The organism is uncultured Aquabacterium sp. (assembly GCF_913773725.1).
In the GTDB taxonomy this organism is placed as follows: domain Bacteria; phylum Pseudomonadota; class Gammaproteobacteria; order Burkholderiales; family Burkholderiaceae_C; genus Aquabacterium.
In genome coordinates this window covers 1-54565 of record NZ_CAJYGK010000061.1, presented here as the reverse complement: position 1 = coordinate 54565, position 54565 = coordinate 1, and the positions used below count along the sequence as shown (strand labels likewise).

Below are 54565 nucleotides of genomic sequence, written 5' to 3'. Positions count from 1 at the left end.
GCTGCGGCGCATCGTTCGGGGGGTAGCCCTGCATGCAGGCATAGATGCACGCGCCGATGGCATAGATGTCGGTCCACGGCCCCAGCGAGCCGTCGCGGCGGTACATCTCTGGCGCGGCAAAGCCGGGGGTGTACATCGGGCGGATGAAGTTGCCTTCCTTGGACAGCACCTCGCGCGCGGCACCGAAGTCCAGGAGCACGGCCTTGTTGTCGTTCGTGACGAAGACGTTGGCGGGCTTGATGTCGAGGTGCAGCATCTTGTGCTGGTGCACGATGCGCAAGCCGCGGAGGATTTCGTCGAACAGGCTGCGGATGGTCGATTCGCGGAAGACCTTGTCGCGCTTGAGGTCTCGTGCTGTGACGATGAAGTCCTGAAGGGTGTCGCCCTGCAGGTAGTTCATCACCATGTAGACGGTTTCGTTCTCGCGGAAGAAGTTGAGCACCGAGACCACACTGGGGTGTGCGATCTGAGCCAGCGAACGACCTTCTTCGAAGAAGCTCTTGAGCCCCAGCCGATACAGGGGCTGTTTGTCCGGCTTGACGCGCGGGATCAGCTCGCCGGGAGAGCGCTCGGCGAGCGAGGCGGGCAGGTATTCCTTGAGGGCGACCAGGCGTTTTTCGGGGTCTTCGGCCAGGTAAACCACGCCGAAGCCGCCGGCCGCAAGCTTCTTGACCACCTGGTAGCCCCCCACGACGGTGCCCGAGGGCAACGGGGCGGGTTTGGGCTTTGACATAATCGAGTTTTGTCCGGTGTCAAGTAACCATGTCAGTCTACAGTATGACCGGCTTCGCCAGTGCGGTGGCATCCCTGCCCGACCAATCGGGTGAGCACGGCGAGGATTCCGACACGCCAGGGGCGTCGCGCAAGGGCGTCAGCGGCTCTGTCGGGGCCGAACTGCGTTCGGTCAACAGCCGCTTTCTCGACCTGAGCTTCAAGCTGGCGGACGAGTTCCGGGCCCTCGAGCCGGCGCTGCGCGACCTGGTGACCGCCTCGTTCAAGCGCGGCAAGATGGAGTTGCGTCTGCAGCCTCAGCGTGCCGCGGATGCCGGATGGCCCCAGCCCCAGCCCGACCAACTGCACACACTGGCCCGACTTGAGGGCACGGTGCAGAACTGGTTGCCCAAGGCGGCCCCTCTGAGCGTCAATGAGGTGCTGAACTGGTGCCGTGCAGCGGCACCCGCAGCCCGCCTGGAAGAGGTCGCCATGGAGGCGGCCCGTCAGTGCATCGAGGCCATGAAAGAAGCCCGTGAGCGCGAAGGCGCCCGCCTGGTGGCCGTGCTGCAGGACAAGCTCAAGGGGCTGAAGGCGCTGGCCTCGCAGGCCGAGCCGCTGGTGCCGCAGGCGGTGCAGCGCCAGCAGGAGCGCTTTGTGCAGAAGTACCAGGACGCGCTGCAGGCCGTGGGAGGCGCCGTGACGCCCGAAGCCGCACAGGAGCGCGCCCTGAGCGAGGCCGCAGCCTACGCCCTGCGCATCGACGTGGACGAAGAACTGCAGCGCCTGAAGGCCCACCTCGACGAGATCGGGCGGCTGCTGAAGAAGGGCGGCGAGGTCGGCAAGCGCCTGGACTTCCTGATCCAGGAGCTGCACCGCGAGGCCAACACGCTGGGATCGAAGGCCGCTGCCCTGGAGCTGACACAGATTTCCGTTGAAATGAAGGTCCTGATCGAGCAGATGCGCGAACAGGTTCAGAACCTCGAATGAGTGGCCGATAACGTGACGCAACCCCTTTCTTACGCGCCCGTCAGCGACATGGACTATCCCGGCAACCTCTTCGTGGTCTCGGCCCCCAGTGGCACGGGCAAGTCGAGCCTGGTGAAGGCCTTGCTCGAACTCGATTCGCGCCTGCAGGTCAGCGTGTCGCACACCACCCGCAAGCCGCGCGGCCAGGAACAGCACGGGCGCGAGTACTGGTTTGTCTCGAAGGACGAGTTCGACGCCATGGTGGCCCGCGGCGACTTCTTCGAGCACGCCGAGGTGCACGGCAACTGCTACGGCACGTCGCGCAAGGCGATCGAGGAGCGCATCCAGCACGGCGAGGACGTGGTGCTGGAGATCGACTGGCAGGGGGCACTGCAGATCAAGCAGATTTTCCCGACCGCGATCCTGATCTTCATCCTGCCGCCCAGTTACGAAGAGCTGCTGCAGCGCCTGAACCGCCGCGGCGAGGACCCGCAGGACGTGATCGACCTGCGCATGGCCAACGCGCGCATCGAGGTGGCCCAGGCGCAGCACTTCGATTTCGTGGTGGTCAATGCCCTGTTCGAGTCGGCTTTGTTCGATCTGAAAGCCATTGTTCACGCGCAGCGGTTAAAATACGCGGCTCAGCGCCGAAACAAGTCCGCTGTGTTTCGCGCCCTCGATCTGGTCTGAGCCCGGCCTCGTCCTGGACACACCTTGAACACGAACTGGGCAACCAGTTCATCCTTCGGAGAGCCTCATGGCCCGCATCACCGTCGAAGACTGCCTGCAAAAGATCCCCAACCGCTTCCAGCTGGTGCTGGCCGCGACCTACCGCGCCCGCATGCTGAGCCAGGGTCACACCCCGAAGATCGAGACCCGCAACAAGCCCAGCGTGACCGCCCTGCGCGAGATCGCCGCCGGCCAGGTCGGCGTGGAGATGCTGCGCAAGGTGCCGACCTGATCCGGGTCGGTCTGCCGATCTCGAGCGCTCACGCCGCCCGCTGATCCACCGAGGCCCGCCTAGGCGGGCCTTTGTCGTTGGCGTTGCGCACGTTTGCCGTTGCTTTCCGAGAGTCCGATGTCCCCAGGGGACTTGCTCTCGCGCTACATTCAGGACATGACCCTGGCCACTGATGCTGCGGCGGCTTCGTTCGCCGCGCTGACCCACAAGCTCGACTACCTGGACGAGGCCGACATCCGCCGCGTCCGCGAGGCCTACCGCTTTGCCGACGAGGCCCACCTCGGGCAGTTCCGTGCCAGCGGCGAGCCCTACATCACGCACCCGATCGCCGTGGCCGGGTTGTGCGCCGAGTGGAAGCTGGATGCGCAGGCCATCATGGCCGCGCTGATGCACGACGCGATGGAGGATTGCGGCGTCACCAAGGTGGAGTTGATCGAGCGCTTCGGCGTCCCGACGGCCGAACTGGTCGATGGCCTGACGAAGCTGGACAAACTCCAGTTCTCGACGAAGGAAGAGTCGCAGGCCGAGTCCTTCCGGAAGATGCTGCTGGCCATGGCGCGCGACGTGCGCGTCATCCTCATCAAGCTGGCCGACCGGCTGCACAACATGCGGACGATGGCCGCGATGGCGGCGCACAAGCGCGCCCGCATCGCCCGGGAAACGCTCGAAATCTACGTGCCCATCGCGCACCGGCTGGGCCTGAACCAGACCTACCGCGAGCTGCAGGAGCTGTCCTTTCAGTACATCAACCCATGGCGTTACGGGGTGCTGGCCAAGGCGGTCAAGAAGACGCGCGGGAACCGGCGTGACCTGGTCGAGCGCATCCGCAAGGAGGTGCAGGACGCCTTCCACGCGGCCGACATGGACGTGGAGGTCTATGGCCGCGAGAAGACGGTCTATTCGATCTATCACAAGATGGTCGAAAAGAACCTGACCTTCGCGCAGGTCAGCGACATCTTCGGCTTCCGCATCGTCACGCACGAACTGCTGGACTGCTACACCGCGCTGGGCGTGCTGCACCAGCTCTACAAGCCGCTGCCGGGGCGGTTCAAGGACTACATCGCCATCTCGAAGGCCAACGGCTACCAGTCGCTGCACACCACGCTGGTGAATCCGGTGGGCACGGCCGTGGAGTTCCAGATCCGTTCGCAGGCCATGCACGCGGTGGCTGAGAAGGGCATCGCGGCGCACTGGATGTACAAGGAGAACGAGCAGCCGGGCGAGGTCTCGCCGCAGCAGGGGGCGGTCTGGCTGCAGTCGCTGATCGACATCCAGCATGAGACGCGCGATTCGGCCGAGTTCCTCGAGCACCTGAAGATCGACCTGTTCCCGGAGTCGGTGTACGTGCTGACGCCGAAGTCGCGCATCGTGGCGCTGCCCAAGGGCGCGACGCCGGTCGACTTCGCCTACGCCATTCACTCGGGCGTGGGCGACCGCTGCGTGTCGGCCAAGGTCAACGGCGAGCCGGTGCCGCTGCGTTCGCAACTGCACAGCGGCGATGTGGTGGAGATCATCACCGCGCCGAGTGCCCGACCCAACCCGGGTTGGCTGAACTTCGTGCGCACGGGCCGGGCGCGCTCCAAGATCCGCAGCTACCTGAAGGCGATGGAGGCCGAGGAGTCGCTGGAGCTGGGCGAAAAGCTGCTCGCCCAGGCCTTGCGCGCCGAGGGCCTGACCTTGCCGCCAGGCGACGACGAAAGCCCGGGCGCCGAAGGTGCGCTGTGGCAGAGCCTGGTGCGCTGGGGGGGCAACCGCACCCAGCGAGAGCTGCTGATCGACATCGGCCTGGGCCGCAAGATCGCGCCGATGGTGGCCAAGCGCCTGGCGCAGCTGATGGCCGAGTCGGGCGAGCGCCCGGATGCCCTGACGCTGACCCTGGGCCGTTTCGCGGCTGCCGAGGCCCCCACGCAGGGCTCGGTGGTGATCGACGGCACCGAGGGGGCCACGGTGCGGCTGGCGCCCTGTTGCACGCCCATCCCGGGTGACCCGATCGCAGGCTACCTCGGTCGTGGCGAGGGTCTGGTGGTGCACACCCAGCGCTGCGGCGTGGGCCGCCGCCTGTTCGAGCGCGACAGCGAGCGCTGGATCGACGTGAGCTGGGCCGAGGAGCCCACCCGCCCGTTCGAAACGGTGCTGGCGGTGACGGTGACCAATGGCAAGGGCGTGCTGGCGCAGGTGGCCTCGGCGATCAGCAGTGCCGAGACCGACATCACCCACATCGAGATGGGTGACGAGCGCCTGGGGCAGACCGCCGAACTCAAGCTGACGGTGGCCGTCCGCGACCGCGAGCACCTGGCCGACGTGCTGCGTGCGCTGCGGCGGTGCGCGGTCGTGATCCGGGCCGAGCGCGTCTGCCCTTGAGCCCGATGCCAGGCACGCCCGTGCCTGGCGCGCCTCACGCCGCGTCCTGCGGCTCGCCCGGGGCCGGGTAGCGCACCTCCAGGACTTCGAGCCGTTCCAGGCCGCCGGGCGTCATCAACTGCACTTCGTCGCCCTCGCGCGCCTTGAGCAGCGCCCGGGCAATCGGCGAGATCCAGCTCACCTCGCCCTGCAGGTTGTCGACTTCGTCGATGCCCTTGATCGTGATGGTGCGCTCCACGCCGGCCTGGTTGGCGTATGTCACGGTGGCGCCGAAGAAGATCTGGTCGTTGCCGTGGTGGGCGCTCGGATCGGCGACTTCGGCCCGGTCCAGCCGCTTCGTGAGGAAGCGGATGCGGCGGTCGATTTCACGCAGCCGCTTCTTGCCGTACAGGTAATCGCCGTTTTCAGAGCGGTCGCCGTTGGAGGCGGCCCAGTGCACCACCTCGACCACCTTGGGCCGCTCCACGTCGATCAGGCTGACCAGTTCGGCACGCAGGCGCTGGTAGCCCTGGGGGGTCATGTAGTTCTTGGTGCCGGCCGGCAATGGCGGCAGCGCGAGGTCGTCGTCCTCGTCGCCCTCGGGTTCCTTGGTGAAGGCTTTGCTCATGGGCGGCATTGTGCCGAATCGCGACACAGGGCGGCAAACGCGACTTCTTCACGCTGAGCGGGTGTTTCAGCACGGCGCGGGGGCTGTCCTTCACACCGGCATCTCGAAAAAATGAAATACCTGCCGACATCCCATCTGAGAGCCGGTGAACCGTGCGACGGAGTCTTCCCCCATGTCTCAAGTCATTCCTCTGGGCCCGGGTGCCCGCATGCTGACGACCCGCGAGGCGGCGCTGCGTCTGGGTGTGTCCTTGCGCACCGTGCAGTTGTGGGTGGAGGCCGACATCCTGCCGGCGGCCCGCACGCCGGGCGGACACCGGCGCATTCCCCACAACGCCGTCGAGGCGCTGGCCCTGAGCACCGGCCTGGGTGGCGAGCCCGTGCCGCGCGCGCTGGCTCAGCGCCAGGCCGCGCTGGCCGCGGTGCCTGAGACGCAATCGGCGGCCCCCGCCTCGCGCGATGCCGTGAAGGGCACGCGCCCGCTGGATGTGCTGCTGGTGGCCGACGACACCGCGTGGCAGCAGCGTTGCGAGCACGCGCTGCTGCCGTTCGGCCCTTCGGTGCACATGCGCACGGCGGAGACAGGTTACCTGGCGCTGCTGCAGATCGGCCAGCGCGTGCCGGATCTGCTGGTGACCCATCTCGACTTGCCCGGCATGGACGGGATGGGCATGCTCCGGACGCTGGAGCGGTGCGAACAGATGGCCGGCATGCGCGTGCTGGTGCTGAGCGCAGCCAGCGACCACGAGATTGCGCGGCGAGGTGGCCTGCCGACCTGTGCCGAACTGATGAGGCTGCCGGTCACGCCCGAGGCGGTCGCGGTCAGGGTGGGACGGCACCTCCTGGGGCAGCACGCCGGCTGAAACACGAAGGCGAGGCACGACATGAACGACGCATTCCGCATGCTGTTCGACCAGGTCAAGAGTGGCGTGGTCTGGGTGCAGCGCAACGGCGTGGTCCGTTATGCCAACAAGGCGGCGGTGCAGATGACCCCGGTGATGCTCGGGCAGCCCATGATGGACCCTGTGGCCGAGCGCACGGTGAAGGCCGCCGGCCAGAACATGCTCACGCTGCCTTTCCAGTTCGAGCTGACGACGCAGGAGGCGCACCCCGACTCGATCCGGGCCGTCGTGATCAACGCGCCGGTGGGCAACGACCTGATGGTGGTGCTCAACAACGTGTCGGAAGAACGCTGGTACTCGCAGGCGCTGGAAAACCTGATCGGTTACATCGATGCCGAGATGGCGCAGCCGATCCAGACCCTGGCTGGCAAGCTGCCGGCCATCGGCCAGATGCTGTCCCGTCCCGGGGCGGGGCCCGAGCTGCATGCGCTGGCCGATGAGGCAGCGGGACTGTCGGTGAAGCTGGGCAAGTTGCATGACCTCGTCAATGTCTTCGGCGCGAGTGCCATCCGGCGCGACGAGCGCATCCTGCTGCCCGATCTGCTGCGCAAGGCGCTCGACGAGGTCATCCACCTGGCGGACGCGCGCAATGTGACGATCGCCACCCATGGCCTCGACACAGAGTTGCCGCCGGTCTATGGCAGTGTGCACTGGCTGGGCAAGGCCGTGTCGGAGTACCTCGAGCAGTCGATCCGCAGCGCCCAGCCGGGTGGGCTGATCAACCTGGCCGTCCAGGCCGTCGGCACTCGGGTGATGGTGCGGGCGCGCAACCAGGGCCTGTTCGTGTCCAACCATGAACGGCGCAGCGCCTATGTGCCCTTCGGCGTGGGGGATTCACCCAAGCCGGGGACGCGTCAAGGCATTGGGCTGGCGCTGAGCCAGCGCATCCTGGAACAGCACGGCGGCTCGGTGCGCATCGAGGACGATTTCGATGGCGTGGACTTCGTGCTCGAGATTCCGGCGGGAGCGCCCGCAACGCAAGACGCACAGTTGTCGGTCGAGCAGGCGCAGCGCTATGCCAAGGACATGTCCGAGTTGCTGGCTCGCAGCATGAGCAAGAAGGTGAATCTGGCCGGTGGCAAAGGGGAATGACCTCCCGGCCCGGCCGTCGAAAACGCACAGGAGACCATCATGGGCCATCGCATCCTCATCGTGGAAGACCAGGCGGACATCCGCAAGCTCATTCGCATGACGCTGGAGTTCGGCGACTTCGAAATCCATGAAGCACACGATGGCGAGTCGGGCCTCGCCATGGCCCGCGCCATCCGGCCGGCCGTGATGCTGCTCGACGTGATGATGCCGGGCCTGCTGGACGGCTACCAGGTGTGCACGCGCATCAAGCAGGATGCCGACCTCAAGGCCATCCAGGTGGTGATGCTCACGGCGCGGGGACAGGCCACCGACCTGGCCGCCGGCGAAAGCGCGGGTGCCGATGCCTATCTGGTCAAGCCCTTCAGCCCGCTGGAGCTGATCGAGCGCGTGGAGGCGATGGTCGCCACCGTAGCCTGAGCGTGTCGTCCCATCGGGGCGCGATCGCTGCCCCGCTGCCGCCCGCTCGTCGGGCACAGGAGTCAGGCCATGAACGACCGACGCGATCCTGTCGAGCTGCCGGCGCCGATCGAGCGGCTCATCATGGGGCTGGAGCGGCTGACGGGTCGGATTCCATTGGGCCATGCCATGGGCCTGATCGGGGTCATCGGCGCGGGCCTGACGGCAGCCGCGGTGTGGACGGTCTGGCAGATCGAGGCCGAGCGCACGGCGCATGAATTCGAGGCCGATGCCGCCCGCCTGCAGATGCTGGTTCAGGACCGACTCACCCAGCGTGTTGCCCTGACGGAACAGGCAGCAGCGTGGTTCGCGTCGGGCAGCGCCCACAATGCCCATGAGAGCTGGTCGGCCGCTCAGCTGCACCGGGTGCCCGCCGAAGCCGCGTCGCCCGCCAGCCTGGTCCGGCTGACCGGCTACCCGCAGGCGGAGGCTGAGGCCCTGGCAGCCTGTCTGCTTCAGGCTCACCGCTCATCGGGCGTCTTGTGTCCGCCGGCCACCGGCGGTGCATCGTCCTCGCGCTTTCTTGTGGCGGCCTTGCCGGCTGGGCGTGGCTGGGTGGTGTCCCGCCTGACCGATGGTGTGCTCCTGCCGGTGAGGCTGCCCGAGGGGGCATGGCGATTCCGGGCGAAGTTGTTCGGTCAGGAGAGCGTGTCCTTGAACGACGTGCCTGGCGGTGTCCGGGGTGCGGCCTATCCGGCCGCGCCAGGCAGCGAGATGCGATGGCAGCGCGCGATGCGGCTCACCCTGGCCGGTGAGCCGGTCACGCTCACCCTGGAGGGGCGTGAGCCCGATCGAAGCGGATGGGCGCGCGTGTGGCGGCATGCCAGCGTGTGGAGCGCCGCCCTGTTCGGGCTGGTCTGCACGCTGACAGCGCTGCATGTCTACCTGATGCTGATCTCGACCCGCCGTCGCGCCGCCCGCATGGCCAGCGAGATGGCCGCAGAGCTGGAGCGCACGCAATCGCGCAATCAGGCGGTGATGGACGCGGCGGCCGACGCCATCGTGCTGGTCGATGTGCAGGGCGTGGTGCGCTGGTGCAACCAGGCCAGCACGAGCATTTTCGGACGCCCGCCAGAGGTGCTGATCGGGCAGCCCATCGGCAGCGTGCTGCCCACCCTGTCCGCCGAGGGTCTGGACGACTGGTTTGCCTGTCACGGGTTTTCGAACCGGGTGCTGGGTCATGAGACCACGGGGCTGCGCAACGAGGGCACGGCCTTTCCGGTGGCGGTGTCGGCCAGCCGGGTCATGCTCGATGGGGAGCTGATCCAGACCTTCATCGTGCGGGACACGACCGATGCCAAGTGGGCCGAACAGGAGCTGTTGCTGCGGGATCGTGCACTGGCGTCCTCGGCCGATGGGGTGGTGATCGCCTCGATGACCCTGCCGAACCAGCCGGTCATCTACGTCAATGCGGCGTTCGAGAAGATCACAGGCTACGAGGCGCACGAGATCCTGGGGCTCAACTGCAACCTCTTGCAGCGTCAGGACACGGATCAGCCCGGCATCCATGCCATGCGTGCGGCCATCCGGGAAGGCCGTCCGTGCCAGGTGGTGGTGCGCAACTACCGCAAGGATGGGAGCCTGTTCTACAACGAACTTGCGGTCTCGCCGGTGCTCAATGCGGAAGGCGTGCTCACGCATTACGTCGGCGTGCAGAGCGACATCACCGACCGGATTGCCGCCGAGCAGGTGCTGCACCTGCGCACAGAACGGCTCAATGCCGTGTTCGACCTCAGTCCCGATGGCTTCGTGGTGCTCGACAAGCGAGGCGAGGTCAGCATCGTGAACCCGGCCTTCGAGCGCATGACCGGCTTGCTGGCGGCCGACCTGGTCGGGCAATCCATGGACGCGCTCGAAGAGCAGCTCATGCTGCGATGCGAGTGGGTCGAGACCGATCCGGGCACGGTCAATGATCTGCCGGGCAGCGATGGCGACGGCCGGTTGTCGGGCGCGCGCGAGCTGCTGCACCTGCACACCCCCTGCAAGCGCACCCTGAGCCGGCGCGTGCGACACGGCGGGCACGACAACGAGACGGCCCTGTATTTCCGCGATGTCACCCACGAACGCGAGGTGGATCGCATGAAGAGCGAATTCCTGTCGATCGCGGCCCATGAACTGCGCACGCCGATGGCCAGCATCTTCGGCTTCACGGAATTGCTGCTCAAGCGCCAGTTCAACGACGAGCGCCGCAACGACATGCTGTCGACCATCCACAGGCAGGCGCAGATTCTGATCAACCTGGTCAACGAACTGCTGGATCTGGCCCGGATCGAGTCGCGCCGTGGCAAGGATTTCAAACGGGAAAAGCAGGTCCTGCAGCCCATCATCGAGGGCACGCTGGCCGGTCTGTTGGTGCACAACGACCCGCGCAAGGTCGACTTCAGTCTGCCCGCGCAGCCCATCCTCGTCGATGTCGACGGCGAAAAGCTGTCGCTGGCGCTGACCAACGTGCTGTCCAACGCCTACAAGTACTCGCCGGGCGGCGGTGCCATCGAACTGTCCCTGTTGTGGCGGGATCAGGCGGGCTCGCGCGAGTGCGGCATTCACGTCACCGACCACGGCATCGGCATGACGCCCGACCAGCTGGAGCGGGTGTTCGAGCGCTTCTTCCGTGCCGACACGTCGGGCAACATCCCGGGCACAGGGCTGGGCATGACCATCGTCAAAGAGATCATCGAGTTGCACGGCGGGCAGGTGATGCTGACCAGCCAGTTCGGCGTGGGGACGACCGTGGTGCTGTGGCTGCCCGTGGTCGGCATGGGTGGGGTGCCCGCACTGTCTGCCGCACTGGCGGACGCCACCTGAGGGCCGCGGGCCTGACGCGCATCATCCTCTGCACCCCGATATACGGGGTTCGGTCTGTTTTCGGGGGCATCTCCGCATGGTGAGCCGGGGCGCCACGGCCGAGCATCGTTGCCAGCGCAGGCGGGGGCGGCACAGACAGGCCCTGGCCATGCGCCCGGAGACCTTCTTGACCCCCTTCTTTTCTACGCCGTCCGGCTGGTTGCATGTTGTCCGCGGGCTGGTGCTGGCCGTCTATGCCGGTGTCGCGTGCGTCTTGCTGTGGCTGTGGCAACAGCCCTGGGCGCAGGCCTTGCTGAGCCTGGATGCGCTCTCGACCGCGGGCCGTGCTCTGCTGCAGATGCCGCTCGGCCCGCTCGCGGTGCTGGGTGGCTATGTGATCGCCGTTTTCCTGGCGGTTCCGGTCGCGGTGCTGGTGACTGTCGGCGTGCTGGTGTTCGGTCCGCTGTGGGGGGTGTCGTACGCGATGGCCGGCATGCTGAGCGGGGCGACGCTGGCCTGGGGAGTGGGCCGCTTGAGCGGGCCCGTGTTCGTGCGGCCCGCGGCGGGAGGGCGCCTGGCCCTGCTGCAGGACCGATTGCAGCGTCGGGGGCTGTGGGCCATCGTCGCTGTGCGCGTGTTGCCTGTGGCCCCGTTTCTGCTGGTCAACGTGACCGCCGGTGCACTCGGGGTGCGGCTGCGCGACTATGTGCTGGGCAGCTTCCTGGGGCTCTTGCCCGGCACGGTGGGGCTCGGCCTGTTCATGGACCGCCTGGTGGCCTTGTGGCGAGACCCCGGGCCTGTCGCTTGGGCGAGCCTGGCCGGCATGGGCGCCGCGGTGGGGGCGGCGCTGTGGTGGACGCATCGGCGCCTGGGCCGCGCGGCGGCCTAGTGGCTCAGTACACGCCTGCAGCGCTGCCCGACTGCAGGGCCGCCACCGCAGCCGGGTAGCCCTGCGCGGCCGCGCGCTTCAGCCACGCCAGGCTGGCTGCCAGGTCCTTGTCCTGGCCGACACCGGTGCGGTGCATCACGGCAAGCGCATACTGCGCTTCGGCTTCCCCGGCTTCGGCCGCCAGACGGAAGCGGCGCGCTGCTTCCGACAGGTTGCGCGGCACCCCGCGCCCGGCTTCGTACATCCAGGCCAGGCGGGTCTGGGCTGCCTGATCGCCCGCCTCGGCGAGCCGGCCATACAGCACGGCGGCTTCGGCGTGGCGCCCTCGGGCCGACAGGGACTCGGCTTCCTGGAAGGGCGACAGGGCCCGGCCTGGCTCATCGAGTGAGGCCAGGCGCGCGCGCGCGTCGGCATCGCCCGCCTGGGCTGCCATCCCGAGATACAGGCGGGCCTTCTCGGGATCATGGGGCAGGGTGTCGCCGGTGCTGTAGAGCAGACCCAGTCGGTACTGCGCCTTGAAGTTGCCCGCCCGGGCGGCCGCGGTATAGAGGGTTTCGGCCTTGCGAAGATCGCGTGACTCGCCCAGGCCATCTTCGGCCAGCACGCCCAGATTGAACAGCGCATCCCCATTGCCCACCTCGGTCAGCGTTTCCCAGACGTGGCGCGCTTCCGCGTAATGCCCCATCTTGAATTCGGCATAGGCCTTGTAGTTGCCCATGGCCGGATTGCGCAGCCAATCCGCCCGGTTGCTGTCCTGTGCGGACGCGGTGCCCAGGAGGGCGACCGTGGTCAGCATGCCGCAGGCCAGGGCGCGGAGGCGGGCGGCCCCGAGAAGAGGGGCAGGAAGGCGAGAGGGCATGGCGTGTCTCCATCGGCGCGTGGGGCGCGGTGAGGCTGGTCGATGGCCAGCCTTCGGTTGAATGCACGACAGCATACGCGCCGCGTGTACCGCCGATGGACCGAAGGGGCATCGGACGCCGCCCGGGCGTGCAGGAAAGCCGAGACAAAAACACAAAAGGCCAGATGCCTGATGACATCTGACCTTCTGGTGCCAATTCAATGAATGATCAATGACGTTTGGCGCGGCTGGCAGGATTCGAACCCACGACCCCTTGGTTCGTAGCCAAGTACTCTATCCAACTGAGCTACAGCCGCAAAAATGGTCTCGGCTGCCAGAATGAAACTGGCGCGGCTGGCAGGATTCGAACCCACGACCCCTTGGTTCGTAGCCAAGTACTCTATCCAACTGAGCTACAGCCGCCGAGAAGTGAAACTATAGCATGTTTTTGATGCCGCAGTCAAAAAGCGCCGGCATCCCGCACCGGCGTGGGTCGGATGTGACACCGGCAGGGCTCTCTCAATCGCGCTCCCCGGGCAACGCGGCGCGACGGTAGAAGCGTGCGGCCTCGTCGTCACGGTGCTCGCGTTCGGCGAGTTGGCCCAGTGCCGCCCATGCAGTGCGGCGACGTCCCAGATCGAGGCTCTGATCGTTCGCGGCCGACAGCAGCATGCCCCGGGCCTTGCCCCACAGTTGCCGTTCTGCCAGGGCGAGGCCCAGCACCAGCGCCAGACCGGGGTGGCGCAGGGCTTGTTGCGTGCAGGCGTCCAGGCGAGGCAGCCACTCGGCTTCCAGCCCCAGCAGGCTGTGGGTCAGGGCCTGAGCCAGCGCATCCACAGCCTCCGGCGGGTGCTCGGCCATGCGGTCCCACAGCGGTGCCAGCCACTGACGGGCCTCAGCCACGGCTCCCAGGGTGGCCATGCGTTCGGCTGCATGGGCCACGATCAGGGGGTCGCGCCGATCGGCCGCATCCAGATTGGCCCAGATGCCGCGCAGCTGATCGGCATCCCGCGCCGAGTCCAGCGTTTCGGTGGCGAGGCTGCGCAACAGGCCTTCGGCCGCGGCGACCGTGAATCCCTGGTGTTTGGCCAGAAGGCGCGCCGTACGCAGGGCTTCGACGGGCTGCCTTGCCAGTCGCGCTGCTTGCAGCTTGAGGCGCAGGGCCTGGGTGCGACGCGCCACGCCAGGCGGCAATTCGGCCAGATCGCGGAGGGCGCGGTTGGCGTCGCGGTCTTCCAGTGCGCATTCAGCGGCAAGCAGACGGGCGCCCTCTTCGGTGGGGCGGGGCTTGCGCGTGAGTTGCGACAGCTCGATGGCGCGCCGCAGTTGCTCGTCACGACGAGCGCGGTCTTGCAGGCGATGCAGGCTGCCGGCCGACAGCAGGTGGGCCAGTGCCGTGAACTCGGCATCCAGCGCCAGTTCGGGGGTGTCGGCCTGGATCGTGATGGCCTTCTGGCAGGCGCGATGGGCACGGGTGTAGCGGCCTGCCATGTACAAGGCCAGGCCCTCTCGCAGCGCAGCCTGTGCCAGCCGATCGCGCTGGTTCAACCGCCACTGGCGGGCGCGCCGGGGCAGGCCCAGCAGGCTGTCGAGACCCCGTACCAGCGAATACACCGCCAGGTAGATCAGCACGAGGCTGATCAGGAAGAGGTTGAGGGACAGATCGGCCCGCCAGCCCATCCAGTAGAGCGTGACGAGTCCGTCGTTGGCGCCGAGGGCCGAGGCCCCGACCACGGCAACGACAGCCAGCAGCAGCAGCCAGACAATGGAACGCATGCCTTGTGTCCTTCCCGGGGGTCAGCGGCCGCCATTGACCGCGATCAGAGCGGCCAGCGTGTCGTCCGGGCGAGGCACGACGGTGTGTTGCCCCTGACCGCTTACTTCGGCCAGAAGAGACTGCAGCAACTGTGTCTTGCGCGAGGTGGCGTCGAAGTATCGGGTCACGGCCTGCTGTGTGGCCTGCAGGTCGGCCACGGCGGTGTGCGTCTGCCGGCTGAGCAAGGCCACGCGGGCATTCAGCAGGCGCAGCTTCAGGTTCTCGCGCAGGAAGAAGCCCTGCTCCGGCGAGATCAGCATCGCTTCAGGGCGGTCGACGCGCGTCAGGCGCACCAGGCCACGGGTTTCATCCCACACCACGCGCGCCGAATGCCCGACCCACGTCCAGACGTGATCGGCCCAATTGAGATCGGTCGGTTCGGATGCGGCGTCCTGAGCCGGGCGGGCTGCTGTCGGCTTGCCGGCGCGCGCGGCGGCCTTGGCCGATGTAGGCGGGGCCGGTGGGCGCGCCATCGTGGCTTCGGGCTGGTTCAGCAAGGGGACGTCGTCGATCAGGCGGATGGCTTCGTCCAGACGGATGCCGAGCGTGATGAGGTCGGCCACGCGGGTGCCCTTGATGCGATCCAGGTCGCGCGCGACGGCGCGACGGATGTTGTCCAGGCGCGGTTGGCGCACGCGAGCCAGACGCTCGTCGGCCGACTGCAGGGCCGAGACCAGCGGATCAGCGCTGCCGGTCAGCGAAGCCTGCTGTGCGGCCACGCGCAGGCTCGACTCGATGTCGGCCAGCAGGTTCTCGTCACGCGACTGGCTCAGGTTCTTGAGCAGGTCTTCGACCTGGTTGCGCTGTAACGCAACCTCGGTCAGGCGGGTTTCCAGCAGGGTGGCACGGGCTGCAGCCTCGCGTGACAGGTCTTGTGCCTGGCGGGCCAGCACCCGTGCCTCGGTGGCCTGGGCCTGGCTCTCCTGCTGGCGGCGTACGAGTTCCTGTTCGAGGCCATGCACCCGTTGCTGGCTCTGCCAGGCCAGCCAGCCAACGCCGGCTGTGGCCGCGCTCAGCACGAGCACGGCCATGCGCATCCAGCCGGAGGGGGCGGATGTCGCGTCGAAGTCATCGGCCGCGCGCGGCGACACGGGCGGCGTGGGCTCGGTGGCTTGAGGAGGGGTGGTATCGGTCACAGCTTGATTGTATAGACCGTGCCCGGCCGCGCCGTGACCAAAAAAACGGGCGCGGGGTTCAGCCGCCTGGCCGTCGTGCCTGAACGACGGCCTCGAGCGTCGGGCGGACTTCCTCGACGTGCCCGAAACCCATGCGGCGCGCCTGTTCAGCGATCCGCGGGTGCGTGGTCAGGGCATGGTGGGCCTGCCAGGCGGGTACGGCAAAGGACCATCGTGGCAGGTGGTGATCGATCAGGTATGCGATGGCCTGGGAGCTGCTGAACAGCCACATGTGTTGCGCCGGCTCGGCCATGGCATCGCGCGCCAGGGCAACGTCATCGGCCTGCCATGTGCCCGGACCGCGCTCGTACGCGAGCAGCGTGGTCACGATGGCACCGCGCTCCTGCAGGCGGGCCATCAACCAGCTGCGTCCTTTGACGGACTGGCCTTCGCCGCCCCCTACGATGGTGACGCGCTGCCCCTTCCAGTCCAGCGGGGCGAGCACGGGCCAGAGGTGCTCGGAGTCGAATTGGCCGGCATCGGGCGGTGGAACGCAAAGCTGGGCTTCGCGGAGCCCGACTGCGTGGCCCGCCTCCAGCAAAGCCCGTGCGGTTCCCGGCCCCGGGGTGGCCGCCAGACAATGAGGTGGCCATGCAGCGTCAGCCGGCCTGAGCTTGAAGAACCACTCGACTGCGGCAGGACTGACGAACATCAGCAAGCGGTGGGACTGCAGGGCGTGCCATGTGTCGTGGACGGCCGAGGCATCGGCCGGAGGGCCGATGGCGATGAGGGGCAGGGCCCGGGCATCGATGCCGGAAGTGCGCAGCCGGGCGACCCACTCGTCGGCCTGCGGTTGCGGACGTGTCACCAGCAGGCGCATCGCCGGCGTCACCGGGCTCAGGCCGCGGGATGCAGTGCGGCCAGCCAGGCTGGACCAGCGAGCTGCTTCAACTCCTGGGCCACGGTCATGCCCAGGGCTTCGGCCTCTGCGGCGGTGGTGGCGGCGCCGCTGAGCGAAGCGGCCACGAGTTCCCCGCTTTCGGGGTGACCCAGGCGAGCGTCCAGAACCAGCTGGCCCTCGCGCCATTGGGCGAAGGCGGCCAGTGGCATCGAGCAGCTGCCGCCCAGCGCACGCGAGACGGCCCGCTCGGCCAGCGTGGCCAGCCAGGTCGGCATGTGGGCAAGGGTGGCGACGGCTGTCGTCAGTTCGGGGTCGTTGGACCGGATCTCGATGCCCAATGCGCCCTGGCCAGCAGCGGGCAACATCACCGTGGGGGCGATCAGGGCGCGGATGCGGCTTTCCAGGCCCAACCGCTTGAGGCCCGCCGCAGCGAGGATGATTGCGTCGTACTGGCCCTCGTCGAGCTTGCGCAGGCGGGTGTCGAGGTTGCCCCGCAGGGGCTCGATCTTCAGATCCGGCCGCAGCGCACGCAACTGGGCAAGCCGACGCAGGCTGGAGGTGCCCACCACCGCGCCGGCAGGCAGTGCTTCCAGCGAGGCGTGGTGGGGCGAAACGAGGGCGTCGCGCGGGTCTTCTCGCTCCATGACGGCCGCGAGGACAAAGCCATCGGGCAGCTCCATCGGAACGTCTTTCAGCGAATGCACCGCCAGGTGGGCGCGCCCCTCTTGCAGCGCCACTTCGAGTTCCTTGACGAACAGCCCCTTGCCGCCCACCTTGGACAGGGCGCGGTCCAGGATCTGATCGCCCTGGGTGGTCATGCCCAGCAACGTGACCGGCCGGGCGAACCGGCGCGACAGGATATCGCGAACATGCTCGGCCTGCCACAGTGCAAGGCGACTTTCGCGGGTGGCAATGATCCAGGGAGAGGAGGCGGGGGCGTTGGTGCTCATCCCCGCATTATCCGCTGTGCCTCAGGCCTGTCCCTTGGCGCTGCCCAGGGTGGCGAGCCGGCGCTTCTGGGTCTGGTTGACGTAGAGGGCCAGCGTTCGGTCTCGTGGATCCAGCCCGAGCAACTGGCAACCAAGGCGCTTGCCTCGGCCTCCCGTTCCGATCACGGTGATGTGCTGAATGGCGATGTCGCAAGTCAGGCGCGTTTCGTCGTCCAACTCGAGGTCGACACCTTCAAGTCGCATACCGGGCTCGAAGGCCGGCGCGCCTTCCGGCAGAAGCAGCGCGACGCCCTGCAGGCTGACGTCGAGCACGCGCAACGCGAGCGGCGATTGGGTCGCGGCGTGATGCTCGATCCGAGCCACCGGGCTGGTCGAAGCCAACGGCTGAACACGGAAGGCTCCGCGCCGCTGGAAGCGATAGACGACATCAGGCAGGCGTGCGTTCAACGCGCCGACCGCGTGGTCGCCGTGAACGCGAACGAGTCCATCGACATCGAACTGCACCTTGATGCTGTCCAGGTAGGCCACGGCGGTGACCTCGCTGTTGTCCAGAAGGGGGCGGAGGCGATGCGCTTCGCCTGCGCCGAATTGCAGGGTGCGTCGTTGGGCGTCCACGGCCTCGAGGACCGTGGTGTAGCTGTCGCCGGCAGGCGTGCTCAGCGTCACCAGTGCGCGCGCTTCGTACATCTGACGCAGCAGGGCAAGCACCTCGACACTGGATCCGATGCGGAAGTCGTCCAGATCGGCATCACGCCCGCGCGAGGCGGGCGTGGAAGGGGGGCGAGCGTCCATGGGCAGCCGTCTCGTCAGTGCATTTTGGTGGGATCGGCAGCATTGCCCATCATGCGGCTGAGGTCGTTGATCCAGGGCTCCGCGAGGTTGCGGATCTCGGCATCGTTGACCAGGATGCGCTGCATGATGCGCGTCTTGAGGGCCAGTTCATTGGGACCCATCGGATGCTCTTCGGATGCGTGCTTGAGCTGAGCGATCAGTACCGCACACGCGCCTTCGAGTTTCACGACGGTGTCCCAGTCACCCTTGCGGGCAGCGCTGAGCATGTCGTGGCTCGCGGTTTCGATGGCTTCGTAGTAGCCCAGCAGGCTACCGGTGAAGAGCTCGTCGTCGGGCTGGCCGAGGATCTCGGGGGCGTTCATGCGCGGAGCTCCATTTGTGAGGGGGCTGCAGCTGATTGAGAGGGCGTGATCGCAACCCACGCTGTGCGCAGGGAGGTCAGCAGTTTGGATACTTCATCCAGCGCGTCCACGTCGTTGCGCAGATTGGCGTGCAGCAGCCTCATGCTCATGTAGGCATACAGGTCGCTGAGGTTGGCTGCCAGTTCGCCACCGTTCTGAAGGTCGAGGCAAGAACGCAGGCCCTGGTCGACGATGTCAATCGACTTGCCGATGTTCTGTAACTTGGTCTCCAGTTGACCATCCCGGATTGCGCCCTGTGCGCGAGCGATGCACTCCAGCGCGCCATCGAAGAGCATGGTGATGAGTTGATGTGGCGATGCACCGATGACGCCTGTTTCCAGGCCGATCTGACGGTATGCGCTGCTCAGGTGCTTGGGGGTCTGAACGTACACGGCGGAGGAGGTGCGAGTGGCAAACATCGTGATGACTCTCATTGAGCGCTGATCAACAGCTCTGAATGTGTATCGGCATCACGGGAGTCAAGCTTGAATGCATTGCGACTCGAGCAACCTGCGAACAAAGGGGCGTTCGCCTGCCTATTGAAATCAATCCCCGTATTGAGCCGATTCGCTGGTCTGATACGCGTCCAGCAGCCGCAACCTTGCCGCTTGGCTAAGAGCCGGATCCGGCTGGCTTTCGGCGGGTGTTGGAGACGGCGGCGTATCCCGGATCCGCGGAAGCGACTGGCTTGCCTGGCTCAAGTCCGCAGCCAGTCTTGCGGCAAGGCCGCCAGGTCCAGCAAGCAGCCGGTTGACGGCATCAGGGGACTGCTCCATGCGATCCCGCAGCCGCTGAGCATCCAGCTCCAGGATACCGTCCGTGCGTTGCGTGACGCCGATCTCATTGAGGGATTCGGCAATGGGTCTGATCAGGCCCTGGCGTGGCGGCGCGACGCTTTCTCGTGGAGACTCAGCATCCAGGGGCGATTCATGATCGGACGAGATGCGTGTCAGATGATTGACCGCACCCAGCAATGAGGCTGTTGCTTTCACCGCGGCTTCTCGATCGGGTTCCACCCGAATCGAGATCACATCCGCGTCGGGCTTGTGCACTCTGAATGTGATGTCCGAAAGATCATCATGGACCACGTTGCTGTTGGTTGTGACGGACCTGCCGTTGATCTGCAGCATGGCGTCGCTGCCGGCCTGTAGCAGCTTCATGCCTTGGCCTGATTGCGGATCCGAGTAAGCCAGCTCACTCAACTCGATGCGAGCCGAATTCGGGATGTCCGGTGACTGAGGGTCTGGCGTTGCCGTGACCTTGAAGCCGTTTGCACCGCCCGTCGCGGACGCTCTCAGGATGAGCCTGGAGCCGCTTGCGTCGCTGACGACCATGGCGCTCACGCCAACCCCGGCTGCATTGATCCTGTCTCTCACACGTTCCAGGGACGTGTCCTTCGGTCCCGTCCAGACCGCGGCCTTGGGCCAGTTGGGGTTCGTCACGAACGCGGAATCGGAGCCGCCCCATGTTCCGATGTCGAGGTTAAGCGTGCCCAGGCCGACAGTGGTGCCCAGGCCGGAGAAGACCGGGCTTTCGAGCATCTGTGCTGTCGCTGTCTTGTCGACCTTGACCAAATAGATCCCGGGCGTACTTCTCGCTCCTGCCACAGCCTCGACGATGTCGGGTCTCTCACTGGTGGCCTTGGTGGCGGACCACACGGCCTCACCCATGAGCCTCATTGCCGACTCAAGGGCTGCAGCCACCGCCTCGTGCTCACGGCCAGAGGCCGAGACCGCGACGGTCGGGCTCCGGGTCGAAGCCGACGTGACTGTGTCTCCCTCGATGGGGGAGCGGGATATCGTGCCTGACTGGTGCAGCGCAATGCCGCCGGCCAGGCCCGCTGACTGCACCGATGACATGGCGTTCTCCAGGCGGGACGAAACGGCTAGATGGACGCCTTCCGAAGCAAGGCATCCTCAACGGTTGTTTCGGTCTTCCCGCACCGGGCTTTAGCCCCTGCGTGTGACAGATTGCAAGAATCGCGGCTTAAAACGCGCGTTTTCCAGTAAGTGCAATCACTTCGATGAATTCAGTGAATTAATCATCTGCGTCACATAGTTGCTCGTACCACTGATCTTCGCCATTTTTTCATCCAGCGCCGTGTACTGCGCTCTGAGGCGCTTCTCGTACAGGTCTGCACGCTGATCGTATCGGTCCTGCTGATTCTGGTTGTTCTTGAGCGTTGTGTTGAGGCCTGCAGTCTTGATCGCGAGTGCGCCGTTCGAGTCCAGGAACGAGCCGACCAGCGACCGGAGCCTGACCGCGATGCCATTTTCGGCGTCGGTTGCACCAGAGGCGTAGGCGAACGCCTTCTTCATCTCGTCCGTGTTGTTGAGCGCGCTCGACAGCTTGGTCTGATTGACGGTCAGCGTTCCAGCCGACGACATCTCGAGGCCCAGGCTCGACAGGTTCTTGAACGACGATGCGCTGCCCGTCCCACCCGACAGGATGGCCCGCAATTGAGACTGGATGCTGAGTGCGGTGCCTTCACCTTGCAGCACGCCGCCTGTCTTTGTTCCGGCGTCGTACTTCGTGTCGTTCTTGATGAGCGTGGCCAGTGCCGTGAACGATGTTGCGAACGTGTTGACGGCCTTGGAGATGGCGTCCTTGTCCTGTGCAACGGATATGTTGATGGCGTTCTGCCCTGTTGTCTTGTTCAGCGTCAACGTGACGCCTGTCAGGACATTGGTCAGCACATTGGACGCCGAGGTGACCGAGATCCCGTTGATCGTGGCCGAAGCGTCCGAAGCCGTCTGTGTCAGCGTCGTGCCAGACGATCCCGATTCCGGATCGTACGCAAACATCGACAGGCCGGGCGAGCCCGGTGTGGTGGGTTGCGAATCGGTCGTCTGAATCCGGAATCCGTTTGCGGCGCCGGTACCTCGGGACTGGATGACCAGCCTCGAGCCGCTCCCGTCCTGAACAATGGACGCCGATACACCTGCACCGCTGCTGTTGATCTTGCTTCGGATATCGTCGAGGGTATCGGAAGACGCGATATCGATCCGGACTGCCGCCTTGCCGGTCTGTGCACTGAATGCAGGGGGAGTACTGGAGCTCCAGGAGCCCAACTCGATGGAAAGCGACCCGGCGCCCACCGTTGAGGTGGATCGTATCGACGTGTTGCTGACCACCGATTGAACGCTGGCCAGCTTGCTGACAGACAGACTGTACGTGCCGGCCAGCGCGCCGTCGCCCGTGCTGACGCTCGCGACGCTGGAGTCCGACGATGCCGCTGTCGTCGTGTTCCACAGGGTGGGCGTTGCCAGCGCGGCCGCCGCATCCTTGAACGATGACAGGGCGGACTGTATCTTCCCGTACTCCGATATCTTCGTCTGGATCTTGCTGGCCTGGGTCTTCAGGTTCGCGATCGGCTGACGCTCGAGCGCCACCAGTTTCGTGACGATGCTCTCCGCATCAAGACCGCTGCCGACGCCCAGTGAGGAAATGGAAGATGTCGTAGCCATGGGGATGCCCTTCGATCCAGATCAGCACAGGAGCACACGCATCCTCGACCTCGAGGACGGTGCGCTCTTTGAAACGTCATTGAGTATCGGCATGAGTCGCCCCATCCTTGAGCCCCACATCACGCTGGAGGCCGGTACGCTTATCCCAGAAGCTTCATCACCTGCTGAGGCAACTGGTTCGCCTGAGCGATCATGGCGTTGCCTGCCTGCTGCAGGATCTGCGCGCGCGAGAGGTTGGCCGTTTCTGCAGCGAAGTCGGCGTCCATGATGCGGCTGCGTGCTGCGGTCTGGTTTTCTGCCGAGACCTGGAGGTTCGAGATGATGGCGTCAAAGCGGGACTGCGTGGCGCCGTAAACCGCACGCTCCTGGTTCACCTTGTCGATGGCACCGTCGATCTGGTCGATCACCGTCTTGAGTGACGCCGTTGTGGCCGTGGAGCCGATCGAGCTGGAAGCCGTCGTGGTCACGGCGGTGATCGATGCGTTCGTCTGCATGTTCACCGTCGTGATCGAGATCAGGTCGTCGGACGTCGTGTTCGCGCCGACCTGGAAGTCGAGCTGGCCCGCTCCGCCCGCGAGAATCGCCTTGCCGTTGAAGGTGGTGGCGCCCAGAACCCGGTTGATTTCCTTGGACAGCTCCTGGAATTCCTTGTCGAGCGAGTCGCGGTCGGAAGAACCGTTGGACGCGTTACGCGCCTGGACTGCCAGTTCACGCATGCGTTGAAGCGCATCGCTGACCTTGCCCAGAGCACCTTCGGCTGTTTGCGCCATCGAGATGCCGTCGTTGGCGTTGCGAACCGCGACGTTCATTCCCTTGATCTGGGAGTTCATCCGCTCGGCGATGGCAAGACCGGCCGCGTCGTCCTTGGCGGAGTTCACGCGCAAACCGGAGGACAGTCGCTGCATGGACACAGACAGAGACATCTGTGATCCGTTCAGATTCCGCTGCGCGTTGAGCGAATTCAGGTTGGTGTTGATGGTCTGTGGCATGAGCACTCCTAATGATTCAGACGGCGTTCGGCATGAGCGCCGACCTTGGGTTGCTGCTGGCCAACCTGCGATCTGTAGCGTTGACCTGTGAGTGAATTATTCGGACGTCATGCGGGGGGCGAAGCGCGGAATAAGGGGGATCTATGCCTGCATTTGCGATCTGTGGGGCCTGAAATGAAAAAGCCGCTCCGGTTGGAGCGGCTTCTGCGAGTGCGGGTGCTTGCCGAGGCGACCAGGTCGCCCCGTTCAAGATCAGCGCAGGAGGGACATGACCTGCTGCGGCAGCTGGTTCGCCTGGGCAACCATCGCGTTGCCGGCCTGCTGCAGGATCTGGGCCCGCGACAGGTTGGCCGTTTCAGAGGCGAAGTCGGCGTCCATGATGCGGCTGCGAGCGGCAGTCTGGTTCTCGACCGAGACCTGCAGGTTGGAGATCACCGAGTCAAACCGAGACTGCGTCGCACCGTACATGGCTCGCTCGGAGTTCACCTTGTCGATGGCCTGGTCGATGTTGTCGATGACAACCTTCAGGCTTGCCGAGGTGGCGGCAGAACCGATCGACGAGGTGCTGCCGGTCACCGCGGTGATCGATGCATCGCTGGTCATGTTAGTCGTGGTCACGGTGATCACGTCGTCGGTGGTCGTGTTGGCGCCGACCTGGAAGTCCTTGGCACCAGCACCACCACCCAGGATGGCTTGGCCGTTGAAGGTGGTGCCGCCCAGAACGCGGGTGATTTCCTTGCTCAGTTCCTGGAACTCCTTGTTCAGGGAGTCCTTGTCGGACGAGCCGTTGGTGGCGTTGCGAGCCTGAACCGCGAGTTCACGCATCCGTTGCAGCGCGTCGCCCACCTTACCCAGAGCGCCTTCAGCCGTCTGCGCCATCGAGATGCCGTCGTTGGCGTTGCGTTGCGCCACGTTCATGCCACGGACCTGGGCGTTCATCCGCTCGGCGATCGCCAGGCCGGCAGCGTCGTCCTTTGCGGAGTTCACGCGCAGACCCGACGACAGTCGCTGCATGGACGTTGCCAGCGAGGACTGCGAAGTGGACATGTTGCGCTGAGCATTCAGCGAGTTGATGTTGGTGTTGATGATCGAAGGCATTTTGCGCTCCTAAAAAGTGTCCTAGAAACCCGGCGAAAAGCGCCGACAAGAAGGTGTTGCGGTGTGCACCGCAGCGTGCCTGCCCGACGCTAGTCAACCGCTGTCTCCGTGTGAGCAATCACCAGAAGCTTCGGCCGGCTAACCGGACCACGTGCCCGTTTGTTCTTCGAGCCGTTGCTTTGTTTATCGGAGCCTGGCGTTTCGACTTGAGTTTTTTTTAAAGTCAACCCTCTTGTCGAGGAGCGCTCGAAGAGCTGCAGGAAGATCGTTCATATCCGTGCATTAATCTCGCCACCCTTCTCTAGACTGATGCGGGATCACACTCGGCTTCATGCCCATCGCAACATGCGCTCAACGCCAATGTCCTCTATCGGCCGGGCTTCCGGGAACTTGAAGGCGGCTCACGCGCATTGGGAGCAAGCTCGCCATGCGAGCAAGAAGGGCGACTGGCAATCGGCGCTGAACGGGTTCAAGAAGGCCCACCAGCTTGTTCCGTCTGACGTGCTTTACGCGATCAACCTCGCTCGAGCGCACCGCGAGCTGACGCAGCTGGATGAGGCCGTCGAGCTGCTCCGCGGCGTGCTGGCCAAGGACCCCGAGCAGGCCCTGGCTCGCAGCCTGCTCGGTGAATGTCTCGCCCAGCAAGGGGACTCCGCTGCAGCGGCTGCTTGCTTGCTGGAGCAGCTGCCTCAGCAGTTGCACAACCTGGACTATCTCGAGGGCCTGTCTCTGACGCTCTTCAACGCCCGTCGATACCCCGAGTGCATCCAGGTGTGCCTCCAGGCGCTCGGCGTGCGTGTCGATCACGCGCAGTCTCACTATCTGCTGGGTGTGTCACTCAATGAGCTCGGGAACAAGCAGCAGGCAATCGAGTGCTTCAAGACTGCACTGGCGCTGGACTATGAGAATGGCACAGGGACGTTGCACAGCCTGATCGCGCTGACGGAGCGAGAGCTGTGTCAGTGGGATGAGGCGCAGCAGCACCTCGAGTCGCTGCGTGCGTATCTCCGCGATCTGCCTTCTGATGCGGTGGCATGGGTCTCCGTGTTCGCGCTCGCCACGCTCGACCCCGACCCGCAGATGACCCTGGTTGGGGCGAAGGCCTGCAGCCGATTCATCGCGCGACATGCGAAGCCGCTGCCCGCTCGGGATACCCCGGTGGGGCAGGGCGGAAAGCTCCGCATCGGCTTCGTTTCCGCCGACTTCCACCAGCATGCAACCTCCATCCTGATGGCAGAGCTGGTGGAGCTCATGGACAAGGAGCGCTTCGAAGTCACGCTGTACTCGCATGGGCCGATCGACAATGACGACATGCACGCTCGCATCCGTCGTGCGGCGGATCATTTCGTCGATCTCCGGCTTGTGGGCGATGCACTGGCCGCACGCCGGATCAGAGAGGACCAGATCGACATCCTGATCGACGTCAAGGGACACACGTCGGGTAGTCGGCTGGCGATCTTCGCCTACCGTCCGGCACCGATACAGGTGACCTGGCTCGCCTTCCCTGGCACAACTGGTGCCACCTACATCGATTACTTCATCGGCGACGCGATTGCCTCGCCTGCCAGCGAGGCACAGCACTACACCGAGAAGCTCGCGCTCATGCCGCAGTGCTATCAGCCCAACGATCGCAGACGGGCGTTGCCAGGCGTGACCTCGAGGTCGGAGCACGGACTTCCCGATGGCGCCCTCGTGCTGTGTGGCTTCAATCAGCCGTTCAAGCTCTCAGGCGAGGTGTTCGACAGCTGGTGCCGGATTCTGCAATCCGTGCCGCGAGCCGTGCTGTGGCTTCTTGCGTGGAACGACTCTATGGCCGATGCAGTTCGCAGCGAGGCATCGCGGCGTGGCATCGACCCGAGCAGACTCGTGTTTGCCCCGAAAGTCTCTTTCGAACAGCACATCAGCCGCTTTGCACTGGCCGATGTCTTCCTGGATTCCTGGCCTTGCAACGGGCACACAACCGTCAGTGATGCGCTGTGGGCAGGCGTACCCGTCGTCACCTACCGAGGACGGACTTTCGCGTCCAGGGTTGCGGCCAGTCTGCTGCATAACGTTGGCATGCCGGACATGGTGTGCGAGTCGGTCAGCGAGTATGAACAAGCGGTGCTCCGCCTTTGCCACGGGCCGCAGCTCAGGGCCTCACTTCGGGACAAGCTGGTCGCAGCACGCAGTACGGCGCCCTTGTTCGACAGCGTTCAGTATGCGCAGCAGTTCGGGGCGCTTCTCGAACGCATGGCCGATCGCCACCGATCCGGCCTCGCGCCGGACCATCTGACGTGACGGGTGCCTGGACAAATGGGGCTCGTCTCCGCGTGATATCGGCCGACTGACCGGCGATTGCCTTGCCTAGCATCGAAGGGACTGCGTTGCTCGCGGCTTGCGGGCGCATCGGTTTCTCATGCTTTCGTTCATCTGCCAGGAAGGTGCCCCGCACATGCGCTCCATTCATCTTTGCATCATCCAGCCGCTCGGCTACGTTCACGCACTCGGCTTCCTGGATCAGGCGAGGTACCTACGCCACCAGTTCCGCCGCTTCGGGGTCGACGTCACCATGTCGAAGAACCGACTGCGGCACGACGCTGTGAACGTGATCTTCGGTGCACATCTGGGGTTCGATCCAGAACTCAGGAAGCGGTATGCGTGCGTCTTCTTCAACCTGGAACAGATGGGGCCTGACGGCGCCTCCCTGCCGTCGAGCTACCTCGATCTGCTGGCGACATCGGCAGTGATCGACTACAACCAGAGCAACCCGAAGCATTACACCAGCCATGTCGACGACGTGCCGATCATCGGCTTCGGTCACGCGCCCTACCTGAAGGCTGATGCCCTGGCGTTCAGTGACCGCCCGATCGATGTGCTCTTTCTTGGCAGCATGAACGAGCGGCGACGCAAGATCATCGATGCCATCGAAGCTGGCGGCACCTCTGTGACCCTGGTGGACAGTGCTGTCTACGGGCCAGAGCGCGACGAGTTGATCCAGCAATCCAAGCTGGTGCTCAACTGCCATTTCTATGAGGCCGCCCGCTTCGAGCAGGCGCGGGCATTTCAATGCCTCTCCTTGGGCGCAGGATTCGTCAGCGAACGAACGGCGGCCACTTGTCCGCCTCCGCAGTTCGAGCAGTCGGTCTTCTGGGTGGACGATGGCGACTGGGGGCGGACGATCCGAGGTCTGCTGAATGACCCCGAGCTGCCTTATCGCGTTCAGGCCGCGTTGTCTCTCTTTGCCGAGCACGACTTGACTGACGAGTATGCGGATGCATTCGTCTTCATGCAGTCGTTTGCCGAAGCGCACCTGTCGTCGTTGCCGTCAGAGCCTTGGCGTCCGACGCGACTGCACATCGGCTCGGGCAAGGACTATCGGCCGGGATGGCTCAATGTGGACATTCTCGAGCGTGCTGAGCCCGATGTCCTGCTCAACCTTGCCGAGTCTTGTGCATGGCCCCTGTCTTTTCAGAGCCCGGTCGTGGGTCCGGTCATCCTCGAGCCAGGGTCGATCGACCTGGTGTATGCCAACAATGTGCTCGAGCACGTTCCTGATCTGCCGACCCTGATGACGAACTGCCTGACATTGCTGCGCGACGGCGGCGTGATGGAGATCGAGGTGCCTTACGAGCATGCTCGAACTGCATGGCAGGACCCGACGCACATCAGGGCGATGAACGAGGCGTCCTGGCTCTACTACACCGACTGGTTCTGGTATCTGGGATGGTTCCACCACAGGTTCCACCTGACCGAGTTCACATACCTGGACGCGCACCTGAAGCCCTGTGAAAAGACTGTGGCGCACTTCATGCGGGTGCGGCTGACCAAGGCCACCACCAGCCTGTCCGAGCGCATGACGGCCCGGACCTTTCAGTCCCACTTTGGCGGTATTCCAGACGACGTCGCGTGATGGTCGACAGGGCGACTGTGGTCGCTCTGCCTGAAGTCTCGAACCAGCAGCCCTGACCCGTTAGCCCAGAGAGCGAGCCAGAATCAAAGAGGCCCCGATCAGGCACTTGATCCTGATCGGGGCCTCGTTTCGCTGAGCAGCGTGTGATCTCGTCACTGAACCTGGCCAGTCTCATGCTGGTGCTGCTGCATCGCCTGGCCGATCATCACCGGCAATGGGACTTGTGCATCCGTGTTGCCCAGCTGCGTCGTGCGATAGAACTTGGCAGGAATGCCGAACCAGACCTCGTTGTCAGGGACATTCTTGCGGACCTGAGAGCAAGCGCCGATCTCTGCGTTCACTCCGACCGTGACGCCCGGCATGATGACCACACTCGCGCCAAATCGGGAGCCACGCTTCAGATGGCCGACAATCTTCTCATCGTTCTTCTGCAGGTCCGGGGTGTCTGTCACGACGAATGCGTACTTCATGACGACATCGTCTTCCACAACCGTTCCAGCGGACAAGGTGCCCCGGCTTCCCATCAGAACGCGATCGCCGAGCTTGCACCGGTCCCGGATCTCGCAGAACGATGTGAAGGAGCAGTCGCTTCCGATCACAACGCTTTTCCCTACCTTCGTGTAGGTGCCGATCCGGGTTCGTGGGCCGATCCTGCTGCCTGCGAGCACCATCGCGTAGTCCTCCAGGATGACGTCATCCGCGAGGCTTACACCGTCTTCGACGATGCAGAAGCGACCGATTCGGACGTTGTGTCCGATGCTCGCGGATTCCGAGATGATCGATCCGGTGTAGCTCATGATGTAGCTCCTTCAGCGATTGGGGTGAGCCCCCGACAGGCGGGGGACCCCCGCATGATGCTCCTTGATGTCCATCCTTCTGGCTGGTACACCGGAGACGACAACGAACTCTTCATTCACGTTCCTGGTCACAACGGCTCCCGCGCCAACCACCACGCCTCGGGCCAGGCTGATGCGTGGGCGAAGCACGCTGGCGGCGCTGAGGAAGGCCCGGTCCCCGATGGTGCAGTTGCCTGCGATGGAGACGTTGTTGGCGAAGTGAACATCTTCGCCAACACGGCATCCATGACCGATCTTGGTGCCATGTGCCAGCACGCACCCGCGACCCAGCGAGGTGACTTCATTGATGGAACCCCGGACGATCGTGATGTCCGTTCCGAGAAAGCAGTCGTCTCCGACGACGGCGCCGCCAATCTGGGGCTGCCGGATGCGCTGGCCTTCATACCAGACCCATGCAACCCCGGTTGCGCCGATTGTCGAATGCGACTCGATGTGGGTTCGATGTCCGATGACGCTGCCTTTCTTGACCACCACATGGGAGTCAAGCTTCGCCTGATCACCGATGACGCAATCGTCCTCAATGACGCAATAGGGGCCGATCACGGCGTTCCTGCCGATGCTGGCACTGGGCGCGATGATGGCCGTTGGGTGGATCGCTGGCGTTGCCGAAGCTGGCTCATCGAGGAAGTGCCGCATCAGCATGTAGTACACCGCTTGTGGGTGTTCCACCAGGATCACGTCGCCGATGAGCTCGCTGCCGGGCCACTCGCGCGATGCAAGGACAATGATGTCAGCATGTGCGAAGACCGGGTGCTCGGCGTTCTGCGCTTCCCAGAAGTAGAAGCCGTTGCGCTCTTGTGCGAAGTAGCTGCAGAAGTGAACCTGAATCGGGTCGCTCCCCCATCTCGCCTCGTACGCTATGCCCAGGGAGCGCAGCGCGTCTTCGATCTGCTGGCGGTTGAGCTGATGTCTGGACATGGCCGTGCCGCCGATCAGCAGACCGTCGCCGCTTCACCTGCAGTCCGATTGGCTCGTTCTGCAGCGTGTGTGGCTGGCTTCCAGAATACGAAGAACGGCTCATGCTCGTTACAGCCGTACTCGGTCGGCGAGAAGTCGGGCAGCAACGTCGTGTGTTGCAGCAACTCGCCTTCAAAGCCGGCCGCATGGAAATAGCGTGTGATGTCACCACCGAACAGCCGAACATGGTCTTCCTGCCCGAACAGGAGGTGGGCGGTCTGGGGGTCGGGGCGTTCGTGGAGCTCCAACGTGTTGTGCATGGCCGGAGCAAAAGGTGTCTGGGCGATCAACAGACCCCCTGGACGCAGGCATCTGAACAGCTCGTGCAATGCCCGCATGGGACTGTTCACGTGCTCCAGGACATGATTGCAGATCGCCAGATCAAATGTTTCATCGGCGAAGGGAAGTGATTCGACATCAAGCCGCTGGTGGCCCGGCTGCGTCGGATTGAGGTCCCCTCGCACGTATGTCGCGGGCTCCAGGTCCGCAATGATGCGTTCCAGTCCCGGTTCAGGCGCAAGATGCAGAACATCCGAGCCGGCCAGACGTGTCGCCAGCCCGGTCTTGTCCATGTACAACCAGAGGTGACGCAAGCGATCGTTGCAGTGACATGCAGGGCAGCCGTAGCGCGTGAGGTTCGACCCTACGGTACCCAGCATCGCCATGAGCGGGCTGCGCTTGTCGCGGTTCGGGTGGGGAAGCCATTCACTGACGTGAGCTCGGCAGATGCAACAGAAGGCCATGATGTTCTCCAGTCGATCAGATCGACGTTGTTGCCAATCCCACAGGGGACACGTCTTGCAAGCCCGGCACGTCGGAAGGAGACGTGGGACAGCCGCATTCGCGGATGATCTTCGTGATCCCGTGGACCACGGACTCTTCCATGGACGGGTACAGAGGAAGACAGATCACCTTCGAGGAGACGCTCTTGGCAACGGGAAGGTTCGAGTTCGAAGAGGATGGCAGACCTCGGTACATCGGGAACTCGGAGATGAGCGGGAAGAAGTAGCGTCTTCCGTGGAATCCAGATGCCCGCAGTCGTGCATAGAGATCGTCGCGGCTTATCGCGTACGAGGGCTCGACCAGGATTGGAAAATACGAGTGATTGGCCTCTGCGCTCGTGTCGCATTCGGGCACCGTGATGCCGGGGATGTCTTTCAGCGCGTGACGATAGAGGGCATCGAGCGAGCGACGCTTTCCGATGGCGCTGTCCACGTGCTTGAGCTGGAGCAGACCCAGCGCTGCGTTGAACTCGCTCATCTTTCCGTTGATGCCTGCCGCCACGACCGTCGTTTCGTTCACGAAGCCGAAGTTCTTCAGATGGTCTATGTGCTGCTTCGTCCTGGCGTCCGGGCTCACGATGGCCCCCCCCTCGAAGGTGTTGAAGACCTTGGTGGCGTGGAAGCTGATCACGGAGAGGTCTCCGTGCCGGAGGATGCTCTGGCCGTTCTGCCGTACACCGAAGGCGTGTGCGGCGTCATAGATGACTTTCAGGTTGTAGTCATCCGCGATGCGCCGAATGGCCGCGACATCACAAGGCCGGCCATAGCAGTGGGTGGGAAGGATGGCTGTCGTGGACGGGGTGATCGCCGCCTCGATCTTCTCGGGATCGAGGTTGAACGTGCGCTCGTCGATGTCGACGAAGACCGGCTTGATCCCGTTCCACAGCAGGGAATGGGCGGTCGCGACAAACGAGTAAGGCGTGGTGATCACCTCCCCCTGAATGCGCAGTGCCTGGAGCGCCGTCACCAGTGCCACGGTCGCGTTCGTGAAAAGGGAGATGTAGGGAACCCCGAGGTAGTCCGCCAGTTCGGCTTCCAGCCTTTGGTGGAACGGGCCACCGTTGGTCAGAATGCGGCTGTCCCAGATCTCGCGCAGATATGGAACGAACTCCTCGAAAGGCGGGAGGTCCGGCTGGGTGACATACACGGGTGGGCGGGGGGAGCTCATGGGGAACCTCACGCGGGAATGGGCGAGCGGAACTCGGTCACAACGTGATGAGCAGTTCCGGGGTGGCTGTCGAGCAGCTTCAGCCAGAAGGGCCGATACGCCAGATAGAGCTCTTCCATGGAGCCGGCCTGTGTTTCCAGGATGGAGAAGAAGGCGGCCATCTGGGTGTCGTCGGCAAAGTGCTGCAGGATTCTTTTTGTTGCGACGCCGATGGCTGCCGCTGCAGCGGGTCCTTCGATGAGGCCATCACGCCATGCTGCAAGCGCATAGGTGACCCAGGCGAGGAAGCCCACCCGCCCGCCATGAGTGGGGCGAGCCATGTCGTGGGTGGTCTGCCCCGCGTTCTGGCGAAATACGCCAAGGTACTCTCGTATGTATGTCACGGGTGCACTGGCGCTGGCTGACAGCAAGGCACCGATGTCGAGCAAGGCGTAGTAGCTCAGGTCATGAGCGGGCGGGCGAGGGTAGGCTCTGGCGCCTTCCAAGGAAAAGACCATGTTGGACAGCTCGCCAAGCCAGTTCTGGCAAACGGCGACAGTGCTCGCGAACAGCTCCTGTCGATCCAGTTGCAGCAAATGACCTTCGCATTGCGTGATCAGGTCCGGAAGAGGGAGCGTCCATGCGGGCACCCCGTCGTCATGGCTGAGCCACCGCTGGCTGACCGATGCACAGCATGGGGCGAGCAGGTGCGCGTTGACATGCTGCCTGTAGAACTCGGGATAGATGATGTCGTCGTCGAGGTGGAAGTGAACCAGGGGAGAGCGTTCACCCCACAGATCGAGCAGTTGCTCGTGATTCCGTCTTGCATTCTTGGGGCCTCTGACCACAGTCAGACGAAGCCCGTCCGTCAGTCTGGCCCAGTGACCACTGCGAATCAGGTGCGTGATGGCGTCATCCGGGCTGTCATCGGACAGGATGACCTCAAAGTCCTTGAAACTTTGTCTGCGCAGACCCAGAAAGACGGCCCCCAGGTGCTCCTTCTTGTAGGCCGGGATGAGGGTGGTGATGTGGCTCATGTCTTGGCCTTTCGATGCTGATTCACGAAGGCCTTGTCGAGCTGCCCGCAGAGCGAGTGAATCGTGGTGAATGCAGGAAACTTCTCCAGCAGATAGGCCGCCGACTCGACGAACGCGTCGGGCAGATGCCAGCCTGTCTGGCTGTTGTGGAACACAGGCATGCGCACGATGCGTGGGAATACGCGGTGCTCGCAGATCGCCGTAAGGCACAGATCGGTCGCCCACAGGTGCCAGCCTATCCGGGGGTCGATCCGGTGAAGGGAGTCGCGTGCCACGACGATCGCGAGTTCGTCGATCGAAATGGCCGCATCCGACTCCGGATGGTCTGCGGTGTGAAGCCGGTCGACCACAAACCCTGCCGGTTCGGGCGCTTCCGTCGAACGATTCACTCCCATGCCGACAAAGCCGATCAGGGTTCTGGCCCTTTCCTCTTCAGGGATGCTGCTCAGCAGGGCATTGAGACGGTGACCGAAGTGCCTTGGGAAGTAGACGTCCTGATGGCAGAGCAGCACCCAGTCGCGCTGCAGACAGGCTTGTGCCCCCTCCAGCGCCTCCGCGGGTGTGGCCGCGCCACGATAGGAGATGATGCGTGCGGCCACCTCGCTCAGTCCGGGAGACTGCTCGACATTCACACGCAACTGCTGCTCTTTGTTGGTGGGGACGAGCACGTCGAAGACAGCTTCATACGAGACCTGCACAGGTTCTTCGAACTGACGTCTTCCCCGGACAACGAAGCTCTCCGTCCTGTGGATCTTGTCGACCACGCCTTGGGGAACGCCGAGTGCTTCGCCCATGGCTCTGGCGGCCGAGGCCAATCTGGCATCAGGCTCGGATGCAGCCTCGCAATGGACCACGTGAGGCGTCCAGCCCGCGTCAAGCATCAGCTTGAAAACGGTGGAGGGAGAGTGCCAGCGGGGAAGGGCCTGGTCCAGCGTGAAGGCGCTGCCGTGGTATGCGGCAACACCCGAAGAAAGGTCGCCCTCGATCAGGCGGGCCATGCTGGACAGCGTTGCCTTGTTCGAGACCGATGCATACAACTCGCCTTCGGCTTTCACGAGTGGCGCGAGCGCCTCGAGGGCTGAAACGGGATCGTGCAGCTCATCGAGCCGGTCAATGACAATCAGGTCGAACGGCTGCGTGGGCGCGCTCTGCGCAAGCGATGCCGGTGCGATGCGCATCCATTCGGCATGGGGGTGGCGTGCCGTGTACTGCGACGAAAGCCGGGTTTCGCGGCCCCCGATTTCCAGGACCCTGCTCGCTGGGGGAAGCGCGTCCAGCAGATGAAGGAGGCGAGATCCTTCTTCCGGGGGGCCGGCATCCGGCCGAACACCGCCGCCACTCACCACGATCAGGGCAGGGCGGGGATGGGCGGACGGTGCAGCAGCGTTCATGCCGCCATGATCTCCACCCCGACGGGCTTGTGATCCGCGGATGAAAGGCCGATTCCCCCGGGACTAATGCCAATTCGGGGCCGTCTTTACAGGCCCGGGAGGGTTTTGCTCAACGCGTCGAGGTTATGCCTTGCCAGGTGGCTGCCGCGGCCTTTCACCGCGCCTTCGAGCCGCGGGTTTTCTCCAATCTCCAGACACCGTTGCCACGCCTGTCTGGCCATGGGGATGATCTCCGTCGCGCCTTCGGGATTCTGTATCGCGTGCTCCAGCAGCAGATCGCCAAGAACGAAGAAGAAATCGGGCGAGTCTTGCCAGTGCGCCATCGCCTTTTCCGCCTCGCCCAGTGCCTGAGCGGTTCTACCCAGCGCCTTGAGCACAAACAAGTGGCGTAGCAACAGATCGTGCCGCCAGCCAGGCTCTCTGGGTGACGCGCTGTCGAGCAGCCGCATGGCTTGCTCATAGGCGTGCCCCGCCTCTGCGAATCGGTCACGAACCTCGTGCTCCTTGCCCAGTTGGTACAGCAGATATGGATCGTCGGGGTGGCTGGCAACCGCTTGAGCCAGCAACGCCGCGTTACGTCCTTGCTTTCCGCGCATCTGTTCAGGCATGTATCCGTCGTGGTGGACGACCACGGGCAGGTCTTTACGAGGAAGATCGCTGACCGCCTGTTCGTGGACCGTTCCCTCGAAGCGAACGGTCCGCGGGAGAATGCGAGAGATCCAGGAGGAGGCCTCCTGCACGGCAGACTGTCCGTGCGCCTGGGAGAAGGCGCTGCACACCTCGATGCGACCGATGAACTGTGGCGGTTCGCGCCTTAGGCTGTCCAGGATGTGATGTCCGCTGTAGACGGTCTCGTCCGCATCCAGCACGAGGTTCCAGTCACATCGGCTGAGCGCCAGCGCTGCGTTACGCGCGGCGGAGAAATCGTTGATCCAGGTGAAGTGCGACACCTCTGCGCCCGCAGACCGGGCAATGGCAACCGTGTCGTCGACCGACCCGGTATCGACCACGACGATCTGGTCAACGTGCGCTCGGACGCTGTCGATGCACCGGCGCAGGCATCGTGCCTCGTCGCGCACGATCATGACGAGCGCCACCGTGTAGCGGCCCGGATCCGGCGGGGCCGTGGTCGTCAAAACACACTCTCCCCCGTGAGCCGTTCGTGCTCCTTCACCGCAAACCGATCCGTCATCCCCGCGATGTAATCCGCCACCGCCCGGTGCAGGTCTTCCCGCGCCGCATAGTCGGCCGGCATCGCCTTCGGATCGGCCACGTAGGCCTGGAACAGCTCGGTGATCACCCGCCGGCCCTTGGCCGTCATCTCGTTGACCTGTGGATGCCGGTACAGCTCCTTGAACAGGAAGCGCTTGAGCTGTGTGCTGGCTTCACGCATGTGGGGGCTGAACCGCACCAGCGGCGGGCAGCGGCGGGCTTCGTCGGCGTTCACGGGCAGGTGCTCGGCAATCTGGGCGCGCGTCGCGTCGATCACGTCGTACACCTGCTGTGACAGCATCCGGCGGATGGTGTCGAACAGCAGGCGCCGGCCCTTGGCGTGCGGGAACTCGCTCAGCGTCTCGTCTCGGAATCGCACGAACAGCGGCACGGCTTCCAGTTGCTCCATGGTGATCAGGCCCGAGCGCACGCCGTCGTCGATGTCGTGCGCGTTGTAGGCGATCTCGTCGGCCAGATTGCACAACTGGGCCTCCAGACCAGGCTGATGGCCCTTGATGAAGCGCCGCCCGACGCCGCCGGGTTCGGCCAGTTCCAGCGCCTCGGCGTGGGCGCGCGAGCAGTGCTTGAGGATGCCCTCCCGCGTCTCGAAGCTCAGGTTCAGGCCGTCGTAGCCCAGGTAGCGCTCTTCCAGCTTGTCCACCACCCGCAGCGACTGCAGGTTGTGCTCGAAGCCACCGTGGCCCTGCATGCAGGCATTCAGCGCGTCCTGGCCCGCATGGCCGAACGGCGTGTGGCCCAGGTCATGCGCCAGCGCAATGGCTTCCACCAGGTCTTCATTGAGCCCCAGCGACCGCGCCACCGAGCGACCCAGCTGCGCCACCTCCAGCGAGTGCGTCAGCCGCGTGCGGAACAGGTCGCCCTCGTGGTTCAGGAACACCTGCGTCTTGTAGACCAGCCGCCGGAACGCCGTGCTGTGCACGATGCGGTCGCGGTCGCGCTGGAAGTCGCTGCGCGTCGGGGCCGCCGGCTCGGGGTGGCGGCGCCCCTTGGTCTGCTCAGGATGACTGGCGTAAGGGGCTAACCACATGGTGTCTCGTTTCCGGCGGTGTCAGCGGGTGTGGGCGGCAATCACATCGCGTACCAGGGCGTCCGGCGCCCCGCGCATGCCCGCCTGTCCCAGCGGGCCGATCACCACGAAGCGGATCTCGCCGCCCTCGGCCTTCTTGTCGACCTGCATCAGTTCGATGTAGCGGTCGGCGCCCAGATCGGGGCCCCGGGTCGGCAGCCCGGCCCGTTTGATCAGCGCGATGATGCGGTCGGCCGTGGCCGTGTCGATCAGGCCCAGGCGGGCCGACAGGTCGGCGGCCATCACCATGCCGCAGCCCACGGCCTCGCCGTGCAGCCATTCGCCATAGCCCAGCCCCGCCTCGATGGCGTGGCCGAAGGTGTGGCCGTAGTTCAGGATGGCCCGCAGGCCGGCTTCCTTCTCGTCCTGGCCCACCACCCAGGCCTTGATCTGACACGAGCGCTGCACCGCGTACTTCAGCGCCTGGCGGTCACGGGCCAGCAGGGCGTCCAGGTTGTTTTCCAGCCAGCCCAGAAAGGCGGCATCGGCAATCGGGCCATACTTGATCACCTCGGCCAGGCCGGCCAGCAGCTCGCGCTGCGGCAGGGTGTCGAGCGTGCTCATGTCGCACACCACACGCAGCGGCTGGTAGAACGCGCCGATCATGTTCTTGCCGGCGGGGTGGTTGATGGCGGTCTTGCCGCCCACGCTCGAATCCACCTGGGCCAGCAGCGTGGTGGGCACCTGCACAAAGGGCACGCCGCGCATGTAGCAGGCCGCGGCAAAGCCCGTCATGTCGCCGATCACGCCGCCGCCCAGTGCGTACAGCACCGTCTTGCGGTCGGCGGCTTCTTCCAGCAGGCGGGTGAACACCTGGTTCAACGCCGGCCAGTCCTTGTACTGCTCGCCGTCGGGCAGTTCGATGTCGAGCACCTGCTTGTGCAGCGGGGCAATGGCCGCGCGCAGCCTGGCGGTGTAGAGGGGGCCCACCGTGGTGTTGGTGACGATCAGCGCCTTGGTGGACTTGGGCAATCCGGCAAACGTGGCCGGGTCGTCCAGCAGGCCCTCGCCGATCAGGATGTCGTAACTCCGGTCGCCCAGGTCGATGGCCACGTTGGCCGTGCCGGCGGGGGCGGGAGAAGCGGGGGGTAGGTGCGTGGATGCCATGAACGCGGTCGTCGGTCTCAGCGGGGTTGAACGGGCTGTTCAAGCGCCCCGAACTTCGCGGAAGTTCGGTCCCGGCCGCGACGCAGGGGGCATCTGGAAAGGAAAGGGTGACGAGCCTTGACCTGGCACTGTTGGCTAACGGTTGGGGCTGCTTCGTTCCCGACCTGACCCGGTTGGCCGCGCCCCCATGCAGGGAGGCCCGTCACCGCGGATTGTAAGCGATCCGTCGCGCCTGCCCGTGGCGGGTGTGGTGTCCTTGTGCACGGGAAGGCCTCTGCGGTCGCCGCCTCTAGGCCACCACGATGGCCTCAGTAGTGCGGCGGCAGCTCGTCGCGCAGGCTGCGGAAGGCAGGCGGTGCGCCCTCGTCGGTCTGCTCCCGCAGACGGCGCACCTCGTGCAGCAGCAGGTCGATGTGGGCCTGCTGCCGGGCGACCACGGTGTTCAGGCTGTCGACCAGGTCTTCCAGGTAGACGGCCTTGATCTCCAGCGATTCAAGCCGGGCGGCCGTCTCGGCCTCCCGGGGCGTGGGCGTGTCAGGCATGCGCTCAGCGCAGCTGCAGCTCGTCGGCGCCGTAGGTCACGCCCAGCGGCTCGATCACGACCTGCTTGGGGCCTTCTTCCACGCGGCCGGCCACCAGGGCCGGGATGCCCAGCGACTGGGCCACGGCCACCACGCGCTCGGCCTGGTCGGCGGCCACGTACAGCGCAAAGCCGGCGCCCATGTTCAGCGTGCCGTAGGCTTCGTGGTCGTCCAGGCCGCACTCCTTCTGCATGAAGGCCAGCACGGGCGTCTTCTCGGGCAGGGCGGTGATGCGGTAGGTCAGCGCCTTCGGGTGGCGCAGCAGCTTGCGCCAGCCGTGGCCGGTCACGTTCGCGCAGTAGTGCGGAATGATGCCTTCCTTGGCCAGCGCTTCCGTCACGGGCGAATACAGCACCGTGGGGGCCAGCAGGGCTTCGCCATAGGTCTGGCCGTTGCCGATGTCGGTCAGGTAGCCCTGCGGCAGGCGCTCGGCCAGCTTGCGGGCCAGCGACAGGCCGTTGGCGTGGATGCCACTGGAGGCCAGCAGGACGATGGCGTCGCCGGCTTCCAGCTTGTCGCCCACCGACAGGCGCTCCTTGGGGCTGATGATGCCGGTGCACGAGGCGGCCAGGTCGACGCGGCCATCGGCCACGATGCCGGCCAGCGCGGGGGTTTCACCGCCGCCCCAGGCCACGTTGCACACCTCGCAGGCCTTCTTCCAGCCGGCCACCAGCGCGTTGGCGCGCACCTTGTCGCCGAACCAGTCCGAACCGCCCGCGGCCCAGTACGCCTGCACCACCAGCGGCGTGGCACCCACGGTGATCAGGTCGTTCACCGCCATGGCGATGGTGTCCTGCGCGATGCCGTCGTAGTAGCTCTTGCCCGTCAGCGTGGCCATCTCGTCGGCCACGAGCGTCTTGGTGCCCAGGCATTCCACGATCGAAGCCAGGTACATCGGGCCCACATCCACCACGTAGGCCGACTCGCCGCGCGAGGCCAGCACCTCGCTGAAGCCGTGGCTGGCCAGGTGGGTGCCGGTTTCCGCCGCGGCACGCTGGGCGGCCACCTTCAACGGGTCGATCAGGTCGTAGTTGACGCCGGCCTGGTCGTACGTCAGCGGGGAGGAGGGCGTGGCAGAAGTCATGGCGGTACAGGGAAGCGGTTGAATCCGGGGCGGCGACAGAGCGGGTGAGCGGGCGGCGTCAGACGTCTCCGAGCCCACGCGGCCCACCCGGCGGTGTGTGCGCAAAGGCGGGATTATCCGGCAGAGGCGCGCGGTGTGGCGAGGCGATGCGCAGCGGGGGGCGACCAGATTCACTGGCTGAGCTTGCGCGCTTCCTCGACCTGGTACTCGAAATAGCGCTGACCCGAGAAGGCGATCGTGGCCATCAGCACCGTCGCCCCCACCATCAGGGCCAGGGCCATCCCGATGACGACACCCCATCCGCTCGGCGCCACGTCGGCCGGGTCCGGCAGTTCCGGGTTGTGGCGCGCGTGCCAGCGTTCGTCGGGCGTCAGGCCGTACAGGATGGCCTGCAGCATGGTCGCGGCCACGGTGAAACCGAGCACGGGCAGCAACAGCCAGGACAACTGGTCGTCCTGCCCGTAGAGTTCGACGCGCCGCAGCCCGGCCAGGCCGATGAGCGTGAGCACCGGCAGCAGCCATCCCACCTTGTCCTTGAAGCCATGCAGATAGAAGCGATGCAGCCCAAGAGGGCCGCCGATCAGGGCCAGCCAGGTGGCGGCTGTCTTGGATTTCCAGGGGGAGGTGGCGTTGGGCATCGGCAGGGCTCACACAAAGCCGTTTCGGGAGACTATAATGCGCGGTTTTCCGGCCCGAGCTGCGGGCTTTCCTTGGACATGTTGCGGACGAGAGTCGGCGCGTGCGTGAGGAGGTGCGTGGCGCGTATCTAATCGGCGCCGAATTTCTGGTGCGGGCAGGTCGGATGAAACCCAGACGCCTGCGCGAACCCTGGCCGGTCATCCCCGAGTGTCTCCCGGGAGGACAGGTCGCCCAAACCAACTGAAGGACACATCATGGTCGTGATTCGACTCGCACGTGGCGGCTCCAAGAAGCGCCCTTTCTACAACATCGTTGCCGCTGACTCGCGCAACCGCCGTGACGGCCGCTTCCTGGAGCGCGTGGGCTTCTACAACCCCGTGGCTTCCGGCAACGCCGAGTCGCTGCGCGTGGCATTCGACCGCGTCGAGTACTGGACCAACAACGGCGCCCAGGTTTCGGAAACCGTGGCCCGTCTGCTGCGTCAGGCCAAGGCCAAGGCCGCTGCTGCCTGATCGGTCTGCATGAACGAACGCGCTGCAAGCCCCCTCGTGCTGGAAGACGGTGTCGTCTGGCCAGATGATGCGGTGGAAGTCGGGCGCGTCGTGGACGCCTGGGGTGTGAAGGGCGGCATCAAGGTGATGCCCTTCTCGAGCGATCCCCAGGCGCTCTTCTGCACCAAGAAATGGTTCTTGCGTCCGGCCGATGTCGCGCCGGGCGCTGTGGCGCGTCCGGCTGCCGGTCGGACGGCCTCCGCGGGGTCTGCCTCGCCGGCTGCGGCCACCGTGCCCGCCCGCCTGAGTGCGCCGCGCTTCCTGCAGATCAAGCAGGCCCGTGAGCAGGGCGAGGTGGTGGTGGCCACCGCCGAGGGGCTGGACGACCGCAACGCGGCCGAGGCCCTGAAGGGTGCCCGCGTGTTCGTCTCGCGCACCGCTTTTCCCACGCCCGACGAGGACGAGTTCTACTGGGTCGACCTGATCGGTCTGGACGTCGTCAACCGCGAGGGCCAGGCCCTGGGCAAGGTGGTCGATCTGATCGACACCGGGCCGCACTGCGTGCTGCGTTGCGTGGTCGAGGTCGACGGCAAGGCTGAAGGTGAGCGCTTGATTCCCTTTGTCTCCGCCTACATCGACAGCGTCAGCCTGGCCGACAAGCGCATCGTGGCCGACTGGGGCCTCGACTACTGACACGCGAAGCGAGCCGCGCATGGCCGTCCGCTTCGACGTCATCACCCTGTTTCCCGAGCTGTTCGCCCCGTTCCAGACGGTGGGTGTGACGCGCCGCGCCTTCGAAACGCGCGCCGTCGACGTCCGCCTGTGGCCGCTGCGTGACCATGCGGAAGGCGTGTACCGCCGCGTGGACGACCGGCCCTTCGGGGGCGGGCCCGGCATGGTCATGCTGGTCGAGCCGCTGGTGCGCTGTCTGTCGGCCATCCGCGCGTCGCAGCAGGCCGACGGGGCCGAGCGCCTGCCGGTGGTGCTGTTCAGCCCGGCTGGCAAGCCCTTGACGCAGCAGCGTGTGGAGGCGCTGGCCGCTTCACCCGGCGCAGTGCTGCTGTGCGGGCGCTACGAGGGCATCGACCAGCGCTTCATCGACACCTTTGTCGACGAAGAAATCAGCCTGGGCGATTACGTGCTGTCGGGTGGGGAGTTGCCCGCCCTGACGCTGATGGATGCGGTGGCGCGTCTGCAGCCCGGCGTGCTGCACGACGCGGCGTCGCACCAGCAGGACAGCTTTTCGGATGGGCTGCTGGATTGCCCCCATTACAGCCGGCCCGAAGTGCTGGCGTTGCCGGTGCGCGAAGGCGGCGAGCCCGCCGAGCAGCCCGTGCCGCCGGTGCTGCTGTCGGGCCATCACGCCCACATCGCGCGCTGGCGCCGCGAGCAGCAGCTGGCCATCACGGCCCGCCGTCGCCCTGAACTGATCGAGGCTGCGCGGGCGCGCGGCGAGCTGTCGAAGAAAGATGAAGACTTTCTTCGCGGACTCACGCTATAATCTGCGGTTTTTCAGATCCTCTACCCGGCTTCATTGCGGGGCTGCTTCACAGTGGGGCAGCTTTCGAGACCATCCTGGCGCGGGCAAGATCACCCTAGGAGCCCTTGATGTCCAACATCATCCAACAGCTCGAGCAAGAAGAAATCGCTCGTCTGAACAAGACCATCCCGTCGTTCGCCCCTGGCGACACCGTGATCGTGAACGTGAACGTGGTCGAAGGCACCCGCAAGCGCGTGCAGGCCTACGAAGGCGTCGTGATCGCCAAGCGCAACCGCGGCCTGAACTCCAGCTTCATCGTCCGCAAGATCTCGAGCGGCGAAGGCGTGGAGCGTACGTTCCAGCTGTACAGCCCGCTGATCGCTTCGATCGAAGTCAAGCGCCGCGGTGACGTCCGCCGCGCCAAGCTGTACTACCTCCGCCAGCGTTCGGGCAAGTCGGCTCGCATCAAGGAAAAGCTCGCCTGAGCATGGCTCAGCGGTGGCGCCACGCCACCCCCCTCAAAGCCGCCTGCTGCGCAAGCCCAGGCGGCTTTTGCTATGGTGCCTGTCATGGCCGTTTCCATCGACCCCCGCGTTGCCGAACTGCTCGGCCACGACCACCATCTGCCGGCGGTCGACCCGCAGCGCCTGTCCCAGCAGGCCCTGGTCGAGCGTTTCCTGACGCCGCCGGTGTGGGCGCCCGATGTGTCCATCGAGCGCTGGGCGAGCCCGCCCGACCCGGTGCGCGCGGCGGTGCTGGTGCCCATCGTGATGCGGCCGGAGCCGGCCGTGCTGCTGACCCAGCGCACGGCCACGCTGCGCAAGCATGCTGGCCAGATCAGCTTTCCCGGCGGGCGCAGCGAGCCCGAAGACCCGGATGCCGTGGCCACCGCGCTGCGCGAGGCGCAGGAAGAGGTCGGACTGGCGCCGCCACGCGTGCACGTGCTGGGCGAGTTGCCCGAGTACACCACCGGCACCGGCTTTGTCGTCACGCCTGTGGTCGGGTTGATCGCCCCGCACCCGCACGAGACGCCGAGGCTGGACCTGCGGCCCGACCCCGGTGAAGTGGCCGAGGTGTTCGAGGTGCCGCTGTCCTTCCTGATGGACCCGCAACATCACCAGCGTCGCGCGTTCGGGGTGCCGTCCCTCGAGATGGGCCGCGACAACCCGCGCATCGAGTTCTTCTCGATGCCGTGGCGGCCCGTGGGCGAGCCCGACCGGGAGTATTTCATCTGGGGTGCAACCGCCGCGATGTTGCGAAATTTATACCGCTTCCTTTCGGCCTGAGGCAGGGTGCGGGCTTCTGTCGCGCGGGGGGCGGTACACCCCGCTATGATCCTGAGCCATGAGCTTTTTTGCCGTGCTGTTCGCCTTGCTGGCCGAACAGCTCAAACCCCTGTCGAACCTCAACCCCATCCACCACGGTCTGACGGCCTGGGTGCGCTGGGTCGGGCGCAATTTCGACGCGGGGGCCGAGGTGCACGCGCGCGTGGTCTGGGGGATCACCGTGGTGGCGTCGGCGGCACTCGTGGCCATCCTCTACGTCTTCGTCAACCGCTACAGCACGCTGCTGGCGCTGGCGTTCGACGTCGCCGTGCTGTACCTGACGCTGGGCTTCCGGCAGTTCAGCCACCACTACACCGACATCCGTGACGCCCTCGAGCAAGGGCGTGAAGAGCGTGCGCGCGAGCTGTTGGCCCACTGGCAGAACGTCGACGCCAGCGATCTGCCGCGCACCGAAATCCTGCGGCACGTCATCGAGTTCTCGCTGCTGGCGGCGCACCGGCACGTGTTCGGCGTGTTCTTCTGGTTCGTGGCACTGTCCACCTTCGGGCTGGGCCCGGCGGGCGCGGTGCTCTACCGCATGGCCGAGTTCGCCAGCCGCTACTGGTCGTACAAGAGCCGGGTGACCGGCGCGCCGACGCACGATCGGTTGATGGCGCTGTCGCAGTGGCTGTTCGGTCTGATCGACCATGTGCCGGCCCGGCTGACGGCATTCGGCTTTGCCGTGGTCGGCAACTTCGAGGACGCGATCGATGCATGGCGGCGCCATGCGGTGCTGTGGTCGCACCCGAACGAGGGCACGATTCTGTCGGCGGCCTCGGGCGCGATCGGCGTGCGACTGGGGGGGCAGGTCGCGCCGGCCACGGGCCGTGCATTCGGCGATGTGAGCCGCACCGTGGTCGACGGGGATTCGCCCGATGTGATCGATGCCGAGGGCAGCACGACAGGTGCCGTGCCCGAGATGGCCCACCTGCGCAGCGTGGTGGGCCTGGTGTGGCGCTCGGTGGTGCTGTGGATGCTGCTGCTGGCGCTGCTGTCGTTGGCCAACCTGGTAGGGTGAGCCAAAGCTGCTCCGCGACCGGGATGGCGCGGGGCGAACGCCCGACGCCATCTGCCGTGGCGGATGCGGCGTGACGCGAGCGGCTCAGAGCGCCCGTGCGCGCGCCAGCCAGTCGCCCAGCGCGGCGACCATGTCCCCCTGGCTGAACGAGCAGCTTTCTTCAGTGAACAACGCGGCGCTTTCCAACTGCGAGAGCACCCGTTCCAGCACCTCGGTGTAACGCGGCGGCAGCGCAGGCTCGTGTGTGCGCGCGGCCTCGCGCCACTGCCGGGTCAGGTCGTTCAGGGGCAGTTGCCCCGACTGGAAGGCGACGAGGGTGACGGGCAGGGCGGCGAGGGCGTCAGGCATGGCGAGGCAGGGGGCGCAGAAAGAGGGGGCCGGAAGGGGTTGGGTGAGACAAGGCCGGTCTCGGGCGTCGGGCTCACCAGCGGGGTTGGCTCAGTTCCTCGAACAGGTCGTTGAACAGGCTGAGCCGAATGGGGCTGACCTCGCCGCGTTCCACGGCGGCCCGCACGGCGCAGCCGGGCTCCTGCCGGTGCGTGCAGTTGTGGAAGCGGCAGTCGGCCACGTGCCGGCCGATGTCGGGCATCCAGCGCGCGAGCTCGGTCGGCGGAATGTGGTGCAGGCCGAACTCCTGAAAGCCCGGTGAGTCGATCACGGCCGTGCCCTGCGCCTTGTCCAGCCAGTACCAAAGGCTGGTCGTCGTGGTGTGGCGGCCGGAATTCAGGGCCTGCGAAATCTCGCCGACCTCGGCGCGGGCGTCGGGCAGCAGCGTGTTGATCAGCGTGCTCTTGCCTGCGCCCGAGGGGCCCAGGACCAGCGTGGCCTTGCCGTCCAGCAGAGGCGCCATCTGGGCGCGTGCGGCCTCGGTGTCGGCCTTCAGCGAGAGCTCGACCACGCGGTAGCCCATGGCCGTGTACGGGGCCAGGCGCGCACGGGCCGCATCGGCACCGGGCAGGTCGACCTTGTTGAGCACGATGGTGGCAGGGATGTCGGCCGATTCGGCCGCGATCAGCGCGCGCGTCAGTTGCGCCTCGCTGAACACCGGCTCCACCGCAATCCACATCAGCAGCTGGTCGAGGTTGGCCGCAAACGACTTGCTGCGCCACTCGTCCTGCCGCCACAGCAGGTTGCGCCGTTCCTGGACCTGCACGATCAGGCCTTCGTCGCCGCCGTCCAGCGTGGGCTGCCACATGACCCGGTCACCGACCACGGCCTCGCTCTTCTTGCCGCGCGGGTGGCAGATGAGACGGCTGCCGTCTTCGGCTTCGACCACCACGTGCCGGCCATGGGTCGAGACCACCAGCCCGGACGTGCAGCCCGAGGTGTCGGCTTCGCGCACAGGGCGGCCGCGGCGCCCGTTCGGCGCACCCGGATGGCCGCGCTTCATGCGCCGAGGGCATCCACGCGGGCGGCGCAGATGAAGTCGTTGAGGGAGACGCCGCCCACCGAATGGGTAGACCAGCGCAGCGTGCAGCGGTTGTAGGACACGGCCATGTCGGGGTGATGATCCTGCTCGTGGGCGATCCACGCGACGGCGTTCACGAAGGCCATGGTGCGGTGGAAATCGGGGAAGGTGTAGGTGCGGGTGAGGGCGCCACCGGGTACGCTGCTGTCGACCTGCCAACCCGGGATCTGCCCCAGCATGGCGTGCTGGCCCGCCGTCGACAGGGGCGAGCCCGCCCGGGGGGCGCAGCGTTGCTGGTGCAGGGGGAGGGGGCTAGCCGGACTCATGCGGGGTGCGCCATCGGCGGTTGAGCCTGGGCGCGGGTGAGGGCGCCCATGGCGGCCAGGCGCTCGGAAGCCGGCGGGTGCGAGTAGTGGAATCGCACGTACAGCGGGTCCGGCGTCAGGGTGGACGAGTTGTCCTTGTAGAGCTTGATCAGCGCATTGGCCAGGTCGGTGCCGCTGGCCTGTGCGCAGGCGTAGGCGTCGGCCTGGTATTCGTCCCGGCGCGAGAAGGTGGAGAACACGGGCACCACAAAGAACATCACGGGCGGCAGGGCCAGCATGAACAGCAGCAGGGCCAGGGCGTCGTTCGGTGCGCCCAGGTTGGGCGAGGCTCCCAGGCCGGTGTAGAACGCCGTGAGCCGCGACAGCCAGCCCAGCAGCGCAAAGCCGATCAGGCTCATCACGAACATCATGATCATGCGCTTGAGCACATGCTTGTGCTTGAAGTGCCCCAGTTCGTGCGCGAGCACGGCCTCGACCTCGCCGTGGGACAGCTTGGACAGCAGCGTGTCGAAGAACACCACACGCTTGGACGAGCCCAGGCCGGTGAAATAGGCGTTGGCATGGGCCGAGCGGCGGCTGCCATCCATCACGAAAAAGCCCTTGGCCTTGAAGCCGCAGCGCTGCATGAGCCCGGTCACGCGCTGGGCCAGGCCTGCGTCGTTCAGGGGCTCGAACTTGTTGAACAGCGGCGCGATGAAGATGGGAAAGACCACCATCATGAGCAGGCTGAAGCCCACCCAGGCCGCCCAGGCCCACAGCCACCAGGCCGATCCTGCCGCGCCCATCAGCCACAGGATGAGGGCGGCGATCGGGGCCCCGATGACCAGCCCGACCAGGCCCTGCTTGAGGTGGTCACCGATCCACATGCCCGGCGTCATGCGGTTGAAGCCATGGCGTTGCTCGATGCGGAAGGTGTGCCAGGCTTCCAGCGGCATCTCGATCAGCGCGCCGATGACACTGAAGGCCGCCAGCAGGGCCAGCTGGTAGGCCAGCCCGCCCCATTGCGGGAAGACGAGGTCGCGCACGGCATGGTTGAGTGCGTCCAGCCCGCCCAGCAGCGTCCAGCCCAGCAGCACCGCCGTGCTGACGGCGGTGTTGACCAGGCCGAAGCGCAGCTTGTCGAGCGTGTAATCGGCCGCGCGCTGGTGGCTGCGCAGCGGCACCTCGTCGGCAAAGGCCGGCGGCACGGCGTCGCGGTGGCGCGCCACGTGCCGGGCCTGGCGCGTATCGAGCCAGAGCTTGACGAGCACGGAGGCCGCGACGAAAAACGCAAAAAGCAGGGTGACGGTGCTGGAAGGCATGCCGCGAGTGTACGTTTGCCGCACAATCGGCGGCCGGGCCAGCGTGCGCAAGACCGTACCGACAGGGCCCTTTTTCGACTGTTTTCGCCCATTCCATGACCGACACGACCGCCGCCCCCACCCCCGCCACGCTGGCCAAGAGCGACCAGAACCTGATCTGGATCGACCTGGAGATGACCGGCCTGAAGCCCGAGAGCGACCGCATCATCGAGATCGCGGTGGTGGTGACCGACGCCAACCTGGCGGTGCGCGTCGAAGGCCCGGTGTTCGCCGTGCACCAGAGCGACGCCGTGCTCGACAAGATGGACAACTGGAACAAGGGCACGCACGGTCGCAGCGGCCTGATCGACCGCGTGAAGGCCTCGACCGTGAGCGAAGGCGAAGCGGCCCAGGCCGTGATCGACTTCCTCAAGCAGTATGTGCCGGCCAACAAGTCGCCGATGTGCGGCAACTCGATCTGCCAGGATCGCCGCTTTCTGGCGAACTACATGCCCAAGCTGGAAGCGTTCTTCCATTACCGCAACCTGGATGTCAGCACGCTGAAGGAACTCGCCAAGCGCTGGAAGCCGGGTCTGGCCGAAGGCTTCCGCAAGGCGCAGAAGCACACCGCGCTGGCCGACATCCACGAGTCGATCGACGAGCTGGCCTACTACCGCGAACACTTCCTGGTGAAGTGAGCGGTTCGCGCCCAGAAGACACCATGTCGGACCGAAGTGTGGCGGCCTCGGCGGCCGAAACGGCACCTGACCAGCCTGTCATCGTGCGCTTCGATGCGCCGGCTGCAGGCGGCGTGATCGATCACCCGCGTCCCGATCGCCTGGAGCAGGGCAACCCGCGCCGCGAGACGTGGACGCTGTACGAGCCGGCCGATGGACAGCTGTCAGCCGGGATCTGGGCGTGCGAGGTGGGACGCTGGCGCATCGTGTTTCCGCCTGCCAAGCACGAGTACTTCTTCGTCCTGGAGGGCCACGTGCGCCTGCATGACGCACAGGGTGGTTGGACCGACGTGCGCGCCGGCGAAGGGGCTGTGATCCCGGGTGGCTTCGTCGGGGCGTTCGAGGTGATGGCCCCGGTGCGCAAGCACTTCGTGGTGGTGGGCGGCTGAGGCGGGCGCGGCGAGTGCGGTCCGTGTGGGCCGTACCGGGGCCGTGTCAGCCCGCGTTCACCAAGGCCGCTTCCCACCGCAACAGCAAGGCCTGCCAGGCCGGGACGGCCAGGGCGAGCCAATCGGCCACGGTGATGCCGGGGCGAAGGGTTGCGTCGCCGAGTGCCAGCCCCAGCGCGGCGCCGGCCTGGCGCAAGGCAGCCACCGGGTCGCGCAGGTCGAGGGCGGCAGCGCCATTCTGTTTGGACAGCTTCTCGCCGTTGGCCCCCAGCACGAGTGGCGTGTGAAGGTAGCGCGGGTGCGGCAGACCGAGTTGCGCCTGCAGCCACATCTGGCGCGGGGTGTTGTCGGCCAGGTCCTCGCCACGCACCACGTCGGTGACGCCCTGTTCGGCATCGTCGACCACCACGGCCAGCTGGTAGGCCCAGAGCCCGTCCGCACGGCGCACGACGAAATCGCCCACAGCCTGGTCGAGCGCCTGGCTTTGCGGGCCCAGGCGGCGATCGCACCAGGGCCACATGCCTGCGGTGCCTTCGGGCACGGCCACGCGCCAGGCCCGCGCCGTGCGTGCGCCCAGGCCGCCGCGGTCGGGGCGGCAGGTGCCGGGGTAGACCAGGTCGCCGTGGCGCGGCTTGGTGCGGCCCAGTTCGGCATTGGCGCGGGCGATGTCGCTGCGCGTGCAGGCGCAGCCATAGGCCACGCCGGTGGCGACGAGCCGGTCCAGCGCCGCCTGGTACAGGGCGCCGCGCTCGCTTTGCCAAACCGGGGGCGCGTCCGGATGCAGGCCACAGGTGGCCAGTTGCTGCAGGATGACCCGATCGGCGCCCGGCACACAGCGTGGCGTGTCGACATCCTCGATGCGCACGAGCCACTGCCCGCCGTGGGCGCGCGCGTCCAGCCAGCTGGCCAGGGCCGCGACCAGCGACCCGGCATGCAGCGGCCCGGTGGGCGAGGGGGCGAACCGGCCGATGTAGGCAGATCCGGTGGCGGCCACAGGGGCGCGCGTCACAGCAGCAGCCCCTCGTGCCGCTCCAGCAAGGCCCGCCGGGTGGCCGGGCTGGCCAGCTGGTGCAGCCACCAGGTCAGCGCCATCCCGGGCTGGGCGTGGGCTTGGCGCCAGGCATAGAGGATGCGGATCAGGCGCTCCGGTCCTTCCACCTGCTTGTGCACCAGCCGCCCTTGCTCCAGATACGGGCGCAGCATGGGCTCGGGCAGGTACCCGCAGCCCAAGCCTCGCAGCTGGGCTTCGAGCTTGGCCGACATCGACGGCAGGGTCAACACGTCCTGCCCGGGCAGGATGCCCACCGTCATCGGCGCCAGGCCGCGTGCGGTGTCGGCCACGGCCACGATGCGGTGGTTGGCGATTTCTGTGGCGCTCAGCGGTTCGGGGGCCCGCGCCAGCGGGTGGTGCGGCGCCACCGCGAAAATGAAACTCACCTCGCCGATTATCTCCTGGCGCATGTCGGGGCCGGCCACCCGGTCGGCCGGCACGCCGATGGCCAGATCGGCCTGGCCGGTGCTGAGGGCTTCCCAGGTTCCGGTCATCACTTCGCTGCGCATGCGCAGCCGCGTGGGCGGCTTGAGCGCGTAGAACGCATCCATCAGGTCGAACACGGCGTGCGGGGCCATGGCCTTGTCCACGGCGATCGTCAGCTCGGCTTCCCAGCCAGAGGCCACGCGCTGCACGCGGTTCGCCACCGCGTCCATCTGTTGCAGCAGCAGACGGCCTTCGCGCAGCAGTTCGTCGCCGGCCGCAGTCAGTCGGGCCTGGCGGCTGCGGCGGTCGAACAGCAGCACGTCCAGTGCGTCTTCCAGCTGGCGCACGCTGTAGGTCAGCGCCGACGGGACCTTGCCCAGCTCGCGCGCGGCGGCGGCAAAGCTGCCCGTTCGGGCGATGGTGTCCATCATCAACAGGGCGTCCGGCGTGAGGACGTGGCGGCGATCCGGCATGAGAGGAAGGCCCTTTGCGGGCGCATTCGTTCAATTGGTTTGAATGATGCCATCAGGTCGGCGCAGCCACCAGGGCGGGGGCTTTGCCTACAGTGAAGCCATGCACCCCGTGCACCCACCCCTTACCAGGAGCCCCTCATGCTGACCCTGCGCCGATCCGACGAACGCGGCTACGCCGACCATGGCTGGCTGCAGAGTTTTCACAGCTTCTCGTTTGCCGATTACTACGACCCGGCCTTCATGGGTTTTGGCCCCTTGCGCGTCATCAACGACGACGTGATCGCCCCGGGCCGCGGCTTCGGCATGCACGGCCACCGCGACATGGAGATCGTCACCTACGTGCTGAGCGGTGCGCTGGCCCACCAGGACAGCCTGGGCAACGGCGCGACCATCCTGCCGGGCGACGTGCAGCGCATGAGCGCGGGCAAGGGCATCCTGCACAGCGAGTTCAACCACGAGGCCGCCCAGCCCACGCACCTGCTGCAGATCTGGATCCAGCCGACCGAACGCGGCATTCGCCCGGGCTACGAGCAGAAGCACTTCGACGCCGCCGACAAGCGGGGGCGTCTGCGTCTGGTGGCGTCGCCGGACGGGCGTGAAGGGTCGGTCAGCATGACGGCCGATGCCTTGCTCTACGCGGGCCTGTTCGATGGGGACGAGTCTGCGAGCCTCACGCTGGACCCGCGTCGCAAGGCCTATGTGCATGTGGCCCGTGGCGAGGTCAGCGTCAACGGCCAGCCGCTGAAGGCCGGCGATGCGGCCATGCTCGAGGGCGAGGCCGCCGTGACCCTGGACGGCGGACACGAGGCCGAAGTGCTGGTGTTCGACCTGGCCGCGTGACCGCTGACCCGGACCGAGGCGAGCCGATGTCTGCCCGTATCGCCCCGCGGTCGCGAGGTTCAGTTCTGCTGGGCCTCGAGCGTGTAGGCCGCGTGATCGTCTTCGCCCAGGGTCTCGACCAGCCAGGGCAGGGCCTGGGCCAGCCGGTCGTACAGCGTCCAGGGCGGGTTGATGACGAACATGCCCGAGCCGAACAGGCCCACGCCATCGCGCGCGGCCGCTTTCACGCGCAGCGTGGCGTGCAGCCAGTCGACCTTGGGCAGGGCCGCGGCCACGCGCTTGAGCTGGGCCGGCAGCTGCTGGGCTTCGTGACGGGCCACCTCGGGGTACCAGATGGCATAGGTGCCGGTCGCAAAGCGGGGCACCGCCTCCTTCAGTGTCTGCACCACATGGCGGTAGTCGTCCTTGACCTCATAGGGCGGGTCGATGTGGACCAACCCGCGGCGCGGCGGCGGGGGCAGCACACCGCGCAGGCCGGCAAAGCCGTCGGCCACCTGGATGCTGACGCCGCGCCGCACCGACGCGAAATGCTGCTCCAGCAGCTTGCTTTCCGTGGGGTGCAGTTCGTACAGGCGCAGGTGGTCGCCCTCGCGCAGCATCTGGGCTGCCAGCTGCGGCGAGCCGGGATACCACTGCAGCGTGTCGGCATGGTTGACGGCCGCGACCTGCGCCAGATAGGCGCGCACGGCCTCGGGCGTGGACGGGTCGGCCCGCAGCGGCCACAGCGCCTGGATGCCCGAAGCGGCCTCGCCGCTGCGCGCCGCGTACCCGGCGGTCAGGTCATACAGGCCGCCGCCGGCGTGGGTGTCGATCACCCAGAAAGGTTTGTCTTTCTGCAGCAGGTGCTCAAGCACCTGCACCAGCACCGTGTGCTTGAGCACATCGGCATGGTTGCCCGCGTGGAAGCCGTGTCGATAACTGAACATGACCCGAAGGGTAACGGCTTTGCCGCCATTCGGCCCACGGATCGTGTGTCTTTTTTGATGGCCTGAGACTGGCCGGATCCCCTCGAATCTTCACTGCCCCTTGAAAGGAAGCACCATGAGCAAGCAGATCGTCGTCGTTTACTTCTCCGGCTATGGCCACACCAAGCGCATGGCCGAATCCGTGGCCCAGGGCGCGGGTGCCAGCCTGCTCGCCGTCGACCAGGAGGGCAACCTGCCCGAGGGCGGCTGGGAGCAACTGGCGGCTGCCGATGCCATCGTGTTCGGCGCCCCCACCTACATGGGCAGCGTGCCCTGGCAGTTCAAGAAGTTTGCCGATGCCTCGTCCAAGGTCTGGTTCCACCAGCAATGGAAGGACAAGATCGCTGCAGGCTTCACCAACTCGGCCTCGATGAACGGCGACAAGCTGTCGACCTTGCATTACCTGTTCACGCTGTCGCAACAGCACAGCATGATCTGGGTTGGCACCGGCATGATGCCGAGCAACAGCAAGGCGGCCACCCGCAACGACGTGAACTACGTGGCTTCGTTCAGCGGCGCCATGGCCACGTCGCCGTCGGATGCCAGCGTGGACGAGATGCTGCCGGGCGACCTGGAAACGGCTCGCCTGTTCGGTGAGCGCGTCAAGGCCGTGTCCGCCCGTTTCAGCGCCTGACCGCGTTCAAGCCCTTCCCTCCGACCGCTCAAGGACATCCCGCATGACTGCTACCTCTTCCTCTCGTGCTCCGCGCCTTCTGGCGATCAGCGGCAGCGCCCGCGAAGGCTCGTTGAACGGCAAGCTCCTGGCCGTGGCCACCGCCAAAGCCAAGGCGCTGGGCGCTGAGGTCAACACTGTGGATCTGCGGGCGCTGGCCTTGCCGGTGTTCGACGCCGACCTGATCGCCGCGCAAGGCATGCCGGCTGGTGCACGCCAGCTGCGTGACCTGATGGCCGCCCATGACGGCCTGCTGCTGGCCAGCCCCGAGTACAACGCGCTGCCCACGCCGCTGCTGCTCAACGCGCTGGACTGGATGTCGGTGGTGCAGGTCGAGGGCGATCTGCCGGGCGGCACGGGGGCCACGGCCGGCAAACCGGCTGGCCTGATGGCCGCGTCGCCCGGTGCGCTGGGCGGCGTGCGCGCCCTGCCCATCGTGCGCACCTTCCTGAGCACCAACTTCGCGATGGTGGTGGTGCCTGAGCAGGTCGGTGTGCCTGCCGCCGATCAGCAGTTCACGACGCCCGATCGCCTCAGCAGCGATGCCCTCGATCAGATGCTGAGCAAACTCGTGGCGTCGGTGGTGCGCCAGGCCCGCTGGCGCATCCAGGGCTGACGCGGGCGCTCACTGTCCGAGAAACTGGCGGACTGCAGCCAGGGTGGCCGCCGGGTCTTCTTCCTGCGGCAGGTGACCGAGATCCGGGAAGGTCACGAGCGTGCAGCGGGGGATGTCGCGGCAGAACAGCCGTCCATGTTCGGGCGAGATCATGCGGTCTCGCTCGCCCCAGATCACCAGCGTGGGCTGACGAACGCGCTTGATGAGCAGGGCCGACGCGCCGAACTGTGCCTGGTCCATGCGCTGAAACAAGGCGCGACGGTTGCCCACGCGCAAGGCCAGCTCGAAGTAGCGGTCAACCTGCTCGGGCGTCATCCGGTCCGGTGAGCCGAACACGCTGCGCACGCTGGACGCAACCAGGGGTTTGGGCAGGATGCGTTCGGACACCCACCGCAGCCCACGCGTGCTGGCCACCTGGAAGGCCAGGGGCATCGACAGCACTGAGGGCTCGTAGCCATCCGAATCCACCAGGATGAGTTTTCGGACCCGATCAGGCGCGAGCACGGCGGTCTGCCAGGCAATTTCGCCGCCCAGTGCGTTGCCACCGAGGATCACCTGCTGCAGGCCCAGGTTGTCCAGCAGGCGGAGCACGAAGCGTGTATAGGCGTCGATGCGGTAATCGCCCTGCGGTGACGGGCCAGTCAGCCCGAAGCCGGGCAGATCGACCAGGATGACACGATGCCGGGCCTGCAGGCCACGCTGCCAGCCATCGAAGGTGTGCAGGCTCGACGCCATGCCGTGCAGCAGCACGACCGGCTGAGGATCGTCACGCGGCCCGGTGTCGCGAAAGTGCACCTGCATGCCGTCCAGCTCGATGAAGCCGGACGGATCGGGCGCCCAGCGGGCCACCAGTTGACCGAGCTGACGGTCAGGCTCCCAGGCGGTGACGACGACCGCCGCCAGCGCCATGCCGATCAGCACCAGGCCCCACCACAGACGTTTGAACCACTCCATGGGCCGACATCATGCCTTGCTTCAGCTGGCTTTTCGGCGGTTGAGCTTGCGCATCTGACGGATGACGAGGGCCTGGTAGCGTGCGCCCAGCAGGCGCACGAGCTTGTCCAGAAAGCGCGCGTCCGGGCCGACGAGCACGCGCCGCGCGTTGCGCTCGACCCCAGCCAGGATCTGCAGCGCGGCGGACTCGGCCGTGGTCGTGCTGATCATCTTGTTGGCGCGGCGCTTGTGCTGCTCGATGG

The 54565-nt window shown here is 66.0% G+C and carries 55 protein-coding genes, 2 tRNA genes, 1 other RNA gene and 2 pseudogenes (1 of these 60 cut by a window edge); 22 read left to right on the top strand and 38 right to left on the bottom strand.

Annotated features, from left to right (window positions below):
- Positions 1-733, bottom strand: the 5' portion of a protein-coding gene (locus QZ709_RS07785; protein WP_294636694.1) for a serine/threonine-protein kinase. It extends 236 nt beyond the left edge of the window; only the first 733 of its 969 coding nucleotides appear in the window; its start codon is at positions 731-733; its stop codon lies beyond the left edge, outside the window.
- A 29-nt stretch (positions 734-762) separates the two neighbouring features.
- Between QZ709_RS07785 and QZ709_RS07780 the strand changes: the two genes are divergently transcribed.
- The 4 genes from QZ709_RS07780 (at position 763) to QZ709_RS07765 (ending at position 5002) form a co-directional block, all read left to right on the top strand.
- Positions 763-1701 (top strand): YicC/YloC family endoribonuclease, encoded by a 939-nt coding sequence (locus QZ709_RS07780; RefSeq protein ID WP_294636693.1) that lies wholly within the window; start codon positions 763-765, stop codon positions 1699-1701.
- Positions 1702-1749: 48 nt separating this feature from the next.
- Complete coding sequence (gene gmk / locus QZ709_RS07775) at positions 1750-2370, top strand: guanylate kinase (RefSeq protein ID WP_294636729.1); 621 nt, start codon at positions 1750-1752, stop codon at positions 2368-2370.
- A gap of 67 nt (positions 2371-2437) precedes the next feature.
- Positions 2438-2641, top strand: a complete 204-nt coding sequence (gene rpoZ / locus QZ709_RS07770) for a DNA-directed RNA polymerase subunit omega (RefSeq protein WP_294636692.1) — start codon at positions 2438-2440, stop codon at positions 2639-2641.
- Between the two features lie 117 nt (positions 2642-2758).
- Positions 2759-5002, top strand: coding sequence for a bifunctional (p)ppGpp synthetase/guanosine-3',5'-bis(diphosphate) 3'-pyrophosphohydrolase (locus QZ709_RS07765; RefSeq protein ID WP_294636691.1), 2244 nt, complete (start codon positions 2759-2761; stop codon positions 5000-5002).
- Between the two features lie 34 nt (positions 5003-5036).
- Here QZ709_RS07765 and greB read toward each other — a convergent pair whose 3' ends face one another.
- Positions 5037-5609 (bottom strand): transcription elongation factor GreB, encoded by a 573-nt coding sequence (gene greB / locus QZ709_RS07760; protein ID WP_294636690.1) that lies wholly within the window; start codon positions 5607-5609, stop codon positions 5037-5039.
- Between the two features lie 172 nt (positions 5610-5781).
- Here greB and QZ709_RS07755 point away from each other — a divergent pair, with 172 nt between their 5' ends.
- The 5 genes from QZ709_RS07755 (at position 5782) to QZ709_RS07735 (ending at position 11731) form a co-directional block, all read left to right on the top strand.
- Positions 5782-6471 carry a helix-turn-helix domain-containing protein gene (locus QZ709_RS07755; protein ID WP_294636689.1) on the top strand — a complete coding sequence of 230 codons (690 nt, stop codon included), beginning with the start codon at positions 5782-5784 and terminating at the stop codon, positions 6469-6471.
- Positions 6472-6492: 21 nt separating this feature from the next.
- The gene (locus tag QZ709_RS07750; protein ID WP_294636688.1) at positions 6493-7602 is read left to right on the top strand and encodes a HAMP domain-containing sensor histidine kinase; all 1110 of its coding nucleotides are present in this window, start codon (positions 6493-6495) and stop codon (positions 7600-7602) included.
- 39 nt (positions 7603-7641) lie between these two features.
- Entirely contained in the window at positions 7642-8019 is a 378-nt protein-coding gene (locus QZ709_RS07745) for a response regulator (RefSeq protein ID WP_294636687.1), read from the top strand.
- 69 nt (positions 8020-8088) lie between these two features.
- Positions 8089-10863: a PAS domain S-box protein gene (locus tag QZ709_RS07740; RefSeq protein WP_294636686.1), complete on the top strand. Its 2775-nt coding sequence runs from the start codon at positions 8089-8091 to the stop codon at positions 10861-10863.
- Between the two features lie 166 nt (positions 10864-11029).
- Positions 11030-11731 carry a VTT domain-containing protein gene (locus tag QZ709_RS07735; protein ID WP_294636685.1) on the top strand — a complete coding sequence of 234 codons (702 nt, stop codon included), beginning with the start codon at positions 11030-11032 and terminating at the stop codon, positions 11729-11731.
- 4 nt (positions 11732-11735) lie between these two features.
- Here the strand turns inward: QZ709_RS07735 and QZ709_RS07730 are convergent, their stop codons facing one another.
- The 14 genes from QZ709_RS07730 to QZ709_RS07665 form a co-directional block, all read right to left on the bottom strand.
- The gene (locus tag QZ709_RS07730) at positions 11736-12590 is read right to left on the bottom strand and encodes a tetratricopeptide repeat protein (RefSeq protein ID WP_294636684.1); all 855 of its coding nucleotides are present in this window, start codon (positions 12588-12590) and stop codon (positions 11736-11738) included.
- Positions 12591-12809: 219 nt separating this feature from the next.
- A tRNA-Arg gene (locus QZ709_RS07725) sits at positions 12810-12886 on the bottom strand.
- Positions 12887-12915: 29 nt separating this feature from the next.
- A tRNA-Arg gene (locus tag QZ709_RS07720) sits at positions 12916-12992 on the bottom strand.
- 96 nt (positions 12993-13088) lie between these two features.
- Positions 13089-14345, bottom strand: coding sequence for a heme biosynthesis HemY N-terminal domain-containing protein (locus QZ709_RS07715; RefSeq protein WP_294636683.1), 1257 nt, complete (start codon positions 14343-14345; stop codon positions 13089-13091).
- Positions 14346-14366: 21 nt separating this feature from the next.
- Positions 14367-15521, bottom strand: a complete 1155-nt coding sequence (locus QZ709_RS07710) for a uroporphyrinogen-III C-methyltransferase (protein WP_294636682.1) — start codon at positions 15519-15521, stop codon at positions 14367-14369.
- A gap of 58 nt (positions 15522-15579) precedes the next feature.
- The gene (locus tag QZ709_RS07705; protein WP_294636681.1) at positions 15580-16368 is read right to left on the bottom strand and encodes a uroporphyrinogen-III synthase; all 789 of its coding nucleotides are present in this window, start codon (positions 16366-16368) and stop codon (positions 15580-15582) included.
- A 29-nt stretch (positions 16369-16397) separates the two neighbouring features.
- Positions 16398-17351, bottom strand: coding sequence for a hydroxymethylbilane synthase (gene hemC, locus QZ709_RS07700; RefSeq protein WP_294636680.1), 954 nt, complete (start codon positions 17349-17351; stop codon positions 16398-16400).
- A 21-nt stretch (positions 17352-17372) separates the two neighbouring features.
- Positions 17373-18143, bottom strand: coding sequence for a flagellar brake protein (locus QZ709_RS07695; RefSeq protein WP_294636679.1), 771 nt, complete (start codon positions 18141-18143; stop codon positions 17373-17375).
- Between the two features lie 14 nt (positions 18144-18157).
- On the bottom strand, positions 18158-18505 hold the full coding sequence (locus QZ709_RS07690) for a flagellar protein FliT (RefSeq protein WP_294636678.1): 348 nt from the start codon (positions 18503-18505) through the stop codon (positions 18158-18160).
- The gene (fliS, locus tag QZ709_RS07685) at positions 18502-18963 is read right to left on the bottom strand and encodes a flagellar export chaperone FliS (RefSeq protein WP_294636677.1); all 462 of its coding nucleotides are present in this window, start codon (positions 18961-18963) and stop codon (positions 18502-18504) included. The genes QZ709_RS07690 and fliS overlap by 4 nt, the downstream gene beginning before the upstream one ends.
- 126 nt (positions 18964-19089) lie before the next feature.
- A complete protein-coding gene (locus QZ709_RS07680; protein ID WP_294636676.1) occupies positions 19090-20403 on the bottom strand; it encodes a hypothetical protein in 1314 nt (437 codons plus the stop codon).
- A 156-nt stretch (positions 20404-20559) separates the two neighbouring features.
- Positions 20560-22011: a flagellar filament capping protein FliD gene (gene fliD / locus QZ709_RS07675; RefSeq protein WP_294636675.1), complete on the bottom strand. Its 1452-nt coding sequence runs from the start codon at positions 22009-22011 to the stop codon at positions 20560-20562.
- 140 nt (positions 22012-22151) lie between these two features.
- Positions 22152-23000: a flagellin domain-containing protein gene (locus QZ709_RS07670; protein ID WP_294636674.1), complete on the bottom strand. Its 849-nt coding sequence runs from the start codon at positions 22998-23000 to the stop codon at positions 22152-22154.
- Positions 23001-23252: 252 nt separating this feature from the next.
- Entirely contained in the window at positions 23253-24098 is an 846-nt protein-coding gene (locus QZ709_RS07665) for a flagellin domain-containing protein (RefSeq protein WP_294636673.1), read from the bottom strand.
- 360 nt (positions 24099-24458) lie between these two features.
- On the opposite strand from QZ709_RS07665, the gene QZ709_RS07660 reads away from it, so the two are divergent.
- Together QZ709_RS07660 and QZ709_RS07655 are read left to right on the top strand one after the other, a co-directional pair.
- Positions 24459-26378 carry a tetratricopeptide repeat protein gene (locus tag QZ709_RS07660; protein ID WP_294636672.1) on the top strand — a complete coding sequence of 640 codons (1920 nt, stop codon included), beginning with the start codon at positions 24459-24461 and terminating at the stop codon, positions 26376-26378.
- A gap of 118 nt (positions 26379-26496) precedes the next feature.
- On the top strand, positions 26497-27990 hold the full coding sequence (locus tag QZ709_RS07655) for a methyltransferase domain-containing protein (protein WP_294636671.1): 1494 nt from the start codon (positions 26497-26499) through the stop codon (positions 27988-27990).
- A gap of 152 nt (positions 27991-28142) precedes the next feature.
- Here the strand turns inward: QZ709_RS07655 and QZ709_RS07650 are convergent, their stop codons facing one another.
- From QZ709_RS07650 to QZ709_RS07590, 13 genes and pseudogenes are all read right to left on the bottom strand, one after another.
- A complete protein-coding gene (locus QZ709_RS07650) occupies positions 28143-28787 on the bottom strand; it encodes a DapH/DapD/GlmU-related protein (protein ID WP_294636670.1) in 645 nt (214 codons plus the stop codon).
- A gap of 12 nt (positions 28788-28799) precedes the next feature.
- Positions 28800-29765, bottom strand: a complete 966-nt coding sequence (locus tag QZ709_RS07645) for a DapH/DapD/GlmU-related protein (protein ID WP_294636669.1) — start codon at positions 29763-29765, stop codon at positions 28800-28802.
- A gap of 14 nt (positions 29766-29779) precedes the next feature.
- Positions 29780-30469 carry a class I SAM-dependent methyltransferase gene (locus QZ709_RS07640; RefSeq protein ID WP_294636668.1) on the bottom strand — a complete coding sequence of 230 codons (690 nt, stop codon included), beginning with the start codon at positions 30467-30469 and terminating at the stop codon, positions 29780-29782.
- Positions 30470-30650: 181 nt separating this feature from the next.
- Positions 30651-31754, bottom strand: a pseudogene (locus QZ709_RS07635) (DegT/DnrJ/EryC1/StrS family aminotransferase); the annotation flags it as partial.
- 8 nt (positions 31755-31762) lie between these two features.
- The gene (locus QZ709_RS07630) at positions 31763-32770 is read right to left on the bottom strand and encodes a glycosyltransferase family A protein (RefSeq protein WP_294636667.1); all 1008 of its coding nucleotides are present in this window, start codon (positions 32768-32770) and stop codon (positions 31763-31765) included.
- Complete coding sequence (locus QZ709_RS07625; protein WP_294636666.1) at positions 32767-34161, bottom strand: hypothetical protein; 1395 nt, start codon at positions 34159-34161, stop codon at positions 32767-32769. Before QZ709_RS07625 ends, QZ709_RS07630 begins: the two co-directional genes overlap by 4 nt.
- Before the next feature lie 86 nt (positions 34162-34247).
- Positions 34248-35246, bottom strand: coding sequence for a glycosyltransferase family 2 protein (locus tag QZ709_RS07620; RefSeq protein WP_294636665.1), 999 nt, complete (start codon positions 35244-35246; stop codon positions 34248-34250).
- A gap of 47 nt (positions 35247-35293) precedes the next feature.
- Positions 35294-36421: a deoxyguanosinetriphosphate triphosphohydrolase gene (locus QZ709_RS07615; protein WP_294636664.1), complete on the bottom strand. Its 1128-nt coding sequence runs from the start codon at positions 36419-36421 to the stop codon at positions 35294-35296.
- Positions 36422-36442: 21 nt separating this feature from the next.
- On the bottom strand, positions 36443-37567 hold the full coding sequence (gene aroB / locus QZ709_RS07610; RefSeq protein WP_294636663.1) for a 3-dehydroquinate synthase: 1125 nt from the start codon (positions 37565-37567) through the stop codon (positions 36443-36445).
- 106 nt (positions 37568-37673) lie between these two features.
- Positions 37674-37771, bottom strand: an RNA gene (gene ffs / locus QZ709_RS07605) — signal recognition particle sRNA small type.
- Between the two features lie 104 nt (positions 37772-37875).
- Positions 37876-38109 carry a SlyX family protein gene (locus QZ709_RS07600; RefSeq protein ID WP_294636662.1) on the bottom strand — a complete coding sequence of 78 codons (234 nt, stop codon included), beginning with the start codon at positions 38107-38109 and terminating at the stop codon, positions 37876-37878.
- 4 nt (positions 38110-38113) lie between these two features.
- Positions 38114-39232 (bottom strand): AIR synthase-related protein, encoded by a 1119-nt coding sequence (locus tag QZ709_RS07595; RefSeq protein WP_109037300.1) that lies wholly within the window; start codon positions 39230-39232, stop codon positions 38114-38116.
- 170 nt (positions 39233-39402) lie between these two features.
- Complete coding sequence (locus QZ709_RS07590; protein WP_294636661.1) at positions 39403-39870, bottom strand: hypothetical protein; 468 nt, start codon at positions 39868-39870, stop codon at positions 39403-39405.
- 255 nt (positions 39871-40125) lie between these two features.
- Between QZ709_RS07590 and rpsP the strand changes: the two genes are divergently transcribed.
- From rpsP to QZ709_RS07560, 6 genes are all read left to right on the top strand, one after another.
- Entirely contained in the window at positions 40126-40383 is a 258-nt protein-coding gene (gene rpsP, locus QZ709_RS07585) for a 30S ribosomal protein S16 (protein ID WP_294636660.1), read from the top strand.
- A gap of 9 nt (positions 40384-40392) precedes the next feature.
- Positions 40393-41055 carry a ribosome maturation factor RimM gene (rimM, locus tag QZ709_RS07580; protein WP_294636658.1) on the top strand — a complete coding sequence of 221 codons (663 nt, stop codon included), beginning with the start codon at positions 40393-40395 and terminating at the stop codon, positions 41053-41055.
- Positions 41056-41074: 19 nt separating this feature from the next.
- On the top strand, positions 41075-41863 hold the full coding sequence (gene trmD, locus QZ709_RS07575; RefSeq protein ID WP_294636657.1) for a tRNA (guanosine(37)-N1)-methyltransferase TrmD: 789 nt from the start codon (positions 41075-41077) through the stop codon (positions 41861-41863).
- A 107-nt stretch (positions 41864-41970) separates the two neighbouring features.
- On the top strand, positions 41971-42327 hold the full coding sequence (gene rplS, locus QZ709_RS07570; protein ID WP_109037296.1) for a 50S ribosomal protein L19: 357 nt from the start codon (positions 41971-41973) through the stop codon (positions 42325-42327).
- An 84-nt stretch (positions 42328-42411) separates the two neighbouring features.
- A complete protein-coding gene (locus tag QZ709_RS07565; RefSeq protein WP_294636656.1) occupies positions 42412-43128 on the top strand; it encodes a CoA pyrophosphatase in 717 nt (238 codons plus the stop codon).
- A 58-nt stretch (positions 43129-43186) separates the two neighbouring features.
- Entirely contained in the window at positions 43187-44185 is a 999-nt protein-coding gene (locus QZ709_RS07560) for a CobD/CbiB family protein (protein WP_294636655.1), read from the top strand.
- An 84-nt stretch (positions 44186-44269) separates the two neighbouring features.
- Here QZ709_RS07560 and QZ709_RS07555 read toward each other — a convergent pair whose 3' ends face one another.
- From QZ709_RS07555 to QZ709_RS07540, 4 genes are all read right to left on the bottom strand, one after another.
- On the bottom strand, positions 44270-44533 hold the full coding sequence (locus tag QZ709_RS07555) for a hypothetical protein (protein ID WP_294636654.1): 264 nt from the start codon (positions 44531-44533) through the stop codon (positions 44270-44272).
- 73 nt (positions 44534-44606) lie between these two features.
- Entirely contained in the window at positions 44607-45575 is a 969-nt protein-coding gene (gene rsgA / locus QZ709_RS07550; RefSeq protein ID WP_294636653.1) for a ribosome small subunit-dependent GTPase A, read from the bottom strand.
- Entirely contained in the window at positions 45572-45919 is a 348-nt protein-coding gene (locus QZ709_RS07545; protein WP_294636652.1) for a 4a-hydroxytetrahydrobiopterin dehydratase, read from the bottom strand. Before QZ709_RS07545 ends, rsgA begins: the two co-directional genes overlap by 4 nt.
- Positions 45916-47220 carry a M48 family metallopeptidase gene (locus QZ709_RS07540; RefSeq protein ID WP_294636651.1) on the bottom strand — a complete coding sequence of 435 codons (1305 nt, stop codon included), beginning with the start codon at positions 47218-47220 and terminating at the stop codon, positions 45916-45918. The genes QZ709_RS07545 and QZ709_RS07540 overlap by 4 nt, the downstream gene beginning before the upstream one ends.
- Positions 47221-47315: 95 nt before the next feature.
- On the opposite strand from QZ709_RS07540, the gene orn reads away from it, so the two are divergent.
- Together orn and QZ709_RS07530 are read left to right on the top strand one after the other, a co-directional pair.
- Entirely contained in the window at positions 47316-47897 is a 582-nt protein-coding gene (gene orn / locus QZ709_RS07535) for an oligoribonuclease (protein ID WP_294636650.1), read from the top strand.
- Positions 47898-47920: 23 nt separating this feature from the next.
- A complete protein-coding gene (locus tag QZ709_RS07530) occupies positions 47921-48325 on the top strand; it encodes a cupin domain-containing protein (RefSeq protein WP_294636649.1) in 405 nt (134 codons plus the stop codon).
- A 46-nt stretch (positions 48326-48371) separates the two neighbouring features.
- Here QZ709_RS07530 and gluQRS read toward each other — a convergent pair whose 3' ends face one another.
- Positions 48372-49334, bottom strand: a complete 963-nt coding sequence (gene gluQRS, locus QZ709_RS07525; RefSeq protein ID WP_294636648.1) for a tRNA glutamyl-Q(34) synthetase GluQRS — start codon at positions 49332-49334, stop codon at positions 48372-48374.
- On the bottom strand, positions 49331-50275 hold the full coding sequence (locus QZ709_RS07520) for a LysR family transcriptional regulator (RefSeq protein ID WP_294636647.1): 945 nt from the start codon (positions 50273-50275) through the stop codon (positions 49331-49333). Before QZ709_RS07520 ends, gluQRS begins: the two co-directional genes overlap by 4 nt.
- Positions 50276-50413: 138 nt before the next feature.
- On the opposite strand from QZ709_RS07520, the gene QZ709_RS07515 reads away from it, so the two are divergent.
- Positions 50414-51115, top strand: a complete 702-nt coding sequence (locus tag QZ709_RS07515; RefSeq protein ID WP_294636646.1) for a pirin family protein — start codon at positions 50414-50416, stop codon at positions 51113-51115.
- A 59-nt stretch (positions 51116-51174) separates the two neighbouring features.
- On the opposite strand, the gene rlmJ is transcribed toward QZ709_RS07515, so the two are convergent.
- Complete coding sequence (gene rlmJ, locus QZ709_RS07510; protein ID WP_294636645.1) at positions 51175-52041, bottom strand: 23S rRNA (adenine(2030)-N(6))-methyltransferase RlmJ; 867 nt, start codon at positions 52039-52041, stop codon at positions 51175-51177.
- Between the two features lie 115 nt (positions 52042-52156).
- Here rlmJ and QZ709_RS07505 point away from each other — a divergent pair, with 115 nt between their 5' ends.
- Both QZ709_RS07505 and QZ709_RS07500 read left to right on the top strand, forming a co-directional pair.
- Positions 52157-52714, top strand: coding sequence for a flavodoxin family protein (locus QZ709_RS07505; RefSeq protein ID WP_294636644.1), 558 nt, complete (start codon positions 52157-52159; stop codon positions 52712-52714).
- Positions 52715-52757: 43 nt separating this feature from the next.
- A complete protein-coding gene (locus QZ709_RS07500; RefSeq protein WP_294636643.1) occupies positions 52758-53369 on the top strand; it encodes an NAD(P)H-dependent oxidoreductase in 612 nt (203 codons plus the stop codon).
- A gap of 9 nt (positions 53370-53378) precedes the next feature.
- Here QZ709_RS07500 and QZ709_RS07495 read toward each other — a convergent pair whose 3' ends face one another.
- Positions 53379-54323: an alpha/beta hydrolase gene (locus tag QZ709_RS07495; RefSeq protein ID WP_294636641.1), complete on the bottom strand. Its 945-nt coding sequence runs from the start codon at positions 54321-54323 to the stop codon at positions 53379-53381.
- A 21-nt stretch (positions 54324-54344) separates the two neighbouring features.
- A pseudogene (locus tag QZ709_RS07490) lies at positions 54345-54565 on the bottom strand (short-chain dehydrogenase); the annotation flags it as partial.

Excerpts from the sequence above, each read along its gene's own strand:
- fliS (WP_294636677.1), bottom strand. The coding sequence starts at position 18,963 with ATGTTTGCCACTCGCACCTCCTCCGCCGTGTACGTTCAGACCCCCAAG.
- QZ709_RS07515 (WP_294636646.1), top strand. The coding sequence starts at position 50,414 with ATGCTGACCCTGCGCCGATCCGACGAACGCGGCTACGCCGACCATGGC.
- QZ709_RS07750 (WP_294636688.1), top strand. The coding sequence starts at position 6,493 with ATGAACGACGCATTCCGCATGCTGTTCGACCAGGTCAAGAGTGGCGTG.
- QZ709_RS07755 (WP_294636689.1), top strand. The coding sequence starts at position 5,782 with ATGTCTCAAGTCATTCCTCTGGGCCCGGGTGCCCGCATGCTGACGACC.
- QZ709_RS07645 (WP_294636669.1), bottom strand. The coding sequence starts at position 29,765 with ATGTCCAGACATCAGCTCAACCGCCAGCAGATCGAAGACGCGCTGCGC.
- QZ709_RS07690 (WP_294636678.1), bottom strand. The coding sequence starts at position 18,505 with ATGAACGCCCCCGAGATCCTCGGCCAGCCCGACGACGAGCTCTTCACC.
- rplS (WP_109037296.1), top strand. The coding sequence starts at position 41,971 with ATGTCCAACATCATCCAACAGCTCGAGCAAGAAGAAATCGCTCGTCTG.
- QZ709_RS07500 (WP_294636643.1), top strand. The coding sequence starts at position 52,758 with ATGACTGCTACCTCTTCCTCTCGTGCTCCGCGCCTTCTGGCGATCAGC.
- gmk (WP_294636729.1), top strand. The coding sequence starts at position 1,750 with ATGGACTATCCCGGCAACCTCTTCGTGGTCTCGGCCCCCAGTGGCACG.
- rimM (WP_294636658.1), top strand. The coding sequence starts at position 40,393 with ATGAACGAACGCGCTGCAAGCCCCCTCGTGCTGGAAGACGGTGTCGTC.
- QZ709_RS07660 (WP_294636672.1), top strand. The coding sequence starts at position 24,459 with ATGTCCTCTATCGGCCGGGCTTCCGGGAACTTGAAGGCGGCTCACGCG.
- QZ709_RS07545 (WP_294636652.1), bottom strand. The coding sequence starts at position 45,919 with ATGAGTCCGGCTAGCCCCCTCCCCCTGCACCAGCAACGCTGCGCCCCC.
- QZ709_RS07615 (WP_294636664.1), bottom strand. The coding sequence starts at position 36,421 with ATGTGGTTAGCCCCTTACGCCAGTCATCCTGAGCAGACCAAGGGGCGC.
- QZ709_RS07520 (WP_294636647.1), bottom strand. The coding sequence starts at position 50,275 with ATGCCGGATCGCCGCCACGTCCTCACGCCGGACGCCCTGTTGATGATG.
- hemC (WP_294636680.1), bottom strand. The coding sequence starts at position 17,351 with ATGAGCACCAACGCCCCCGCCTCCTCTCCCTGGATCATTGCCACCCGC.
- trmD (WP_294636657.1), top strand. The coding sequence starts at position 41,075 with ATGGCCGTCCGCTTCGACGTCATCACCCTGTTTCCCGAGCTGTTCGCC.
- QZ709_RS07595 (WP_109037300.1), bottom strand. The coding sequence starts at position 39,232 with ATGACTTCTGCCACGCCCTCCTCCCCGCTGACGTACGACCAGGCCGGC.
- QZ709_RS07740 (WP_294636686.1), top strand. The coding sequence starts at position 8,089 with ATGAACGACCGACGCGATCCTGTCGAGCTGCCGGCGCCGATCGAGCGG.
- QZ709_RS07670 (WP_294636674.1), bottom strand. The coding sequence starts at position 23,000 with ATGCCACAGACCATCAACACCAACCTGAATTCGCTCAACGCGCAGCGG.
- QZ709_RS07680 (WP_294636676.1), bottom strand. The coding sequence starts at position 20,403 with ATGTCATCGGTGCAGTCAGCGGGCCTGGCCGGCGGCATTGCGCTGCAC.
- rsgA (WP_294636653.1), bottom strand. The coding sequence starts at position 45,575 with ATGAAGCGCGGCCATCCGGGTGCGCCGAACGGGCGCCGCGGCCGCCCT.
- QZ709_RS07590 (WP_294636661.1), bottom strand. The coding sequence starts at position 39,870 with ATGCCCAACGCCACCTCCCCCTGGAAATCCAAGACAGCCGCCACCTGG.
- orn (WP_294636650.1), top strand. The coding sequence starts at position 47,316 with ATGACCGACACGACCGCCGCCCCCACCCCCGCCACGCTGGCCAAGAGC.
- QZ709_RS07745 (WP_294636687.1), top strand. The coding sequence starts at position 7,642 with ATGGGCCATCGCATCCTCATCGTGGAAGACCAGGCGGACATCCGCAAG.
- QZ709_RS07495 (WP_294636641.1), bottom strand. The coding sequence starts at position 54,323 with ATGGAGTGGTTCAAACGTCTGTGGTGGGGCCTGGTGCTGATCGGCATG.
- greB (WP_294636690.1), bottom strand. The coding sequence starts at position 5,609 with ATGAGCAAAGCCTTCACCAAGGAACCCGAGGGCGACGAGGACGACGAC.
- QZ709_RS07665 (WP_294636673.1), bottom strand. The coding sequence starts at position 24,098 with ATGCCTTCGATCATCAACACCAACATCAACTCGCTGAATGCTCAGCGC.
- QZ709_RS07730 (WP_294636684.1), bottom strand. The coding sequence starts at position 12,590 with ATGCCCTCTCGCCTTCCTGCCCCTCTTCTCGGGGCCGCCCGCCTCCGC.
- QZ709_RS07560 (WP_294636655.1), top strand. The coding sequence starts at position 43,187 with ATGAGCTTTTTTGCCGTGCTGTTCGCCTTGCTGGCCGAACAGCTCAAA.
- QZ709_RS07640 (WP_294636668.1), bottom strand. The coding sequence starts at position 30,469 with ATGGCGATGCTGGGTACCGTAGGGTCGAACCTCACGCGCTACGGCTGC.
- QZ709_RS07630 (WP_294636667.1), bottom strand. The coding sequence starts at position 32,770 with ATGAGCCACATCACCACCCTCATCCCGGCCTACAAGAAGGAGCACCTG.
- aroB (WP_294636663.1), bottom strand. The coding sequence starts at position 37,567 with ATGGCATCCACGCACCTACCCCCCGCTTCTCCCGCCCCCGCCGGCACG.
- QZ709_RS07650 (WP_294636670.1), bottom strand. The coding sequence starts at position 28,787 with ATGAGCTACACCGGATCGATCATCTCGGAATCCGCGAGCATCGGACAC.
- QZ709_RS07625 (WP_294636666.1), bottom strand. The coding sequence starts at position 34,161 with ATGAACGCTGCTGCACCGTCCGCCCATCCCCGCCCTGCCCTGATCGTG.
- rpoZ (WP_294636692.1), top strand. The coding sequence starts at position 2,438 with ATGGCCCGCATCACCGTCGAAGACTGCCTGCAAAAGATCCCCAACCGC.
- rlmJ (WP_294636645.1), bottom strand. The coding sequence starts at position 52,041 with ATGTTCAGTTATCGACACGGCTTCCACGCGGGCAACCATGCCGATGTG.
- QZ709_RS07715 (WP_294636683.1), bottom strand. The coding sequence starts at position 14,345 with ATGCGTTCCATTGTCTGGCTGCTGCTGCTGGCTGTCGTTGCCGTGGTC.
- QZ709_RS07600 (WP_294636662.1), bottom strand. The coding sequence starts at position 38,109 with ATGCCTGACACGCCCACGCCCCGGGAGGCCGAGACGGCCGCCCGGCTT.
- QZ709_RS07555 (WP_294636654.1), bottom strand. The coding sequence starts at position 44,533 with ATGCCTGACGCCCTCGCCGCCCTGCCCGTCACCCTCGTCGCCTTCCAG.
- QZ709_RS07505 (WP_294636644.1), top strand. The coding sequence starts at position 52,157 with ATGAGCAAGCAGATCGTCGTCGTTTACTTCTCCGGCTATGGCCACACC.
- QZ709_RS07695 (WP_294636679.1), bottom strand. The coding sequence starts at position 18,143 with ATGGACGCTCGCCCCCCTTCCACGCCCGCCTCGCGCGGGCGTGATGCC.
- QZ709_RS07565 (WP_294636656.1), top strand. The coding sequence starts at position 42,412 with ATGGCCGTTTCCATCGACCCCCGCGTTGCCGAACTGCTCGGCCACGAC.
- fliD (WP_294636675.1), bottom strand. The coding sequence starts at position 22,011 with ATGGCTACGACATCTTCCATTTCCTCACTGGGCGTCGGCAGCGGTCTT.
- QZ709_RS07530 (WP_294636649.1), top strand. The coding sequence starts at position 47,921 with ATGTCGGACCGAAGTGTGGCGGCCTCGGCGGCCGAAACGGCACCTGAC.
- rpsP (WP_294636660.1), top strand. The coding sequence starts at position 40,126 with ATGGTCGTGATTCGACTCGCACGTGGCGGCTCCAAGAAGCGCCCTTTC.
- QZ709_RS07655 (WP_294636671.1), top strand. The coding sequence starts at position 26,497 with ATGCTTTCGTTCATCTGCCAGGAAGGTGCCCCGCACATGCGCTCCATT.
- QZ709_RS07620 (WP_294636665.1), bottom strand. The coding sequence starts at position 35,246 with ATGATCGTGCGCGACGAGGCACGATGCCTGCGCCGGTGCATCGACAGC.
- QZ709_RS07765 (WP_294636691.1), top strand. The coding sequence starts at position 2,759 with ATGTCCCCAGGGGACTTGCTCTCGCGCTACATTCAGGACATGACCCTG.
- QZ709_RS07540 (WP_294636651.1), bottom strand. The coding sequence starts at position 47,220 with ATGCCTTCCAGCACCGTCACCCTGCTTTTTGCGTTTTTCGTCGCGGCC.
- QZ709_RS07780 (WP_294636693.1), top strand. The coding sequence starts at position 763 with ATGTCAGTCTACAGTATGACCGGCTTCGCCAGTGCGGTGGCATCCCTG.